51 protein-coding genes (1 of these 51 cut by a window edge) are annotated in these 55,948 nt (G+C 64.3%); 21 read left to right on the top strand and 30 right to left on the bottom strand.

Features of this window, described 5'->3' with window-relative positions; genetic code table 11:
* Positions 1–117: 117 nt before the first annotated feature.
* Complete coding sequence (locus tag PVZ78_RS03745; protein ID WP_124355357.1) at positions 118–861, bottom strand: phosphatase PAP2 family protein; 744 nt, start codon at positions 859–861, stop codon at positions 118–120.
* A 219-nt stretch (positions 862–1,080) separates the two neighbouring features.
* On the opposite strand from PVZ78_RS03745, the gene colR reads away from it, so the two are divergent.
* The 5 genes from colR to PVZ78_RS03770 all read left to right on the top strand — a co-directional run bounded on the left by colR (position 1,081) and on the right by PVZ78_RS03770 (position 4,856).
* Positions 1,081–1,764, top strand: a complete 684-nt coding sequence (gene colR / locus PVZ78_RS03750) for a two-component system response regulator ColR (protein ID WP_009050537.1) — start codon at positions 1,081–1,083, stop codon at positions 1,762–1,764.
* The gene (locus PVZ78_RS03755) at positions 1,754–3,034 is read left to right on the top strand and encodes a sensor histidine kinase (RefSeq protein WP_009050536.1); all 1,281 of its coding nucleotides are present in this window, start codon (positions 1,754–1,756) and stop codon (positions 3,032–3,034) included. The genes colR and PVZ78_RS03755 overlap by 11 nt, the downstream gene beginning before the upstream one ends.
* Positions 3,035–3,227: 193 nt before the next feature.
* Positions 3,228–3,908, top strand: coding sequence for a class I SAM-dependent methyltransferase (locus PVZ78_RS03760; RefSeq protein ID WP_009050535.1), 681 nt, complete (start codon positions 3,228–3,230; stop codon positions 3,906–3,908).
* Between the two features lie 4 nt (positions 3,909–3,912).
* On the top strand, positions 3,913–4,626 hold the full coding sequence (locus tag PVZ78_RS03765; RefSeq protein ID WP_016703354.1) for a lipopolysaccharide kinase InaA family protein: 714 nt from the start codon (positions 3,913–3,915) through the stop codon (positions 4,624–4,626).
* Positions 4,627–4,628: 2 nt separating this feature from the next.
* The gene (locus PVZ78_RS03770; protein WP_016703355.1) at positions 4,629–4,856 is read left to right on the top strand and encodes a hypothetical protein; all 228 of its coding nucleotides are present in this window, start codon (positions 4,629–4,631) and stop codon (positions 4,854–4,856) included.
* Between the two features lie 61 nt (positions 4,857–4,917).
* Here PVZ78_RS03770 and PVZ78_RS03775 read toward each other — a convergent pair whose 3' ends face one another.
* From PVZ78_RS03775 to PVZ78_RS03820, 10 genes are all read right to left on the bottom strand, one after another.
* The gene (locus PVZ78_RS03775) at positions 4,918–7,941 is read right to left on the bottom strand and encodes a multidrug efflux RND transporter permease subunit (RefSeq protein ID WP_009050532.1); all 3,024 of its coding nucleotides are present in this window, start codon (positions 7,939–7,941) and stop codon (positions 4,918–4,920) included.
* Between the two features lie 13 nt (positions 7,942–7,954).
* A complete protein-coding gene (locus PVZ78_RS03780; RefSeq protein WP_009050531.1) occupies positions 7,955–9,106 on the bottom strand; it encodes an efflux RND transporter periplasmic adaptor subunit in 1,152 nt (383 codons plus the stop codon).
* Between the two features lie 135 nt (positions 9,107–9,241).
* Positions 9,242–10,339, bottom strand: coding sequence for a DUF1513 domain-containing protein (locus PVZ78_RS03785; protein ID WP_124355356.1), 1,098 nt, complete (start codon positions 10,337–10,339; stop codon positions 9,242–9,244).
* A 2-nt stretch (positions 10,340–10,341) separates the two neighbouring features.
* The gene (locus tag PVZ78_RS03790; protein ID WP_273828247.1) at positions 10,342–11,406 is read right to left on the bottom strand and encodes an imelysin family protein; all 1,065 of its coding nucleotides are present in this window, start codon (positions 11,404–11,406) and stop codon (positions 10,342–10,344) included.
* 30 nt (positions 11,407–11,436) lie between these two features.
* Entirely contained in the window at positions 11,437–12,864 is a 1,428-nt protein-coding gene (locus tag PVZ78_RS03795) for a di-heme oxidoreductase family protein (RefSeq protein ID WP_273828248.1), read from the bottom strand.
* 269 nt (positions 12,865–13,133) lie between these two features.
* Positions 13,134–14,477 (bottom strand): imelysin family protein, encoded by a 1,344-nt coding sequence (locus tag PVZ78_RS03800; RefSeq protein WP_009050527.1) that lies wholly within the window; start codon positions 14,475–14,477, stop codon positions 13,134–13,136.
* Between the two features lie 163 nt (positions 14,478–14,640).
* Positions 14,641–16,692: a putative bifunctional diguanylate cyclase/phosphodiesterase gene (locus PVZ78_RS03805; protein WP_009050526.1), complete on the bottom strand. Its 2,052-nt coding sequence runs from the start codon at positions 16,690–16,692 to the stop codon at positions 14,641–14,643.
* Positions 16,693–16,995: 303 nt separating this feature from the next.
* Positions 16,996–17,592 (bottom strand): superoxide dismutase, encoded by a 597-nt coding sequence (locus PVZ78_RS03810; protein ID WP_007929765.1) that lies wholly within the window; start codon positions 17,590–17,592, stop codon positions 16,996–16,998.
* A gap of 176 nt (positions 17,593–17,768) precedes the next feature.
* Entirely contained in the window at positions 17,769–18,371 is a 603-nt protein-coding gene (locus tag PVZ78_RS03815) for a LysE/ArgO family amino acid transporter (RefSeq protein ID WP_016703358.1), read from the bottom strand.
* Between the two features lie 5 nt (positions 18,372–18,376).
* Entirely contained in the window at positions 18,377–18,778 is a 402-nt protein-coding gene (locus PVZ78_RS03820) for an ACT domain-containing protein (RefSeq protein WP_009050524.1), read from the bottom strand.
* A 96-nt stretch (positions 18,779–18,874) separates the two neighbouring features.
* Between PVZ78_RS03820 and PVZ78_RS03825 the strand changes: the two genes are divergently transcribed.
* The 4 genes from PVZ78_RS03825 to PVZ78_RS03840 all read left to right on the top strand — a co-directional run bounded on the left by PVZ78_RS03825 (position 18,875) and on the right by PVZ78_RS03840 (position 22,756).
* On the top strand, positions 18,875–19,768 hold the full coding sequence (locus PVZ78_RS03825; protein ID WP_009045339.1) for a LysR family transcriptional regulator ArgP: 894 nt from the start codon (positions 18,875–18,877) through the stop codon (positions 19,766–19,768).
* 84 nt (positions 19,769–19,852) lie between these two features.
* Entirely contained in the window at positions 19,853–20,845 is a 993-nt protein-coding gene (locus PVZ78_RS03830; protein ID WP_009045338.1) for an NAD-dependent epimerase/dehydratase family protein, read from the top strand.
* A 107-nt stretch (positions 20,846–20,952) separates the two neighbouring features.
* On the top strand, positions 20,953–21,786 hold the full coding sequence (locus tag PVZ78_RS03835; protein ID WP_273828249.1) for an ATPase: 834 nt from the start codon (positions 20,953–20,955) through the stop codon (positions 21,784–21,786).
* 133 nt (positions 21,787–21,919) lie between these two features.
* Entirely contained in the window at positions 21,920–22,756 is an 837-nt protein-coding gene (locus PVZ78_RS03840; protein ID WP_038634743.1) for a cache domain-containing protein, read from the top strand.
* A gap of 51 nt (positions 22,757–22,807) precedes the next feature.
* Here the strand turns inward: PVZ78_RS03840 and PVZ78_RS03845 are convergent, their stop codons facing one another.
* A complete protein-coding gene (locus PVZ78_RS03845) occupies positions 22,808–24,325 on the bottom strand; it encodes an MDR family MFS transporter (RefSeq protein WP_009050521.1) in 1,518 nt (505 codons plus the stop codon).
* Positions 24,326–24,402: 77 nt separating this feature from the next.
* Positions 24,403–25,587 (bottom strand): 4-hydroxybenzoate 3-monooxygenase, encoded by a 1,185-nt coding sequence (pobA, locus tag PVZ78_RS03850; protein WP_188056702.1) that lies wholly within the window; start codon positions 25,585–25,587, stop codon positions 24,403–24,405.
* Positions 25,588–25,773: 186 nt separating this feature from the next.
* Between pobA and PVZ78_RS03855 the strand changes: the two genes are divergently transcribed.
* Complete coding sequence (locus PVZ78_RS03855; RefSeq protein ID WP_009050519.1) at positions 25,774–26,664, top strand: helix-turn-helix domain-containing protein; 891 nt, start codon at positions 25,774–25,776, stop codon at positions 26,662–26,664.
* A 15-nt stretch (positions 26,665–26,679) separates the two neighbouring features.
* Here the strand turns inward: PVZ78_RS03855 and PVZ78_RS03860 are convergent, their stop codons facing one another.
* Positions 26,680–26,856, bottom strand: a complete 177-nt coding sequence (locus tag PVZ78_RS03860) for a hypothetical protein (RefSeq protein WP_009050518.1) — start codon at positions 26,854–26,856, stop codon at positions 26,680–26,682.
* A 138-nt stretch (positions 26,857–26,994) separates the two neighbouring features.
* Positions 26,995–27,900 carry a LysR family transcriptional regulator gene (locus PVZ78_RS03865; RefSeq protein WP_051423565.1) on the bottom strand — a complete coding sequence of 302 codons (906 nt, stop codon included), beginning with the start codon at positions 27,898–27,900 and terminating at the stop codon, positions 26,995–26,997.
* A 130-nt stretch (positions 27,901–28,030) separates the two neighbouring features.
* On the opposite strand from PVZ78_RS03865, the gene PVZ78_RS03870 reads away from it, so the two are divergent.
* The gene (locus tag PVZ78_RS03870; RefSeq protein ID WP_038634732.1) at positions 28,031–28,915 is read left to right on the top strand and encodes an MBL fold metallo-hydrolase; all 885 of its coding nucleotides are present in this window, start codon (positions 28,031–28,033) and stop codon (positions 28,913–28,915) included.
* A 76-nt stretch (positions 28,916–28,991) separates the two neighbouring features.
* Complete coding sequence (locus PVZ78_RS03875) at positions 28,992–29,606, top strand: NAD(P)-dependent oxidoreductase (RefSeq protein ID WP_273828250.1); 615 nt, start codon at positions 28,992–28,994, stop codon at positions 29,604–29,606.
* Positions 29,607–29,766: 160 nt separating this feature from the next.
* Here the strand turns inward: PVZ78_RS03875 and PVZ78_RS03880 are convergent, their stop codons facing one another.
* On the bottom strand, positions 29,767–30,648 hold the full coding sequence (locus PVZ78_RS03880) for a LysR substrate-binding domain-containing protein (protein ID WP_009050514.1): 882 nt from the start codon (positions 30,646–30,648) through the stop codon (positions 29,767–29,769).
* 153 nt (positions 30,649–30,801) lie between these two features.
* Between PVZ78_RS03880 and PVZ78_RS03885 the strand changes: the two genes are divergently transcribed.
* Positions 30,802–32,439, top strand: a complete 1,638-nt coding sequence (locus PVZ78_RS03885; RefSeq protein WP_273828251.1) for a 5-guanidino-2-oxopentanoate decarboxylase — start codon at positions 30,802–30,804, stop codon at positions 32,437–32,439.
* Positions 32,436–33,884, top strand: a complete 1,449-nt coding sequence (locus PVZ78_RS03890) for an aldehyde dehydrogenase family protein (RefSeq protein WP_009050512.1) — start codon at positions 32,436–32,438, stop codon at positions 33,882–33,884. Before PVZ78_RS03885 ends, PVZ78_RS03890 begins: the two co-directional genes overlap by 4 nt.
* Before the next feature lie 66 nt (positions 33,885–33,950).
* On the opposite strand, the gene PVZ78_RS03895 is transcribed toward PVZ78_RS03890, so the two are convergent.
* On the bottom strand, positions 33,951–34,883 hold the full coding sequence (locus PVZ78_RS03895; protein WP_009050511.1) for an AraC family transcriptional regulator: 933 nt from the start codon (positions 34,881–34,883) through the stop codon (positions 33,951–33,953).
* 331 nt (positions 34,884–35,214) lie between these two features.
* Between PVZ78_RS03895 and PVZ78_RS03900 the strand changes: the two genes are divergently transcribed.
* Entirely contained in the window at positions 35,215–35,580 is a 366-nt protein-coding gene (locus tag PVZ78_RS03900; protein WP_009050510.1) for an antibiotic biosynthesis monooxygenase family protein, read from the top strand.
* 9 nt (positions 35,581–35,589) lie between these two features.
* Positions 35,590–35,862, top strand: a complete 273-nt coding sequence (locus PVZ78_RS03905; protein WP_009050509.1) for a hypothetical protein — start codon at positions 35,590–35,592, stop codon at positions 35,860–35,862.
* 39 nt (positions 35,863–35,901) lie between these two features.
* Here PVZ78_RS03905 and PVZ78_RS03910 read toward each other — a convergent pair whose 3' ends face one another.
* The 6 genes from PVZ78_RS03910 to PVZ78_RS03935 form a co-directional block, all read right to left on the bottom strand.
* Positions 35,902–36,531, bottom strand: coding sequence for a flavin reductase family protein (locus PVZ78_RS03910; RefSeq protein WP_028683257.1), 630 nt, complete (start codon positions 36,529–36,531; stop codon positions 35,902–35,904).
* Between the two features lie 143 nt (positions 36,532–36,674).
* Positions 36,675–37,100, bottom strand: coding sequence for a hypothetical protein (locus PVZ78_RS03915; RefSeq protein ID WP_273828252.1), 426 nt, complete (start codon positions 37,098–37,100; stop codon positions 36,675–36,677).
* 489 nt (positions 37,101–37,589) lie between these two features.
* Positions 37,590–38,912, bottom strand: coding sequence for an MFS transporter (locus tag PVZ78_RS03920; RefSeq protein WP_009050506.1), 1,323 nt, complete (start codon positions 38,910–38,912; stop codon positions 37,590–37,592).
* Positions 38,913–39,182: 270 nt separating this feature from the next.
* Positions 39,183–40,517, bottom strand: a complete 1,335-nt coding sequence (locus PVZ78_RS03925; protein ID WP_273828253.1) for a sigma-54-dependent transcriptional regulator — start codon at positions 40,515–40,517, stop codon at positions 39,183–39,185.
* Positions 40,511–42,277, bottom strand: a complete 1,767-nt coding sequence (locus PVZ78_RS03930) for an ATP-binding protein (RefSeq protein WP_028683254.1) — start codon at positions 42,275–42,277, stop codon at positions 40,511–40,513. The genes PVZ78_RS03925 and PVZ78_RS03930 overlap by 7 nt, the downstream gene beginning before the upstream one ends.
* 145 nt (positions 42,278–42,422) lie before the next feature.
* Complete coding sequence (locus PVZ78_RS03935; RefSeq protein ID WP_007931196.1) at positions 42,423–43,946, bottom strand: fumarate hydratase; 1,524 nt, start codon at positions 43,944–43,946, stop codon at positions 42,423–42,425.
* Between the two features lie 358 nt (positions 43,947–44,304).
* Here PVZ78_RS03935 and PVZ78_RS03940 point away from each other — a divergent pair, with 358 nt between their 5' ends.
* The 3 genes from PVZ78_RS03940 to PVZ78_RS03950 are packed head-to-tail and all read left to right on the top strand — an operon-like array spanning position 44,305 to position 47,120.
* Positions 44,305–45,411: a GGDEF domain-containing protein gene (locus tag PVZ78_RS03940; RefSeq protein WP_273828254.1), complete on the top strand. Its 1,107-nt coding sequence runs from the start codon at positions 44,305–44,307 to the stop codon at positions 45,409–45,411.
* The gene (locus tag PVZ78_RS03945) at positions 45,404–46,342 is read left to right on the top strand and encodes an iron-sulfur-binding ferredoxin reductase (protein ID WP_009050501.1); all 939 of its coding nucleotides are present in this window, start codon (positions 45,404–45,406) and stop codon (positions 46,340–46,342) included. Before PVZ78_RS03940 ends, PVZ78_RS03945 begins: the two co-directional genes overlap by 8 nt.
* A 28-nt stretch (positions 46,343–46,370) precedes the next feature.
* Complete coding sequence (locus PVZ78_RS03950) at positions 46,371–47,120, top strand: enoyl-CoA hydratase-related protein (protein WP_009050500.1); 750 nt, start codon at positions 46,371–46,373, stop codon at positions 47,118–47,120.
* Between the two features lie 183 nt (positions 47,121–47,303).
* On the opposite strand, the gene pyk is transcribed toward PVZ78_RS03950, so the two are convergent.
* Positions 47,304–48,755, bottom strand: a complete 1,452-nt coding sequence (gene pyk, locus PVZ78_RS03955) for a pyruvate kinase (protein ID WP_009050499.1) — start codon at positions 48,753–48,755, stop codon at positions 47,304–47,306.
* A 157-nt stretch (positions 48,756–48,912) separates the two neighbouring features.
* Here pyk and PVZ78_RS03960 point away from each other — a divergent pair, with 157 nt between their 5' ends.
* Together PVZ78_RS03960 and PVZ78_RS03965 are read left to right on the top strand one after the other, a co-directional pair.
* Positions 48,913–49,287 (top strand): hypothetical protein, encoded by a 375-nt coding sequence (locus PVZ78_RS03960; protein ID WP_038634706.1) that lies wholly within the window; start codon positions 48,913–48,915, stop codon positions 49,285–49,287.
* Positions 49,288–49,439: 152 nt separating this feature from the next.
* Positions 49,440–49,799, top strand: a complete 360-nt coding sequence (locus tag PVZ78_RS03965) for a PilZ domain-containing protein (protein WP_009050497.1) — start codon at positions 49,440–49,442, stop codon at positions 49,797–49,799.
* Positions 49,800–49,802: 3 nt separating this feature from the next.
* Here PVZ78_RS03965 and PVZ78_RS03970 read toward each other — a convergent pair whose 3' ends face one another.
* The 6 genes in view from PVZ78_RS03970 to PVZ78_RS03995 are tightly spaced (at most 58 nt apart) and all read right to left on the bottom strand, a layout consistent with a single transcriptional unit that may run on beyond the window.
* Positions 49,803–51,134 carry a DUF58 domain-containing protein gene (locus PVZ78_RS03970; RefSeq protein WP_028683251.1) on the bottom strand — a complete coding sequence of 444 codons (1,332 nt, stop codon included), beginning with the start codon at positions 51,132–51,134 and terminating at the stop codon, positions 49,803–49,805.
* 58 nt (positions 51,135–51,192) lie between these two features.
* Positions 51,193–52,218 (bottom strand): AAA family ATPase, encoded by a 1,026-nt coding sequence (locus PVZ78_RS03975; protein WP_103331432.1) that lies wholly within the window; start codon positions 52,216–52,218, stop codon positions 51,193–51,195.
* A complete protein-coding gene (locus tag PVZ78_RS03980) occupies positions 52,215–53,378 on the bottom strand; it encodes a DUF4350 domain-containing protein (RefSeq protein ID WP_009050494.1) in 1,164 nt (387 codons plus the stop codon). Before PVZ78_RS03980 ends, PVZ78_RS03975 begins: the two co-directional genes overlap by 4 nt.
* Positions 53,375–54,913 carry a DUF4129 domain-containing protein gene (locus PVZ78_RS03985; protein WP_009050493.1) on the bottom strand — a complete coding sequence of 513 codons (1,539 nt, stop codon included), beginning with the start codon at positions 54,911–54,913 and terminating at the stop codon, positions 53,375–53,377. Before PVZ78_RS03985 ends, PVZ78_RS03980 begins: the two co-directional genes overlap by 4 nt.
* Positions 54,900–55,877 (bottom strand): stage II sporulation protein M, encoded by a 978-nt coding sequence (locus PVZ78_RS03990; RefSeq protein ID WP_009050492.1) that lies wholly within the window; start codon positions 55,875–55,877, stop codon positions 54,900–54,902. Before PVZ78_RS03990 ends, PVZ78_RS03985 begins: the two co-directional genes overlap by 14 nt.
* Positions 55,874–55,948, bottom strand: partial view of an RDD family protein gene (locus tag PVZ78_RS03995; RefSeq protein ID WP_009050491.1) — the end only. 648 nt of this gene lie beyond the right edge of the window; 75 of the gene's 723 nt are visible here — the last part of the coding sequence; its start codon lies beyond the right edge, outside the window; the stop codon is at positions 55,874–55,876. The genes PVZ78_RS03990 and PVZ78_RS03995 overlap by 4 nt, the downstream gene beginning before the upstream one ends.

The following is a 55,948-nucleotide window of genomic DNA, read 5'->3' on the forward strand; positions in this document are numbered from 1 at the left end:
GGCGGGGCTTTTTTATGGGCGGGATATTTTGCTGCCGGTGCGCTTGTTATCGCGAGCAAGCTCGCTCCTACAAAGAGTGCATGGTTCTGTAGAAGCGAGCTTGCTCGCGAAAAGACCTCAGGCGTTGACCGCTTCCGCCTCCACCACCGGTTCAACCTTGGCTGCCGGTCGATAGAGAATGAAGTAGTACGCCCCCAGGCAGATCAGCCAGCAGAAGATCGCGGTCCAGACGTTGTGGGAGAAGAAGTGCGCGCCCTGCAGCATGCGCCCGACCGAGAACACCGTACCGAGGGCAAAGGCGAACACCAGCGCCTTGCGCGCCAGGCGCGGGCGGCGGTCACGCAGGACAAAAAACAGCGCGAACAGGGTGAAACCGGTGGCGGCATGGCCGCCTGGCCAGCAGCGACCGGGCTTGTCGGTCGCTGGCCGGGGGCTGAGCAGTTCGCTGTAGGTTTCCTTGCCGCCGAACTCCTTCAGGCTCCACGGGCACTGCACGGCGGTGACCGCCTTGACCGGGGTGACGAACGCGGTGGCCAGGCCCAGGGACAGCACCAGGCAACCCAGTTCGCGCTTGAACGGCTTGAGACGCGGGACGAAGAAGGCGCCGATGAAGCCGACGATGGCCAGCACCGAAAAGACGATGACCGCCTGCTTGGCCCGGTCATGCAGGATATTTTCCAGGAAATAACTGTGGCCGCCGATGAAACCGCCAGCGGCGGGGTCATAAAAGTAATGGGCCAGGTCCATGTCCAGGGAGGTCAGTTCAAGCAGCAGCAAGCTGACGGCAGCCAGGGCGGGAACGCCCAGGCAGATCCACCAGTTCAGCACTCTGGAGGCGGGGCGGGCGAGGGTCGGAGCCATGGAAAGTCCTTCGAGGGAAGCGTTGCGGTCGCGGGTTCCCGCGGAGTCTGGAGCCGCCCTTGTCGTCGGCGTGTGAACCCTGGGTGAAAAACTCGTCAAGGCCCTGGAACCCTGCGGCGGCGTTCGCCGCGGGAGATTGAACAACCCTAGCCGTCAGCCACGCTTGGCCTTAAGCTGCGCGAGCCAAGACGGCCGTAACTGTGTGCGGAGAGAGTGCCCATGCGAATTCTACTGGTTGAAGACAACCGCGATATTCTGGCCAACCTGGCCGACTACCTGGGGCTTAAAGGCTACACCGTGGACTGCGCCCAGGACGGTCTGTCGGGCCTGCACCTGGCCGCCACCGAACATTACGACCTGATCGTGCTCGACATCATGCTGCCGGGGATCGATGGCTACACCCTGTGCAAGCGCCTGCGCGAGGATGCCCGCCGCGATACGCCGGTGATCATGCTCACTGCCCGCGACCAACTGGACGATCGCCTGCAAGGCTTCAAGTCCGGGGCCGACGATTACCTGGTCAAGCCCTTCGCCTTGTCCGAGCTGGCCGCGCGGGTCGAGGCAGTCATGCGCCGCACCCAGGGCGGCGGGCGCCGGGCCCTGCAGGTCGGAGACCTGAGTTATGACCTCGACACCCTGGAAGTCACCCGCGAAGGGCGCCTGCTCAAGCTCAACCCGGTGGGCCTGAAGTTGCTGGCGGTGCTGATGCAGAAGAGCCCGCATGTGCTGCGCCGGGAAATTCTCGAAGAAGCGCTGTGGGGCGACGACTGCCCGGACAGCGACAGCCTGCGCAGCCACGTCCACCAATTGCGCCAGGTGATCGACAAGCCGTTCGGCAAACCGTTGCTGCATACCGTGCACGGTGTCGGTTACCGCCTGGCCGAGGGTCGTGATGGAGTTTAAGCAAAGCCTTTCCCAGCGGATCATCATCGCCTTTGCGCTGATGAGTGCGCTGGTCGCTGGAGCCTTCGCCCTGGGTATCGTGGCGACGGTGCACCTGGTGGAAGAGAAGCTGATTTCCGCGGGCCTGGGGGGCGACCTTCAGCGTCTGCTGTTGATGGACAACGTTTCCGACTGGAGCCACCGTCCCGAGCCGGACCAGCTGTTTTACTTCAGCGGCGGGCGCGGCGACTTCGAGCTGCCCAAGGATCTGCGACATCTGGATCCGGGCTTTCATGAGGTGTTCCGCGAACAGCTGTCGTACCACGCCATGGTCGAAGTGGTCGACGGTCGGCGCTACGTGCTGCTGCAGGATCAGAGCGATTTCGAAGAGCGCGAACGGGTGCTCTTCGCGGTGGTGCTGGTGGGCTTCGTACTGAGCCTGGCCTTGGCGGTGTTCCTTGGCTGGGTACTGGCGCGCCGGGTCATGGCGCCGGTGGTGAGACTGGCGCGCCAGGTGCGGCATCGCGACCAGTTGCTGGGGCTGGCGCCGCCGTTGGCACCGGACTACGCGGCCGACGAAGTCGGGGAGTTGGCGGTGGCCTTCGACGCCACCCTGGGGCGCCTGCGCCAGGCCCTGAACCGCGAGCGCCTGTTCACCAGCGATGTCAGTCACGAACTGCGTACGCCGCTGATGGTACTGGCCAGCTCCTGCGAGCTGTTGCTGGAAAACCCGGCGATCGACCAGCGCGGCCGGGCCCAGGTCGAGCGCATCGCCCGGGCATGCGGCGAGATGCGCGAGCTGGTGCAGACCTTCCTGATGCTGGCCCGCGCCCAGCGCGAAGACGGCGGTATGTCGCCCCAGGCGACCTTGAGCCAGGTGGCCGAGGACCTGGTAGGCCTGTGGGGCGGACCGATCCGGCAAAAGGGCCTCGAGCTGATCTTCGACGCCGGCCAACCGCTGGACACCCGCTATAACGCCACCTTCCTGCACGCGGTGATGGGCAACCTGCTGCGCAATGCCTTGCACTACACCGAGCAGGGCTTCATTCGCTTGAGCCTGGAACCCCGCGGTTTTGTGGTCGAGGACAGCGGTGTCGGCATTCCCGAGGAGAAACGCGAGGCGATGTTCGAGCCCTTCGTGCGCGGCAACGAGAAGCGCGGCGAGGGCCTGGGCCTGGGCTTGTCGCTGGTGCAGCGGATCTGCGAGGACCAGGGCTGGAGCGTCAGCCTCAGCACCATGGAGCCCAACGGTTGCCGGTTTCATGTCGAGTTGAACCGCCGCACGGCATGACGGGTCTCTATGGCTTCAGCGTGGGCCGTCAGGTCGGGAAATTTCCTGGTTGATGGCCCCAGGCCACCCGTGAGAGCCTGTAAAACCCTGAAATATTTCCACTCTGGACCGGACGAAGTTTTCACAAAGACATGACCTGACGCTGACAAGCCGCTGCCTAAGGTGGGGGCCATCAGATTCAGGAGACTGTGTGATGGCGACCCCGATCAAGCTGGAATTTTCCGAGAAGTACGACGAACAACACGCTCAGGAGTACCTGCTCAAACATCAGGATGGCGTAGCGCGCCGAATGTCCCACAAGCGTGACGAGCAGTTGGCGCGTGCGGCGCTGGCCATGGCCGGAGAGCCGGGCCTGGTGCTTGACCTGCCCTGTGGTGCCGGGCGTTTCTGGCCGTTGCTGGCGGAGAAACCCAATCGCGTGATCATCGGGGCGGACAACTCCGCGGCGATGTTGAGGATTGCCACGGTGGCGCAACCGGCCGAGGTGGTGAAACGGGTACAACCCTTGCAGACCTCTGCCTTTGACATCGACTTGCCGGACAACGCCGTCGACAGCATTTTCTGCATGCGCCTGCTGCATCACATCGGCGAGTCGTCCCATCGCCTGGCTCTGCTCCGGGAGTTCCAGCGGGTTACCCGGGACAGCGTGATCGTTTCACTGTGGGTCGATGGCAACTTCAAGGCCTGGAAGCGCAAGCGCATGGAAGTCCGGCGCAAGGAGGAATCCGGGCAGGAAGGTTACCAGAACCGTTTTGTGTTACCGGCTGCCACGGTTGAAGAAGAATTCAAGCAGGCCGGGTTTCGCGTTCAGGATCATCTGGACTTTTTTCCGCTCTACGCCATGTGGCGAGTCTACGTATTACGCAAGAGGTAACAGGATGGCCGTTGAATGTGCACCGGGAATGGAAGTCGCTGCTGCGGACCGTTTCGACTACTTCTGGAATCAGCAGGGGGAGTGGGTCGAAGAGCCCAATCAACGTCGAGGCGGGGAAAGTGGCGTCCAACGTCTTCCGGGCACTGACGGGCGTGTGCTGTATGCCAAGCGCCAGGTCGGCCATATCTATCGCAGCTGGTTGCACCCCTTCGGCCGTCCTACGGTGCTGCGCGAGCAGGATGCGCTCAAGGGCCTGAGCCAGCTCAATGTGGAGGTGCCGCACCTGGTGTTCTGCGGTGCGCAACGTGATTCCCAGGGCCAGTGGCGTGCCTTGCTGGTGACCGAGGCGCTGGACGGCTTCGTGGAAATCGACCACTGGTACGCCGCTGGCGAACGCGAGCGCCACGGCGAGGCCCTGCACGAGCGTGTGCTCAAGGAGCTGGCGGCCACGCTGGCGCGCATGCACCGGGGCCGCTGGCAGCATGGCTGCCTGTATAGCAAGCATGTGTTCGTGCGGGTCATGGGCGAGGGCGAAGCGGCGAAGGTGGATATCGCACTGCTGGATTTCGAGAAATGCCGCCAGCGCCTGACCGCTAAACGGGCTGCCGCCCATGACATGAAACAATTACGTCGCCACTCGTCGTGGAGTACCACGGACTGGGACAAACTCAACTATTTTTATAGGACGGCGTTTGGCAGCGCTATCAAAGGCTTATAGTGATGAAGCTCGAAATTGCACGAGGTTTGTTTTTAGTAGGAGCCTTGGCAGTTGCATCCTTGGCTGTGGCTGCCTGGGAGCAGCCACGCATGGAAGTTCTCAGCACGGCGCAGGGTGATGCGCATTGCCCGTTGCCACGGGTCGTCAAGACGACCCAGGCAGCCCAACCCGATCGTGATCTTTTGTTGTTCATGTTCGGCCTGACTCAGGGAATGAGGCCGCAAAGTTGAAGACCATCAAGCCCGATAAAAAGGCCTCGCATCGCGAGGCCTTTTTTATTGCCTGTGTCCTTCACTTGTCCGGTCTGGCCAGCAGGGTGTAGATGCAGGGCAGCACGAACAGGGTGAACAGGGTGCCGATCGACATCCCCGTGGCGATCACCGTGCCGATGTCGAACCGGCTGACCGCGCCGGCACCGGTGGCCAGGATCAGCGGCACCATGCCGAAGACCATCGCCGCGGTGGTCATCAATACCGGCCGCAGGCGAATGGCCGCGGCGGCTTCCACGGCCTCGCGCGGCGTCAGTCCCTGGTCCTTGCGCAGCTGGTTGGCGAACTCGACGATCAGGATCCCGTGCTTGCTGATCAGGCCGATCAGGGTCACCAGTCCGACCTGGGTATAGATGTTCATGCTCGACCAGCCGAGAAACAGTGGGATCAAGGCCCCGCAGATCGACAGCGGCACCGTTACCAGGATCACCACCGGATCGCGGAAGCTCTCGAACTGCGCCGCCAGCACCAGGAAAATGATCGCCAGCGCCAGGCCAAAGGTCACCCACAGCGCGCTGCCTTCCTGGACGAACTGTCGCGAGGCCCCGGCATAGTCGAAGGCGTAGCCCGGCGGGGCTTCTTCCTCGGCGATCTGGCGCACGGTATCGATCGCTTCACCCATGCTCACGACCGGGAACCCGGAAATGGTGGCGGCGTTGAGTTGCTGGAACTGGTTGAGCTGCCGTGGCCGGGCCCGATCATGGACGCTGATCAGGGTCGACAGCGGCAGCGCCTCGCCCTTGGCGTTTTTCACGTAGTAGTTGTTCAGCCATTCGGGGTTGTCGCGATAAGGCCGTTCGACCTGGGCGATGACCTTGTAGCTGCGGCCCTCGATGGTGAAGCGGTTGATTTCCGCCTCACCGAGCAAGGTGGCCAGGGTCCCGCCCAGGTCCAGCATCGACACGCCCATCTGCGCCGCCTTGGCGCGGTCGATGTCGACCACCACTTCCGGCTTGTCGAAGGCCAGGTCGATATCGACGAAGGCGAACTTTCCCGACTCCATGGCGCGCTTCTTCACTCGGTCGGACAGTTCCAGCAACGACTCGTAATCGTTGGGGCTGTTGATGATGAAGGCGAACGGCAGCCCTTCGCCGGTGCCCGGCAGGGACGGCAGGTTGAAACCGAAGACCTGCAGCCCGGCAATGCCCGCGAGCCGGGCCTGGACCTCGGGCAGGATCTGCATCTGCGTGCGGTCGCGCTCGTTCCAGGGCTTGAGCAGGAAACCGCCGATACCCGATTGCACGCCGTTGAAGCCGTTGATCTGGAACGAGGAGTAGTACTCGGGGAACGTCTTGAAGATCTCCAGGAACTCGTCGGTATAGGCGTTGAGGTAATCCAGGTTGGCCGGCTGGGGCGCGGTGGCCATCATGAAAATGATGCCCTGGTCCTCGTCCGGGGCCAGTTCCGATTTGGTGAACATGAGCAGGACCGGGATCAGGCACAGCACGATCAGGGCGAACACCAGCACCACCGGCCGGGTGTTGAGGGTGCCATGCAGCAGGCTCTGGTAGCGGCGCTTGAGGCTTTCGAAAATCAGGTCGAGACGGTGGGCCAGGCCGCTGGGGTTTTCGTCGTGGCGCAGCAGCAGGGCGCACATCATCGGCGACAGGGTCAGGGCGACGATGCCGGAAATCACCACCGCGCCGGCCAGGGTCAGGGCGAACTCCTTGAACAGCGCCCCGGTGAGCCCCTGCAGGAAGCCGATGGGGGCGTAGACCGCGGCCAGGGTGATGGTCATCGACACCACCGGCATGGCGATTTCCCGGGCGCCTTCGAGGGCCGCGTCCAGCGGCGTCTTGCCTTCCTCGATATGGCGGTGGATGTTTTCCACCACCACGATGGCGTCGTCCACCACCAGGCCGATGGCCAGCACCATCGCCAGCAGGGTCAGCAGGTTGATCGAGTAGCCCATCAACTGCATGAAGAACATCACGCCGATCATCGACAGCGGAATGGTCACCACCGGGATCACCACCGAACGCAGCGCGCCGAGGAACAGGAACACCACCACGATCACGATCAGCACCGCTTCGAACAGGGTCTTCACCACCTCGTTGATCGAGGCCTGGATGAACAGCGTGGCGTCGTAGGCGATCTCCAACTTGAGGTTGGGCGGCAGCTGGGCCTCCAGCTCCGGCATGATCTTGCGCACTTCCTTGATCACGTCCAGAGGGTTGGCGTTGGGGGTCGCCTTGATGCCGATGTAGACCGAAGGGATGCCGCCAAAGGAGCTGATCGCGTTGTAGTTCTCCGCGCCCATCTCGACCCGTGCCACGTCGCTGAGCAGTACCCGGCTGTCGCCCTCGGTCCGCAGGGGAATGGCGGCGAAGGCTTCGGCGGATTTCAGCTCGGTGCTGGCGTTGATGCTGGTGACCACGTACTCACCCTTGACCTCGCCGGCCGCGGACAAAAAGTTGTAGCGGCGCACTGCGCTGGTCACGTCGCTGGCGCTCAGGCCGTAGCCGGCGAGCTTGACCGGGTCCAGCCACAAACGCATGGCGAACACCTGGTTGCCGAGGATCTCGGCCTCGGCCATGCCCGGCAGGGTCGCCAGCTTCGGCTGGATCACCCGCGACAGGTAGTCGGTGATCTGCGGGTTGTTCAGCTCCTGGCTGAAGAAGCTGATGTACATCAGCGCCGAGGCGTCGGCGGCTTCCTTGCTCAGCACCGGGTCCTCGGCGTCCTGGGGCAGCTTGTTTTTCACCTCGTTGGCCTTGGCCAGCAGCTCGGTGAACAGGCGGTCGCTGTTGGCGCCGATACGGGCGTAGACCGAGATCACCGAGAAGTTCTGGCGACTCACCGAGGTCATGTAGTCGATGCCCTCGGCACTGGCCAGGCTCTGCTGCATCGGCTGGGTGATATAGCCCTGGATGGTCTCGGCGTTGGCCCCGGGGTAGGCGGTGGTGACCGTGATCAGGGCGTTCTCCATCTGTGGGTACTGGCGCAGCGGCAGTTTGCTCCAGGCCTGGAAGCCCAGCAGCACGATCAGCAGGCTGACCACGGTGGCCAGCACCGGACGACGGATGAACGGATCTGTAAAAGCCATGAGGATTCCTTGATCAGTTCGTGCGTGGTTGGCCGCTCTGTTCGGTGGGCAGCATCTTGTCCGGGGTGATGGCGATGTGCGCGCCATGGTCCAGCTTGATCTGCCCGCCGCTTACCACCTGTTCGCCGTTGCTCACGCCCTTGTTGATCAGCACCAGGCCGTTGCGCCGTTCGCCGGTTTCGATGAAACGCCGCTCGGCGATCAGCACCGGCTGGCCCTTGTCGTCTTTCTCGGGGCTGCCATCGGCGGCCTTTTTCTCGGCCACCACGTACAGCGAGTTACCGTACAGGGTGTAGGTGATGGCGCTTTCCGGTACCACCACCCGGGGCTGCGGATCGGGCAGCAGCACCTGCAGGTTGGTGAACATGCCCGGCAGCAGCTTGCCGTCGGGGTTGGCCAGGGTGGCGCGCACCTGCACGTTGCGCGTGGTGTCTTCGACCTTGGGGTTGATGGCGCTGATGGTGGCGGTGAACTGTTCCGCCGGGTAGGCGGCGACCATCACGCTGACCGACTGGCCCAGGGCGATTTTCGGCACTGCCTGTTCCGGGACGAAGAAGTCCACGTACAGGCTGCTGAGGTCCTGCAGGGTGGCGATCACCGTGCCGCTGGCCAGGTAGTCGCCGACGTCCACATGGCGAATGCCGATGGTGCCGCTGAAGGGCGCGATCAGGCGTTTTTTCGCCAGTGCCGCCTTGAGCTGATTGACCGTGGCCTTGTTCTTTTGCAGCACCGCCGACAATCGATCGTATTCGCCGCGGGAAATCGCCTGGCTGCCCACCAGCTGGCTGCCGCGGCCATAATCAAGCTGGGACAGGCCCAGGTCGGCCTTGGCGGTTTCCAGCAGGGCGCTTTCCACGTCGCTGTCGAGTTGCAGCAAGGGCTGGCCGGCCGTGACCTTCTGCCCGGATTCGAATTGCAGTTCCTTGACGGTACCGGCCACTTCCAGGCTGAGGTTGACCCCCTGCAGGGCCTTGAGGGTGCCGACCGTGGGCAGGCGGGTTTGCCACGGTTGTTCGCGAGCCGTGGCCACGGCCACGCTGATCGGCGGCTTGGGCACCGAGAAGAGCTTGACCTGCTGATAGATGGAGAAGGCCTTGTAGCCTGCCAGCAACAGCACGATCAGCAGGACGACACCCAACATGATAAACATGCGGCGACGCAGCATATTCCGGTTCCTTGGAAAACGAAGCTGGGAAAACCAAGCTGATTGCCGGAGACATTACTCCGACTTTCCGGGGGCTTCCAGATGACAATCCGGTCATCCGGAGTCCTGTTTTCCAATCCTGCGTGGCGGTGAAAACTAGACCAGGTGCAAATGGTTGTCCCAGAGCCCTGCCGGCAAATCCAGGGGCTTTGCCACCAGTTGTTTCTGGCGGCAGTCGTAGAAGCGGCAACGCCCCTGGCCCGAGGTCACGACAAAACCATCGGCCACCGCACCGACTCCGGCACAGTCCGGCAAGGGCGCGTCCAGGCGCACTTCGGCGCTGTCCAGGTCCCAGATGAAAAAGCGATTGCCGCGCGGAGCGGTGAGGGCCACCAGGCGCAGTTCGCTGTGCACCGCGACGCTGGCGGTGTAATGCCCCATCGCCTGCAACTGGTGCTCGGCCACCGGGAAGGCCTGGAACGGCTGCCCCGGGCGCTTGATCGCCAGCAACTGCGAGGACTCATGGGTATCGCCCATGAACTGCTGGCCGGTGACTATGGTGCCGTCGCCGGCGATGCCCATGTGGCGCACGCTGTTCATCTGCTGGGCCAGGGTTTCCTTGCTCAGCAGGCTGCCGTCGCGCTGCATCAGCACCAGGCTCGGTTCCATGGCGTTGAGGTTCATCTCGACGCGGCTTTCCGCTTCGGTGCGAATCCCGCCGTTGGCCACCACCAGGGTTTCGCCGTCCGGCATCCACGACACCTGGTGCGGGCCGATGCCGTGGGTCGGGATCTCGCCGCTGTGCACCAGGCGTTCGCCCTCGAACCGGTACACCCCGAGCAGGCCGCGACCTGGATCGCTTGTGTCGTTCTCGGTGGCGTACAGCCAGTCGCCGCTCTTGTGGATCACCGCGTGGCCATAGAAATGCCGGTTGGGTTGCGAGGCCAGGGTTTGCAGCAAGGCGCCGTCACGCAGGTCGATCAGGTAGCTTTCGGTGCCCGGACGGCGGGCGACGAACAGGGCGATCGGCAGCGTCGGGTGGTTGACGATGTCATGGCAGCGTTGACCGACCTGGGTGGCGAATACTGGCTGGCCATCCAGGCGATAGCCGACGGCGTAGTGCTTGCCGTCGCCGTCATCCCGCGCCGAGAGCAGCAGCGGGCCCTGGTCCTTGTGCTTGAACAGCGTCCAGCCACCCAGCGTGACGGCGCTCAGCAGCAGGCTGCCGAGTGCCAGAGCCTGACGTCGCAGCATGATCAGTCACCGTCGTTGGCGTTGAAGCCCAGTTGGATGCCCAGCGCCTTGGCCAGTTCGCCTTCGTGCAGGCGGTGGACGACGTTGAGGCTGTCGTAGATATCGTTCAGTTGCTGGCGGCCGGCGTCGTCGGCCAGCAGCTCGGTCAGCGAGCGCTGGGTGCTGGCGAACAGCTTCAGCGAGGCGGCGTAGGCGGCGTCGATCTTGTCGGCCAGCGGCTTCTGCTCGGCCGGCAACAGGCCGCGCAGGCCCTTGTTGTCGACCCCGGCCCAGACGGTCTGGGCCGCGGCGAGGCTGGCTTCCAGGCTCTGCATGGACGACTGGCTGCGCCAGGCGTCGGCCTGGAACGGCTGCGGAATGCCCTTGCTCTGACGGCCCATCGGCGTGCCGAGCTTCTTCTTCAGGGTGTCCAGCGCGGTGACCTGGACCCGCAGCAGATCGGCGATGGCCTCATGGGAGTCGGCGTAGCGCTGGTTGGGGAACTTGCTCAGTTGCGCGAGCATGCCGTCGCTGGTGTTCCAGCGCGACAGGATCTCTTCGGCGAGCTGTTTCTGGCGCTCGCCAATGGCGCTCAGCAGTGGGCAGTAGCGGGCTTTCTGCGCGCTGTCGGCCATGTCGATCTTGGCGTCGAACAGGATGTACTCGTAGGCCGAGAGGCCCTGTACCACGACACTGGATTTGGCCAGGGCGGCGGCGTCGATCTGTGGCGTGGCGGTGACCAGCTGTTCGACCTGACGGCCGACCAGGTTCTTCTTGTCCGGCCAGAACTGCACCTGCCAGGAGCGGTTGCCCTCGGCCAGCGGGCCGATCAGCAAGGGTTGCAGTTCGGCCCAGGCTTTCTGCGCGTGCAGGAAGTCGGCACGGGCGGTGTCCAGGCTTTGCTTGCCCTCACAGAAGGCCAGGGCGCTGATCGCCAGCTGGTGGTCGGCTTCGACCCAACGGCTGTAGGTCGGCAGGATCACCTGCTTGGCGATGGCCGCCGAGGTCACGGCTTGTGGGTCCTGCGGCGAGCAGGCGCCCAGGGCGAGCGCGGCAAGGCTGGTGAACAACAGCTTGGGACGGAACATGTTCGGGCTCCCGGTTCTTGTAGGAAGGCGTTAAAGAGAATTCAGGAATGCCAGCAACGCAGCGCGCTGCTCGGCATTGAAGGATAAAACCTGTTGCTGCGCCGCCCGGGCTTCGCCGCCATGCCAGAGCACGGCTTCGAGCAGGTTGCGGGCGCGGCCGTCATGCAGGAACTGGGTGTGGCCGCTGACCGTTTGCGTCAGGCCGATCCCCCACAGCGGCGGCGTGCGCCAGTCGCGGCCGCCGGCCTGGAATTCGCTGCGATTGTCGGCCAGGCCTTCGCCCATGTCGTGCAGCAGCAGGTCGCTGTAGGGTCGGATCACTTGATTGGCCAGCTCGGGCTCCGCGGCATCGACGGCGGTGGTGAATTGGGGGGTATGACAGGACTGGCAGCCGGCCTGGTAGAACAGGTTCTTGCCGGCCAGGACTTGTGGCGAGCCAACATCGCGGCGCGCCGGCACCCCGAGGTTGCGGCTGTAGAACAGCACCAGGCGCAGGATGTTGTCGCTGACTTCCGGTTCGCCATCCGGCCCGTTGCCATTGGGGGCCTGCTTGCAGGCGGTCTGGGCGTCGGTGCAGTCATCGAAGGGTCTCAGGCTGGTGGTCAGGCCCATATCACCAGAGAACGCGTGAACATTTTGTTGATTGAGGTTGGGTTGTCCGGCTTTCCAGCCAAAACGCCCGAGTACGGTCTTTTGCTGGGCGTCGTCCCAGACCCGGTTCGGCCGGCCGGCGATGCCGTTGCCAGCCTTGGCCTGCGCTTGGGCATTGGCCAGGATCGCCGCCTCGGGGATGGCTTCGAGCAGGCCCAGGCCGATCATCGGTGGGGCCACGCGCGCCGAGAAACGGGTGTCGGGATGCATCGGGCCATAGCCGAGCTGGGTGATCTGCAGCTTCGGCTTGCGCAGTTCGACTTCGCTGCCGTCCTTGAAACGCAGGGTCAGCGGTTCGTACTCGACCCGCACCTTGCCTTCCGGGGCGACACCAGGCACCGCCATGTCCTGGAACTGCCCGCCGTACACCGGCTCGGGCACTATGCCCAGCTGCTCGATGATCTTGGCGTAGGCCGGCTCATTGGGGATCGACAGGCGCACCAGCATCGACACCGCGTTGTCCGAGTCGGGCGTCGGCGGGTGGCCGCGGCCGTCCTTGATATGGCAGTTCTGGCAACCGTTGGTATTGAACAGCGGGCCCAGGCCGTCGCGGGCGGTGGTGGTCGAGGGGGCGATCACCCAGGGGCTGCGAAAGAAACTGTTGCCGACGCTGAAGTCCAGGCGCCGGGTCGGCGACAGGTTGGCCGACGGCATGGAAAAGGCGTTCTGGTCGCTCTTGCGCACGGTCGCTTCACCGCCGGAACGCGCTTCGCCCGGCTCGGCCTGGGTAAAACGCGGGGCGTCATCGCAGGCACTCAGGCTCAAGGCCATGAACAGCGTGGACCAGCGAAGCAGCGACGGGGGCATCGGATATCCTGCAGGACGAGCAAAACAAGGGCGCAAAGTCTAACAGGGCAGGGGAGTTTGAATAAGAGGAATTATCGTTCCGCTTGACCTGAGGCAAGGGCGGAGCACCCGCCTGTAGCCGCTGCCGAAGGCTGCGCTCGCCACCGAAGGGGGCGCAGGGTTTCAAGATCGCTGAAGGCCTGCGCCCTTATCGCAGCCTGCGGCAGCGGCTACAGGCCAGGCACAAAAAAGGCGACCCGAAGGTCGCCTTTTCATTCCCGCAACGCTGATCAGAACTCGTGATCGGCGTTGTCCGGGTTCAGGTCGCTGATGCCCAGCTTGCCCGCGGCCTGTTCGATCGAACCGGTCTGCTTGACCAGCGCGGCGATGGCGTCACGCACGATCTGGTTGCCCGCGTCGTTGCCGGCGGCGATCAGTTGGTCGTAGTGCTCACCCTTGTTGGCGTGATCGACCATGACCTGGATCTTGGCTTCGGTGGCGGCCAGGTCGGCTTTCAGCGTGGTGTCGGCGGCCGGGTCGATTTTCGCTACCAGCGACGACAGGCTGGCGCCGGTCAGCTTGGTGCCGTCGACGCGGGTGTACTCGCCCAGGTACACGTTGCGAATGCCCTTGGCATCGTAGAAGTGCGAGTTGTGGGTGTTGTCGCTGAAGCAGTCCTGCTCGTCTTCAGGGGAGTTGGCTTCCAGGGACACCTTCATGCGCTCGCCCGCCAGTTCGCCCAGGGACAGGCTGCCCATGCCGAACAGCATTTTGCGCAGGCCGCTTTCAGCAGGTTCCGCTTCCAGGGTGGCGCGGTAGTTGTCGGCCACGTTCGGTTTCCAGTTGCCGACCATTTCTTCCAGGTCGTTGACCAGCAATTGGGTCACGGCTTTCAGGTAGGCACGGCGACGGTCGTTGTGGCCACCGGTGGCGCCGGCGCCTTCCAGGTAGTCGGAAGCCGGGCGGTTGCCGGCGCCAGGGCCGGTGCCGTTCAGGTCCTGGCCCCAGAGCAGGAATTCGATGGCGTGGTAGCCGGTGGCGACGTTGGCCTCGGAACCGCCCAGCTCGTTGAGGCTGGCGAGTTTTTCCGGGGTGATGTCTTTCACGTCGACCTTGTCTTCGCCGACCTGGACTTCGGTGTTGGCGATGATGTTGGCGGTGGCGCCCGGGTTACCCAGTGCGTGCTCGTAGGACTTGTCGACGTAGTCGATCAGGCCTTCGTCCAGCGGCCAGGAGTTCACCTGACCTTCCCAGTCGTCGACGATGGTGTTGCCGAAGCGGAACACTTCGCTCTGCAGGTAAGGCACGCGAGCGGCGACCCAGGCAGCCTTGGCGGCTTTCAGGGTGTCGGCGTTGGGTTTGGCGAGGAAGGCGTCGATTGCGGTCTGCAGGGTCTTCGCGGTGGATTCGGCATCGCTGTATACGGCGAAGACCATGTCGGCGTAATGCGCGACAACCGCCTTGGCCGCCGCTTCATCGACCTTGCCGGCCGCAGGAGCGGTGGCCGGGGCTGCGGTGCTGGCGGCTGGAGCAGCGGCTTGCGGCGCGGCAGCCTTGTCTTTGCCTTCGCCGCAACCGGCGAGGGAAATAGCGATGGCCAACAGACTGGCGGTAGCCAGAGGCATACGAATCATGGCGAACATCCTGCTTCGAGAGAGGGGTGGACTGGCGCGAGGGGCGCGCAAAACTGCGACATAATGCGAAAGATTTGCATTATGTGTAAAGGGTTGTGGTTGTAAATATTTCCTATTCAGGAAGCGATTGCGCTGGATCAGGCTTAGGCGCGCAATCGTGCTTTCAGAGGATGGCCGCGTTACTGCGCTGGGCCTGTTTCAGGTAGGCGCTCAGCTCCCGTGCCGGCAGGGGTTTGCTGTAGTGATAACCCTGACCTTCGTGGCAGCCTTCGGAGATGATGTAGGCCTCCTGCTCGGCGGTTTCCACGCCCTCGGCGATCACCTGCATGCCCAGGCTTTTGCCCAGCTGGATGATCGCCCGCACGATGGTCGCATCGTCGTCGTCGTCCAGCAGGTCCTGGACGAAGCTCTTGTCGATCTTGATCTTGTCCAGCGGCAGGCTCTTGAGGTAGCTCAGGGACGAGTAGCCGGTGCCGAAGTCGTCGATGGCGATCAGCGCCCCTGAGCGGCGCAGGCTCAGCAGGTGCTGGGCGGCGGTGCTGATGTCTTCCATCAGGCCGGTTTCGGTGACTTCCAGCTCCAGGCTGCGCGGCGGCAGGCGGTAGATCTGCAGCAGGTTGTTGACCACCCGTGGCAGTTCGGCGTGGTGCAGTTGCACGGTGGACAGGTTGACCGCCATGCGCAGGTCGCTGAAGCCCAGGTCATGCCATTCGCGCAACTGGCGGCAGGCCTGGTCCAGCACCCATTCGCCGATGGCGATGATGGTGCCGTTCTGCTCGGCCAGGGGGATGAACAGGTCCGGCGGGACGAAGCCGTGTTCCGGATGCTGCCAGCGCAGCAGCGCCTCGACCCCGACCACCCGATGATCGCGGTAGCTGATCTGCGGCTGGTAGACCAGGTGGAACTGCTGGCGGGTCAGGGCTTCGCGCAGGTCCTTCTCCAGCTCGCGGCGCCGGCGCATCTCGCTGTCGACACTGGCGATGTAGAACTGATAACGGTTGCGCGACCGGCTCTTGGCCAGGGTCATGGTCTGCTCGGCTTTCTGCAGCAGCTTTTCGGTGCTGTCGCCGTCTTCCGGGAACAGGGTGATGCCGATGGTGGCGCGCAGACGGATTTCCTGATGGTCGAGGGCGAACGGCGCTTCCAGGTCGTCGAGAATGCTCTGCGCCAGTTCGGCGGCTTCGTAGGGTTGTTCGATATCGGCCTGGACCAGGGCGAACTGGTCGCCGCCGAGGCGGGCGAGGGCGCCCAGGCGACCGCTGTGGGCCCGCAGGCGATCGGCCAGGGCCAGCAGCAACTGGTCGCCGGTCTGGTAGCTGAACTGTTCGTTGATGCCCTTGAAGTCGTCGAGGCCGACACAGAGCACCGCGACCCGGCGTTGCAGGCGGCCGGCATCGATCAGGATCTTGTCCAGTTGCTGCTGCAACTGCTGGCGGTTGGGCAGGCCGGTGAGGAAGTCGTACTGGGCCATGCGCAGCAGGCTGTTTTCCGCTTCATGGCGCAGGTGCGTGTTGCGCTCGATCGACGCCAGCAACTGGTTGGCGGTATTGATCCAGATCCCCAGCTCGTTTCGCTCGTGGCCCTTGAGCAAGGGAATCTGATGCTCGCTGGGGCGGTCCGGGTTGATGGTGGTCAGGTGCTCGATGATCCGCGACAGCGGCTTGGTCAGCAGCCAGTGGTAAACCAGATACAGCACCAGGCCCATGGCCAGGGCGCGCAATACGCCGGAAATGAAAATGATCACCGAGCTGACGATGAAGCCCTGGCCGTAGGTGGCCGTGTCGAGGGTAATGCTCAGGTCGCCGTAGTATTCGCTGTAGGGGCCACGACCCACCAGTTGGGTGGTGAAGGTGCGCTCCTTGCCGAGGATCAGGTCGGTCAGCCAGCGGCTGGGAGATGTCTGCAACTCACGGGTTTTTTCCGCGAGCATGGTTTCGTTGGGATGGCCAATGGAGGCCATGCGCACGGCATCGTCCTGGAACAGGCCTTCGATGACTTGCATGCCCATTTCGCGGTCCAGGCTGTAAACGGCCTGGGTCGAGGGGTCGCGAAACATGTCGAGAATGCGCTGGGCATCATTAGCGACCGCCTGCCGAGTCTTGTAAGCATCGAAGACGATTTGTGCGCAGCTCAGAACTACGCCCACTATCAGTGCCGACAGCAGCACAACCCGGAGCAACTTCACCGACAAGCTGTTTTTGAGTTCCAGCTTCAAAGGGTTATTCCTTGTTCCGTGCGTGTAGCGTCAAGTTGCCATGAGTATTGGCAATCCCGTGATGGCAGTCAAAGGGACAATCAGGCCCAGGATATTTCACCTGTAGGCTTGGCTGGAATGCCGGGAGCCAGCCTATCCGCGCTTATCGGTTATATGTCGGTAGCCAAGCCTTGCAACTTGAGGGACGGCGGCGATTTTTTACCTGAGCGGATGTTAGCGCGCCGGGCTGGCGCGGCAAGCCGGCCGCTTGCCGGTAAAACGAAAAAACCCGGCAATGCCGGGTTTTTTTGACTGCAAACGGGCTTAGGCGACGAAGGTCTTGCCTTCGAACTGCTCGGCCACGAATTTCCAGTTGACCAGGTTCCAGAACGCTTCGACGTACTTGGGACGCAGGTTGCGGTAGTCGATGTAGTAAGCGTGTTCCCAGACGTCGCAGGTCAGCAGCGGGGTGTCGCCGCTGGTCAGCGGGTTGCCGGCGCCGATGGTGCTGGCCAGGGCCAGGGAGCCGTCAGCCTTTTTCACCAGCCAGCCCCAACCGGAACCGAAGGTACCGACGGAAGTCTTGGTGAATTCTTCCTTGAACTTGTCGAACGAACCGAAAGCCGCGTTGATGGCCTCGGCCAGTGCGCCGGTTGGTTGACCGCCAGCGTTTGGCGCCAGGCAGTTCCAGTAGAAAGTGTGGTTCCAGACCTGAGCGGCGTTGTTGAAGATACCGCCCGAGGAAGACTTGACGATCTCTTCCAGGGTTTTGCCTTCGAACTCGGTGCCTGGCACCAGGTTGTTCAGGTTCACGACATAGGTGTTGTGGTGCTTGTCGTGGTGGTATTCCAGAGTTTCCTTGGAAATGTGCGGCTGCAGGGCATCGTGTGCGTAAGGCAGCGGCGGCAATTCGAAAGCCATGGTGATTCTCCTAATCAGGTCAGTTGCGGTGAGCGCAAGGCCGATCACGGGCGGCCAGACAAGCGCCGGGGAGTTTGTACTCTTTGCGGCGCAGGGTTCGGATCATAGCACCGGGGGTGCGGCATAACCACGCAACAACTGTGTGGGATAGAGGTTCCAGAGCCTTTTGGAATAAATCATGCGGCGCTGAGGAGTTGAATCGCGACACTGAACATCATCACTGCCACCAGCAGGTCGAGAATGCGCCAGGTGCTCGGCCGTGCCAGCCATGGAGCCAGCCACGCGGCGCCGAGGGCGAGGGTGAAAAACCACAGCAGCGAAGCGCTGGCCGCGCCGACCACATAGGCGCCGGGTTCGGTCTGTTGCGCGCCCAGCGAGCCGATCAGCAGCACCGTGTCCAGGTACACATGGGGGTTGAGCAGGGTCACCGCCAACGCGCTGAGCAGTACCGCGCGCAGCGAGCGGACGGTCTGGTTCTCGCCCTGCTGCAGGCTCTGTTTGGAGCAGGCGCGACGCAGCGCCTGGCTGCCGTACCAGATCAGGAATGCGGCGCCGCCCCAGCGGGCAACCGCCAGCAGCGTCGGGCTCTGCGCCAGCACCGTGGCCAGGCCGAATACCCCGGCCGCCACCAGCAACGCATCGCAAGTCACGCACAGCACGGCCACCGGCAGGTGGTGTTCACGGCGCAGGCTCTGGGCCAGGACAAAAGCATTCTGGCTGCCGATCGCCATGATCAGCCCGGCCGCTACCAGCAGCCCGTTAACGTAGCTCTGCCACATGTCGTTTACTCCTCGCCCGCCGCCAGTTGCCGCAGCACGTGCATGGCGCGCTCGGCATCGGCCTTACCGACAAACAGATGATCGTGGTAGTAGCCGGCGATCACGTTGCAGCTGATCCCGGCCTTGCCCAGGGCGCTGGCGAACGCGGCGGTCAGGCCGACGGCTTCCAGGGCCGAATGCACGTTCAGGGTGATCCAGGCCGCGACGTAGTCGAAACCCAACCCCAGGCGTTCGGCTTGCTGGCGCTCGAGGATCACCGTGAGCCCTTCCTGCTCGCGAAAGCTGCCCAGTACGTCGGTGCCCTCGAGCAGCGCGCGATCGGCGATGGAGCAGAACACGTAGTCACCGGGGTTGAGCTGCGGGCTCATGCTGCGCAGCAGGGTATCGAGGGAGGTTTCGCCAGCCATGAAAAAGGTCCTTGAACGAGAAAGCATGCTGGCTATTCTCCGGTTGCAGGCTGTATAAGAAAAACCAATATTACTGATCGCTCATTAGGAAAACTGATGTTCGACTATAAATTGCTGTCCGCCCTGGCCGCGGTGATCGAACAGGCCGGATTCGAGCGTGCCGCGCAGGTGCTGGGGTTGTCGCAGTCGGCCATTTCCCAGCGCATCAAGCTGCTCGAGGCGCGGATCGGCCAGCCGGTGCTGGTTCGGGTCACGCCGCCGGCGCCGACGGAAATCGGCCGGCGCCTGCTCAACCATGTGCAGCAGGTACGCCTGCTCGAACGCGACCTGCAGAGCCAGGTGCCGGCCCTGGACGAGGAAGGCTTGCCGGAGCGTCTGCGCATCGCCCTCAACGCCGACAGCCTGGCCACCTGGTGGGCTGAGGCGGTGGGCGACTTCTGTGCCGAGCAGCACTTGCTTCTGGACCTGATCGTCGAAGACCAGACCGTCGGCCTCAAGCGCATGCGAGCCGGGGAAGTGGCGGCCTGTGTCTGCGCCAGCGAGCGGCCGGTGGCCGGTGCCCGCAGTGTGCTGCTGGGGGCCATGCGCTACCGCGCCCTGGCCAGCCCGGCGTTCCTGGCGCGGCATTTTCCGCAGGGTGTGCAAGCCGAGCGCCTGGCCCGGACGCCGGCCCTGGTGTTCGGCCCGGACGATTTCCTGCAGCACCGCTACCTGGCGGCGCTGGGGGTCGATGGCGGGTTCGAGCATCATCTGTGTCCCTCGTCCGAGGGCTTCATCCGCCTGACCGAAGCCGGCCTGGGCTGGGGGCTGGTGCCCGAACTGCAGGTGCGCGACCAGTTGGCGCGGGGTGTGTTGGTGGAGCTTTTGCCAGATAAGCCGATCGATGTGCCGCTGTACTGGCATCATTGGCGCAATGGTGGCCAACTGCTGGGCCTGCTAACCGAGCACCTGGCGCGTTCTTCGGCGCAATGGCTGGTGCCGTTGGCGTGACACCAGGCGTCAAGGCATCAGGCAATAGCGTTAAGCAATACATAGTGCGACAGGCATGAAACACGAAAGCAATCGGAGCAAGTCATGAAAATTCTGGTCACCGGCGCAAGCGGCTTCATTGGTGGACGCTTCGCGCGTTTTGCCCTTGAGCAGGGCCTGGATGTACGGGTCAACGGGCGTCGGGCCGAAGGTGTGGAGCATCTGGTGCGGCGCGGGGCCGAGTTCGTCCAGGGTGACTTGAGCGATGCCGATCTGGTGCGCGACCTGTGCCGCGATGTCGATGCGGTGGTGCACTGCGCGGGGGCGGTGGGGCTCTGGGGGCGTTATCAGGATTTCCATCAGGGCAACGTGCTGGTCACCGAAAACGTGGTCGAGGCTTGCCTCAAGCGCCATGTCCGGCGCCTGGTGCACCTGTCGTCGCCGTCGATCTATTTCGACGGTCGCGACCATCTGGGCCTGACCGAAGAACAAGTGCCCAAGCGCTTCAAGCATCCTTATGCCGCCACCAAATACCTGGCGGAGCAGAAGGTGTTCGGCGCCCAGGAGTTCGGCCTGGAGGTGCTGGCGCTGCGTCCGCGTTTTGTCACCGGCGCCGGCGACATGAGCATTTTCCCGCGGCTGTTGAAGATGCAGCGCAAGGGCCGCCTGGCGATCATCGGCAACGGCCTGAACAAGGTCGACTTCACCAGTGTGCAGAACCTCAACGAAGCGCTGCTCAGCAGTCTGCTGGCCAGCGGCTCGGCCCTGGGCAAGGCCTACAACATCAGTAACGGCGCGCCCGTGCCGTTGTGGGACGTGGTGAACTATGTGATGCGCCAGATGGGCGTGCCACAGGTCACGCGCTACCGCTCCTTTGGCCTGGCCTACAGCGTGGCGGCCCTCAATGAAGGTTTCTGCAAGCTCTGGCCGGGCCGTCCGGAGCCGACCCTGTCACGCCTGGGCATGCAGGTCATGAACAAGAACTTCACCCTGGATATCAGCCGCGCCCGCCATTATCTGGATTACGAACCGAAGGTCAGCCTGTGGACCGCCCTGGATGAATTCTGCGGCTGGTGGAAGGCCCAGGACATACGCTGAAAATAAACACTGAACCGAGTTCGAGGTTCAGGGTCGATCAGGGCGGCGGGTTAGCGGTTTATACTCGCCGCATTCAGCTATCACCGCGGTTTTAGAAAGGTTGCCCCATGCGTAACGATGCCAACGACGACTTCGACGATGTTCCAAGCCTGCGTGCCGATACCCTCGACGATGATTTCCCGACCACCGCCGCGGGCCGCGCGCGTACTTCGGTGCATTCGCGCAGCGTGCCGGTAACCAAGGTCAAGGCGCCGAGTGCCGGGCCGCTCTGGGCGCTGGTCGGTGCCTTGTTCTTCGCCTTTATCGGCCTGGCCTGGTGGAGCTTCCAGCAGATCTCGCTGATGGAGCAGCAACTGGTCGCCACCCAGGAGAGTTTCGCCCGCATCAGCGAAGAAGCGGCGGGACGCCTGCAGGATATTTCCGGCAAGGTGGTTGCCAGCCAGTCCAGCGTCAACAGTGACAGCGAAGCCTTGAAGCTGCAGATCAAGCAGCTGGAAAGCCGCCTGCAGGACCAGGGCAAGCAGCAAGGCGTGGCCGGGCAGGCCACGGACCTGGACAAGCGCCTGGCGCAGATGACCGCGCAGGCCACTGAGCAACAGACGGCCAACAGCCAGTTGCAGGCGCAGGTGAAAACCTTGAGCAGCGAACTGGCGGCCCTGAAGAGCGCGCCTGCCGACACCAGCAAGGTCGATGCCCAGTTCAAGAGCCTGAACGGCGAGATCGCCGCCTTGAAAAGACAGGGCAACCCGAGCGCCGCCATCGAACGCCTGGAGCAGGACATCATCGTGCTCAAGAGCCAGCAGGACAATCGTCCCGCCGCTGCCCAGGGTGGCACCAACACCGCCGAGTTCGACGCCTTCCGCGGCCAGGTCACCCGCAACATCAATACCCTGCAGAGCCAGATCCAGAATCTGCAGCAGCAGCTCAATACCCGCCCCTGACCTTGACCACCTTCCCGCGCCTGGCGTGGGAAGGTCGTGGTCTTGCCTCGCGCCTCCCTGCTTCGCTGAATACTCGACCATATCCCGCAGCCGTCTACGCTCTTGAAACACCAACAAGAACGAGGGACGCGCAATGAGGGGATTGCTGAGAGCCACGGTGCTGGGGTGGCTGCTGGTGTTCTGCACCAGCCAGGTCCAGGCGGCGGACGATGCCACGGCGGCCAAGGCCCTGCTGGAAAAGGCCCTGGCCTATTACCACGACCAGGGTGACAAGGCCTTCGCCGCGTTCAGCCGGCAGGGCGAGTTCGTCGACAAGGACCGTTATGTGTTTGTGGTCGACACCAAGGGGGTGATGCTGGCCAGTGGCGGGCCGTCGTCGGCGCTGATCGGCCGCGATGTTTCCGAAGTGCTCGGGCCGGATCTGCAAAAGGCCTTCAAGGACGCGCTGAAGATTCCCGAGGGCAATGGCATCCAGCAAGCCGAATACCGCTGGCAAAACTGGGCCGACGGCAAGGTCGAGCGCAAGCATGTGTATTTCCAGCGGGTCGGCGAGCGAATCCTGGCGGTCGGCTATTACCTGCCACGGGCTTCCGCCGAGCAGGCCAGGGCCTTGCTGGACAAGGCGGCGAGCGAGCTGGTCAAGGACGAGAAGGGCACGCTGACGGCGATCAACTCGCTCAAGGGCGGTTTCCTGCAGGACGACCTGTATGTGTTCGTGGTCGACCTGGACAGCCAGCGCTACGTGGCCCACGGCACCAATTTGCGGCTGATCAATACCGACTTCAACAAGGTCAAGGACCCGGATGGCAAACCGGTGGGCGAGCCTATCCTGGCGCTGATGGCCGCCCAGGATCAGGGCGAGTATGAGTACCGTTGGAAGAACCCGGTGACAGCCAAGGTGGAAGACAAGCACGCCTACCTGCGCAAGGTCGGGCACTTCCTGGTGGCGGTGGGGTATTACAGCCCGTGAGGGCCGGTCGCCGGCCGGCTCGCGTGTAGATAGAGCCGGCTGGCGATACCGCTATTTGACCTTGTCTTCACGCCCGCGCAGCAGCGCGTTGGGCATGGCGAGCGCCGCCGCCAGCCCCAGCAACGACACCGCCGCGCTGACCATCAGCAAGTGTTTGAAGGTCAGCAGCAACTCAGCCCGCAAGGCTCCCTGTTCCGGACCCGGCGCGGCATTCAGGCCATCGAGCAGCACATTGCCCGAGTGGCCTTCGCCGATCAGCGCCGAACCGCTCAGCTGGGCGAAGCTGGAATCCTGCAACAGCGCCAGCAGCAGCGCCGACATCAAGGCCACGCCCATCGCGCCGCCCAGGGAGCGGAACAGGTTGGTGGTGCTGGTGGCGACCCCGATGTCCCGTTGCTCCACCGAGTTCTGGCTGCCCACCAGCGAGGTCGGGAATTGCATGCCGGAGGCAATCCCGCTGAACAACATGAACACGCTGCTCAGCAGCACCGCCTGGGGTGGGCTGAAGGCCATGCCGAGAACGGTCAGCGGCATCAACAGGGCGCCACTGAGGATCATCGGTTTGTAGCGACCGGTCACCGAGGTCATGCGCCCGGCGAAGTAGGCGCCTATCGGCAGGCCGATGGCCAGCGGCAACAGGTGCAGCGCAGCGCTGTCGGCACCGGCGCCGGTGACGCTCTGAAAGCGCAACGGCATCAGCACCGTCAGCGAGATGGCCTGGAAGCTGGTGAAGAACACCGTGCACCAGCACAGCATGGCGTTGCGGTTGGCAAACAGGTGCATGGGCAGCAGCGGTTCTTCCGTGCGCCGTTCATGCCAGGCGAACAGGGCCAGGGCGACGACGGCACAGGCCAGCAGGCCCAGCACCTCTTGGCTGCGCCAGGCGTGACCCTGGCCGAAATGGGTGATCGCCAGCAGCAGGGCGGTCAGGCCGATGATCATCAACAGCGTGCCGAGGTAGTCGATGATCGGTTTGCGCTGCGGGATAGGCAGTCCTCGCAGGTTGCGCCTGGCCACCAGCCAGGCGCCCAGGCCCAGGGGCAGGTTGATCAGGAACACCCAGCGCCAGGACAGGTATTCGGTCATGTAGCCGCCGAGCACCGGGCCGGCGACGCTGGCCGCCGCGTACATGCTGCTGAAGTAACCCTGGTAACGCCCGCGTTCGCGGGGCGGGACTATGTCGCCGATGATCGCCTGGCTGACCGAAATCATCCCGCCGGCGCCGATGCCCTGGAAGATCCGCGCCAGCACCAGCTGTTCCATGTTCTGCGCCATGCCGCAGAACAGCGATGCCAGGGTGAACAGGCCCATGCCGAACAGCATCAGCTTGCGCCGCCCGTAGAGGTCGCCGAGCTTGCCGTAGATCGGCACCGCCACGGTCATGGCCACCATGTAGCCGGAAATCACCCAGGCCAGCAGGCTGACGTCCTTGAACTGCGCGGAGATGGCGGGCATGGAGACCGCGACTATGGTCTGGTCCAGGGCGCCGAGGAAGATCGCCAGCATCAGGGCGATCAGTACGCTGCGAAGAGCCAATTGGGGTTGGCCAGGCGGGTTGGGATGGGTCACGAAAGAACCTGCGGGCAGTGATTGACCCGCAAGGGGCAAGGCGAGCGGGAATGCTCGCCAGTGTACTCGATAGGCCCCTACTCGATAGCCTCATAAGGAAGGCCGACGTAATTTTCCGCAATGGTTTTGCGACCGGCCTCGGAGTCGACGAAGTACGCCAGCTCCGACTCGGCGATGCGCTGGCTGAAGTCGTCGGAGTCGGGGAAACGGTGCAGCATCGCGGTCATCCACCAGGAGAAACGCTCGGCCTTCCAGATCCGCCGCAGGCAGATTTGCGAATACTTTTTCAGCAGGTCGGTGCGCTGCTCGCGGTAGACCTTGAGCAGAATGTTGAACAGTGTGCTGACATCGCTGGCGGCCAGGTTCAGGCCCTTGGCCCCGGTGGGCGGCACGATGTGCGCGGCGTCGCCGACCAGGAACATCCGTCCGTATTGCATCGGCTCGACCACGAAGCTGCGCAGTGGCGCGATGCTTTTCTCGATCGACGGCCCGGTCACCAGGCGCTCGGCCAGCTCCTCGGGCAGGCGCTTCTTGAGCTCGTCCCAGAAGCGTTGATCGGACCAGTCGGCGACATTTTCCTCCGCCGGTACTTGCAGGTAGTAACGGGTGCGGGTGGTCGACCGCATGCTGCACAGGGCGAAACCGCGTTCGTGGCGGGCGTAGACCAGTTCGTCGTGGACCGGCGGGGTATCGGCGAGAATGCCGAGCCAGCCGAACGGATAGACGCGCTCGAAAACCTTGAGCTTGTCGGCCGGGATCGACTGTCGGGCGACCCCGTGGAAACCGTCGCAACCGGCGATGTAGTCGCAGTCCAGGCGATGGGGCTCGCCCTGGTAATCGAAGGTCAGGTAGGGCTGGTCGCTCTGCATGTCGTGGGGGCGCACGTTATCGGCCTGGTACAGGGTCCGGGCGCCGACGGCCTGGCGGGCTTGCATCAGGTCGCGGGTGACTTCGGTCTGGCCGTAGATCGTGACGCTCTTGCCGCCAGTGAGGGCGTGCAGGTCGATGGCCACCCGGCGACCGTCGAGGGCCAGCTCGAAGCCGCCGTGCACCAGGCCTTCGGCGTCCATGCGCTGGCTGACCCCGGCCTGGCGCAGCAGGTCGACCATGCCTTGTTCCAGTACCCCGGCGCGGATGCGCCCGAGTACGTAATCCGGGGTTTGTCGTTCGAGGATCAGGGTATCGATGCCGGCCTTGTGCAGCAGCTGGCCGAGCAGCAATCCGGAGGGGCCGGCGCCAATGATGGCGACTTGAGTTTTCAGGGTTTTCATTGTTTTTATGACTCGCAAGCTTCACGCGAACAGGTTCGCTGAGTGATTTTTATGTTTCGAGTGCCTGCATTTTTCACTTGTGATGCTGTCAGTTGAAGGTGAAAACTGAGCCGATACCTGTTCATTTCACCAATCGGTGCGATTATCGCCCGTCACCCAGAGGCCTGGATTGCAGTTATGAATAAGCCTGCCTTGCCTTCAATTCCGGTGTTCAAACTCTATGGGGAAAGCCTGGATTGGCCGACACCGGACCTGCTGCACTGCGAAACCATTTCCAAGCGCAGCCGCGAGCACCATTGGGAAATCAAACCGCATCGGCATGCCGATCTCTGTCAGTTGCTGTTCGTGCATCGCGGGCAGGCCGAGCTTGAGATCGAAGGCCAGCGCACGTTGCTGGGGGAGTCGGCGCTACAGATCCTGCCGGCCCTGTCGGTGCACGGCTTTCGTTTTTCCGAAGACATCGACGGTTATGTGGTGACCCTGGCGGCGCCCTTGATGGCCCATCTGCAAGCCCAGTTGGGGCACTCGGTGAATGCCCTGGCCGTGGCCGAGAGCTACCCGGCGGGCGCCGACGGCGACTACCTGAACAGCCTGTTTGCCGCGTTGCAGAATGAGTACCAAGGGCGTGAGCCAGCGCGGGAAATGCTCATGCATTCGCTGGTCAGCGTGATCATGGTGTGGGTCAGCCGCCAGGCGATCCGGCGCCGCAGTGCCAGCCAGCGGCCGCAGCGGGCACGGGAGTATTTCAATGGCTATATCCAGCTGGTGGAAAACCACTATCGCGAACATGTGAAGGTCGAGGACCTGGCGCACAAGCTGGGGATTTCCGTTTCCCACCTCAATGGCACCTGTCGTGAACTGGCGGGCCAGCCGGCCCTGCAGATCATGCACGAGCGCCAGCTGCTGGAGGCCAAGCGCCTGCTGACCTACACCAGCATGACCATCTATGAGATTTCCGACACCCTGGGGTTTTCCGATCCCACCAACTTCACCCGGCTGTTCCGCCGCCGCGTCGGGATCTCGCCCAAGGCTTTCCGCGACCGCTTGAAGAGCGATCACGAACAGTGACGCCGCGCGTCTGCATCATTTCAGGGAGTTGAGGGTCGCGGTGTGCGGGATGCACTGGTCGACGTTGCAACTGGCATAGACACGGGGCTGCTGCCGGGCCTGCTCGACGCGATAGGCCGCTGTTCCATACAGCGCCAGGGTCACGGTGCAGGTGACGAAAATGGCCAGGTATCTTCTTGTTTTGATGTTCATGGCAAACACCTCTGAACGAATACCCCTGCGCGTGTGGGGGTACTGTTATCAGCATAGATCAGCCATAGGGATCAGCCATGGCCGCGGGCCAGGTTGCGGGCAGCGTGTTGACGGGGTATTCAGCGGTCTTATCGGGTTTTACAGGCCCTTGTCCCACTCCGGCTCCTCGGGGAAACGCAGCACCAGGAAATCCAGCATGCTGCGCAGGGCCACCGGCATATGTTTGCGCGAGGCATAGACCGCGTACATGGGCATTTGCCGGGGCTCTGCCTGGGGCAGCAGGCGCACCAGTTCGCCGCTGTGGATATACACCCAGGCCTGGTAGGTGGGCAGCATGGCCACGCCGGCCCCGGCCATGGTCGCGCGCAACAGGGTGCTGGCGTCGTTGGCGCTGATATTGCCCTGCACCGGTACCGAAACCTGTTCGCCGCCCTGTTCGAAATGCCACAGGCTCTTGCCGAAATAGGAGTGGGTCAGGCAGTTGTGCTGGCTGAGCTCCTCGACCCGCTGTGGCGTCGGGTGCTCGCGCAGATAGGCCGGGGAGGCGCAGATCACCGAGCGGCATACCGTCAGCCGCCGGGCGATCAGGTTCGGATCCAGGTCGTTGCTGGCGCGGATCGCCAGGTCGATGCGTTCGTCCACCAGGTTCACCGCGCGGTCGAGCATCTGCAGGTCGATGCTGACGCCGGGGTAGCGCTTGACGTAGGCGGCCATGGCATCCGCCAGCTGGGCCTGGCCGAACGAGGTGCTGGCGCTGATGCGCAGCAAGCCGCGGGGCACATCGTCCGGTTCGCTGACGGCGGCCTGCATGTCCATCGACAACTCGAGCATCTGCTGGCAGCGCGGCAGGATCTCGGTGCCCGCCGCGGTCAGGCTCAGCTTGCGGGTGGTGCGGTGCATCAGCCGGGCGCCGACCCAGTCCTCCAGCTCCGCCAGATAGCGCGAAACCACCGGCCGCGAGAGGTCCAGGTGGTCGGCGGCGGCCGACTGGCTGCCAAGATCGACTACGGTGACGAAGACGCGCATTGCTTGAAGACGATCCATGATTTGCCCGCTTTCAGAAACAAACTATGTCCAAGCATCGCATTTTTTGTAACGAGTGCGGCAACTAAGCTTCATCTCCATCGCCACCTACCCATGGCCACTTACGGCCGACAGACCATCGGAGCTGCACATGATCGGATTCACCTCACTCAAGCGCCTGCTGCTGGCGACCGCCACCCTGGGTTTCGCCGCCCATGCCGCCGCCGTCGAGCCGGCCCTGAAGCTGGATGTGTACAACCCGGGGACTGCGGCGATCTTCCCGGTGACCTCGGTGCTGGTCAGCGGCAAGAAGGAAGCGATTCTGGTGGACGCGCAGTTCGGCAAATCCCAGGCCGAGCAACTGGTGGAAAAGATTCGCGCCAGCGGCAAGCAACTGACCACCATCTACATCAGCCACGGTGACCCGGACTACTACTTCGGCCTCGACACCATCACCCAGGCCTTCCCCAAGGCCAAGGTCGTGGCGTCGCAGCCGACCGTCGAGCACATCAAGGCCACCGTCGACGGCAAGCTCGCGTTCTGGGGGCCGAAAATGGGCGCCGACGTGCCGGCCAAGACCATTGTGCCGGGCGTGCTCAAGGGCCACAGCCTGACCCTGGAAGGGCAGAAGCTGGACATCATCGGCCTGGACGGCAAGCAACCGGACCGCACCTTCGTCTGGATCCCGTCGATCAAGGCGGTCGTCGGTGGCGTGGTGGTGGCGGAAAACATCCATGTGTGGATGGCCGACACCCAGACCGCGCAATCCCACAAGGACTGGCTGACCACCCTGGATACCATCGCCGCGCTGAAGCCCCAGACCGTGGTGCCGGGCCATTACCTCGGTGAAAGCGCCCGCTCCCTGGTTCCCGTGCATTTCACCGCCGACTACATCAAGGCCTTCGATGAAGAAACCGCCAAGGCCAAGGATTCCGCCGAACTGATCGCGGCGATGAAAAAGCGTTACCCGGACCTGGGCGAAGACAGCTCCCTGGAGCTGAGCGCCAAGGTCGCCAAGGGCGAAATGAAGTGGTGATTCGACCGTCCCCGCGCCTGGCGCGGGGGCATTCCCTGTAAGGCCCTGTGTCGCTTATCGAAACTGGAGAACTGTCATGAGCAAGATTGCAATCATTGGTGCTACCGGTCGTGCGGGTAGCCAACTGCTGGAAGAGGCCCTGCGTCGTGGTCACAGCGTCACCGCGATAGCCCGTGACCCGGCGAAAATCGGCAATCGCGCCGGTGTGGTGAGCAAGGCGGTCGACGTACTGGACGGCGCGGCGTTGCAGGCCGCGGTCGCCGGTCACGATGCGGTGATCAGCGCGGCGCACTTTTCCACTATCCCGCCCAAGGCCGTGATCGAGCCGGTGAAAAAGGCCGGCGTCAAACGCCTGCTGGTGGTGGGCGGTGCCGGTTCGTTGCTGTTGCCCGACGGTAGCCGGGTAATCGACGCCGCCGGTTTTCCGGATGAGTACAAGGCTGAAGCCAGTGCCGGCAGTGTGTTCCTCGATACCCTGCGCCAGGAGAAAGAGCTGGACTGGACCTTCCTGTCGCCGTCGGCGGAGTTCGTCGAAGGCGAGCGCCGCGGGCAGTTCCGCCTCGGCCAGGACCATCTGCTGGTGAGCGCCGAAGGCAAGAGCTGGATCACCTTCGCCGACTACGCCATCGCCATGATCGATGAGGTGGAAACAGCGAAGCACCCCCGCCAGCGTTTCACGGTCGGTTACTGAGACATCCTGTAGTCGCTGCCGAAGGCTGCGATCGGCTGCGCAGCAGTCGTAAAACCAGACACCGCGTTTTTGCAGGTACAAGGTGTTGACCGGATTACGACCGCTGCGCGCTCGATCGCAGGCTGCGCCAGCGGCTACATCGGCTACATCGGCTACGGGGCTATCTGGCCCGGGCCTGTTCCACCAGCCAGTCCAGCAACGCCCGTAACTGCGGCGATGGCGCTGAGCGATCGGGGTGGACCAGGTAGTAGCCCAGGCCAGTGCGCACCTTCAATGCAAATGGCATGACCAGCCGCCCGGCGCTCAGGTCTTCGCCGATCAATGCCCAGTCGCCAATGGCCACTCCCGTCCCCTGGGAGGCCACCGACATCGCCAGGTCCAGGGTTTCGAAATGCTGCCCCTTGCCGATGTTGTTCAGCACCGTTCCCGAGGCTTTCAGCCAGGTATTCCAGTCATGGGTATCCAGGGTCGGATGCAGCAGCATGTGTTGCTGCAGGTCGGCCGGGGTCTTCAGCGCTATCGCCCCTTCGAGCAATGCCGGTGAACACACCGGCGTCAGCTGTTCGTCGAACAGGTGATAGGCGCCGAGGGTGGAGGGAGGCGGGGCGCCGTAAATCACCGCGGCATCGAACTGTTCGCGGCTGAAGTCGACCCCGTGCTGCACTGTGGTGGTCAGCCGCACAGGCACGTCCGGCCGCTCCTTCTGCCACTGCATCAGGCGCGGCAACAACCAGCGCATCACGCAGGTGGACGCCTTGAGTTGCAGGGTGTCGCGGTTTCCCCCGACCTGTTCCACGCCCTCGCTGATCAGGCCGAACACCTGCTCCACCCGTGGCAGCCATTCCCGTCCTTCGCTCGTCAGGCTCAGGCCGCGGGCCTGGCGCTGGAACAAGGCATAACCCAGGTGACTCTCCAGGCCGGCGATCTGCCGGCTCACCGCACCCTGGGTGATATGCAGCTGCTCGGCCGCGTGGGTGAAGTTGCAGCAGCGCGCGGTGATCAGAAAGGTGTGCAGCGCGGGCAGGGGCGGGAGGCGTTTCATAAAGGGCCAAGGCATGACGTGAGGACATGGCTAGTATGACTTTTTATCCATTGTTCCCGCTACACGCGGCCCGTTCCAATGACGCCTTCCCCGTGCCTGGCCATGCAGCGGCCAGCCAGGCACACCGTCTCAAGCGAACAAGAAGGGCAAGACATGGCGACGTGCGGCGAAGTGTTGGTCAAGTTACTCGAAGGTTATGGCGTCGAGCAGGTCTTCGGCATTCCCGGGGTGCATACCGTCGAGCTGTATCGCGGCCTGGCCCGTTCGCGCATCCGGCATGTCACGCCGCGTCACGAGCAGGGCGCCGGATTCATGGCCGACGGTTATGCCCGCACCAGCGGCAAGCCGGGGGTGTGCTTCATCATCACCGGCCCGGGGATGACCAACATCACCACCGCCATGGGCCAGGCCTATGCCGACTCGATTCCGATGCTGGTGATCTCCAGCGTGCAGTCGCGCAACCAGCTCGGCGGCGGTCGCGGCAAGCTGCACGAGCTGCCGAACCAGGGCGCCCTGGTGGGCGGGGTGGCGGCCTTCTCCCATACCCTGATGTCCGCGGCGGAACTGCCGGGCGTGCTGGCCCGCGCCTTCGCGCTGTTCCAGGCTGGCCGCCCGCGCCCGGTGCACATCGAGATCCCCCTCGACGTGCTGGTGGAGGAGGCCGATGAGCTGCTCGACAGCGAACCGGTGAGCATCGCCCGGGCCGGCGCCGCGCCCGCCGCGGTTGCCCGGATGAGCCAGTTGCTGGCGGGCGCCCGGCGCCCGCTGATCCTCGCCGGTGGCGGCGCGATCGATGCCGCTGCATCCCTGACCCGCCTCGCCGAATTGCTCCAGGCCCCCGTGGCCCTGACCATCAATGCCAAGGGCATACTGCCGTCGCGGCACCCGCTGCTGATCGGCTCGACCCAGTCGCTGGTGGCGACCCGCGCCCTGGTGGCCGATGCCGACGTGGTCCTGGCCATCGGCACCGAACTGGCCGAAACCGACTACGACGTGACTTTCGCCGGTGGCTTCGAGATTCCGGGCGCCCTGTTGCGCATCGACATCGACCCTGACCAGACCGTGCGCAACTATCCGCCGAAAGTGGCGCTGGTGGCCGACGCGCACAGCGCAACCGAAGCCTTGCTGGCCGAGCTGGGCAAACAATCGCTGAGCGAGCGCGACAGTGCCTGGGGCACGGCCCGCGCCGCTGCCTTGCGCAACGCACTGGAGCAGCAGTGGGACGCGCCGACCCGGGCGCAGACGCTGTTCCTCGAAACCGTAGTGCAGGAGTTGCCGGAGATCGTCATCGTCGGCGACTCCACGCAGCCGGTGTACAGCGGCAACCTGACCTTCAACCCCGAGCGTCCGCGCCGCTGGTTCAACTCCTCGACTGGCTACGGCACCTTGGGTTATGCCTTGCCGGCGGCAATCGGCGCCTGGCTCGGCGGCGCTTCCGAGCGCCATGCCCGGGGCCCGGTGGCGTGCCTGATCGGCGATGGCGGCCTGCAGTTCACCCTGTCGGAACTGGCCTGCGCGGTGGAAGCGCGCACGCCGGTCATCGTGCTGCTGTGGAATAACCAGGGCTATGAAGAGATCAAGAAATACATGGTCAACCGCGACATCGAGCCGGTGGGCGTGGACATCTACACGCCGGACTTCATCGGCGTGGCCAAGGCCTTGGGCTGCGCTGCCGAGGCCATCGACAGCGTCGACGGATTGCGCGATGCGCTGCGCGCGGCCAGCGATCGCCAGGGACCGACCCTGATCGAAATCGACCAGGCCGGCTGGATGCGGGCGGTGCAGGCATGAGTCAGGCAAACCTGTTGAACGGCCTCTACATCGACGGTCAGTGGCGTGCTGGCAGCGAGCTGTTGCCGGTGATCAATCCCTCCACCGAAGAGCCGTTGGCGCTGGTCGGTGGTGGCGACCGGCATAGCGTCGAGCAGGCGGTAACGGCCGCCCAGGCCGGGCTGGTGCAGTGGGCCGCGGCCAGCGGTGCCGAGCGTGGCGCGGTGTTGCGGCGGATCGCCGCCGGTGTCGCCGAGCGCCGTGAGCGCCTGATGCACCTGCAGTCGAGCAATAACGGCAAGCCGCAATTCGAAGCGGCCATCGACGTCGACGATGTGATTGCCACCTTTGAGTACTACGCAGGGCTGGCCGAAGGTTTGGACGCCGCCCAGGATCGCGACGTGCCGTTGCCCAGCGATGATTTCAGCGCCCGTGTACGGCGTGACCCCTGTGGCGTGGTCGGCTTGATCGTGCCGTGGAATTTCCCGATGGTCACCACCGCCTGGAAGCTCGCGCCGGCCCTGGCCGCCGGTTGCAGCGTGGTGCTCAAGCCCTCGGAAGTCACGCCGCTGCCGGAGCTGGAACTGGCGGCGATCATTGCCCGGAGCGGCTTGCCCAAGGGTGTGTTCAACCTGGTCTGCGGCACCGGGCTGGCGGTGGGTGCGCCGCTGGCGGCCGATCCGCGGGTGGCGAAGATTTCCTTCACCGGCAGCAATGCGGTCGGGGTCCAGGTCATGCAGCGCGCGGCGGAGACGGTCAAGGGCGTGAGCCTGGAACTGGGCGGCAAATCTTCGCTGCTGGTGCTGGCGGATGCCGATCTCGAACTGGCGGTGGAGCTGGCCTGCGGCGGCGGTTTTTTCAACGCCGGGCAGATGTGCTCCGCCACCAGCCGGGTGCTGGTGGCCGACGAACTGGCGGACGAGTTCCTGCTGCGCCTCAAGGCGCGGGCCGAGGCGATTCGGGTGGCGGACCCTTTCGATCCGGACGTGGAGATGGGCGCGCTGGTCAACCAGGCGCAATACCAGCGAGTGCTGGGCCATATCGATCGCGGGCTGAGTGTCGGGGCCAGGCTGGTATGCGGTGGCGAGCGTCCGACGGACCGCGCGCGCGGCTTTTTTATACGGCCGACTATTTTCACCGAAGTGCCCCTCGACAGCGCGCTGTGGCGTGAGGAGATCTTTGGCCCGGTGCTCTGCGTGCGCAGTTTCGCCAGCGAGGCCGAGGCCATCGCGCTGGCCAACGACAGCGAATTCGGCCTGGTGGCCAGTGTGGTCGGCGCCGATGTAGAGAACGCCGAGCGGGTCGCCAATGCCTTGCAGGCCGGGCTGGTGTGGATCAACGCACCGCAGGTGATCTTCCCGCAGACCGCCTGGGGCGGCTACAAGCAGAGCAGTATCGGCCGCGAGCTGGGACCCTGGGGATTGCAGGCGTTCCAGGAGATCAAGCACGTGGTTCGCGTGCGCTGAGCCGCGCAAAAAAACACCCCATGCCTGGCCAGGAGGCATGGGGTCTTCAGTTTTCGGTGATTGCGCTTATCGGACGCTGCTGCGCAGGCGCGCCATGTCCCGCAGCGGCGGGGCGCCGAACTGGCGGCTGTATTCGCGGCTGAACTGCGAAGGGCTTTCGTAGCCGACCCGGTAACCGGCGGCGGACGCCTCCAGCCCCTCGGTCAGCATCAGGCGCCGGGCTTCCTGCAGGCGCAATTGCTTCTGATACTGCAAGGGGCTCATGGCGGTCATGGCCTTGAAGCGGTGGTGCAGGGTCGACACGCTGAGGTTCACCCCGCGCGCCAGATCGTCGATGCGCAGCGGTTGCTCGTAGTTGCTGTTCAGCCATTTGATGGCCTGGCTGACCCGATGGCCCTGGCTGTTGGCGATGGCAATCTCATACAGCCGGTGGCCCTGAGGGCTGCGCAGCAGCCGGTAGAGAATCTCCCGACGAATCAGCGGCGCGAGCATGGCGATGTCTTTGGGCGTATCCAGCAGGCGGGTCAGGCGCAGCACGGCGTCGAGCATCGGCGTATCCAGGCGCTCCACATACAGGCCGCGGCCGACCGGACGGTTCGGTACCCCCAGCGGCCCGGCATCGGCGATCAGTGTGCTGATCTCGGCCGGGTCGATGTCCAGGCGCAGGGCCAGGACCGGTTCCAGCGGCGAGACATCGGCCAGACGCCCGCTCAACGGCATGGAAACCGAGACCACCAGGTAGTTGAGCGGGTCGTAGTTGAACTCCTCGTCGGCCAGCCGTACTTCCTTGCGACCCTGGGCCATGATGCACAGGGCCGGCTGGGCCAGCACCGAGGCGAAATCGTGGGAGTGGCTGTAGCGCGAGACGAACAGCGACTGGATCGCCGTGGCGTAGCTGCCGTCTTCGCCGGTGTTGCGCGCAATGATCCCGGCCAGCTCCGCTCGCTGTTTTTCCATCTCCGCATCCAGTGGCGGCTGCTGGGTTTCGAGCGATGACATGAAGGCCCCTCCGGGAAGATTGCGAATGGCCACAGCTTAAATTTGTGCAAGCGCCAGGGGTAGGCGAATCCTGCGTAAATCTTGCCTGATCCTGCCGCGCGTGCGCGTGTGAGCAGAGCCGGGTCCTGCACGCGGGCTGTCACTTGCTTGAAACAACGTTGTGGTTTTTTTCCGCAGCCAGGTCCGGCCTCGGTGTTGTCCAGCCAGGTTCGCAGGATTGTGCAATGCGCTGGCAGGAATCGACTAACGGCCGTTGCGCCGGACGCTTAATCTTGGATCCTGTCGCAGCCCGTCCCATGGCTGCCTCGACACCACCCTGGGAGGGTCGCACATGTCCACGCATATTCCCGTCAGCCACATGGCATTCGTTCGCGCCCGCGCCGGTCGCTCAACCGAGCTGGGTGCTCGCTTGAGCAGCCTGATCGAACCATCCCGCCAGGCCACAGGTTGCCTGCAGTTCGCCTTGCAGCATTCGCAGTGCGACGCTGATTTGTGGCTGGTCTCCGGATTCTGGAGCAGCCAGCAGGCAATGACCGATTACTTCTGTTCGCCGGCCATGGCGATATTCGCCGAGCTGGTCCAGGACCTGGTGGTCAACAGCCTGGATTTCCATACCTTCCGCGACGTCTCGGCGGCCCAGGCCGAAGGCGAATACGCACAACTGAACGGGGCACCGGTACACCAGCTGGCCAGCTGAGGGTTTAGAATGGCCGACTTTCCATTGGCCAGGACCAGCAACATGGCACGTAAAGAGTTTGCAGCATACGAAGCGGTTTCCGCCGTGGTTCCAGGTGAAGGGGGCTACAGCGCCGCCATCGCGGTCAAGGCCCTGGGTGGTTCAGGGGCACCGCGCTTTCACAAGATCCTGGACGACCAGAAATTCAAGACCGCCCATGACGCCGACCAGGCTGCCGCGCAGAAGCTTGAGCAGTTGATCGACGTGAACGAAGACGGCGAACTGGCCTGGGCAACGGCCTGATCCAGGTTGCCGATCTGAGAAGCTATCTGATCTGAAAAACTACCTGACCGCCCCCGGGCGGAACATCTTGAACAAGGCCTCTGGCCCCAGCTGGAAATAATCCGCCGGCCCGCCGCCGCGCAGAATCGGTTCTGCCGCGGCGGTGTCGTATATCCCATCCTTGAGCAGCCACTTGGCGATATGCACGGCGACCACTTCGCCGAGGATCAGCCAGCTGGGCACCAACTCCTGATCCGCGCGCTGCAGTTGAATGATCTGGGTGACCTTGCACTCGAAGGACACCGGGCTTTCGGCTACCCGCGGCACAGCAATCACTTTCGAGGCCACGGGCGTCAGCCCCGCCAGTTCGAACTCATTGACCTCGGCCGATACGGCGGCGCAGCTCTGGTTCATCTGCTCGGCCAGCGGGCGGGTGGCGAGGTTCCAGGCGAACTCGCCGGTCTGCTCGATGTTGTTCAGGCTGTCTTTGCGACCGACGCTGGAGAAACCGATGATCGGTGGAATGTAATTGAAGGCGTTGAAAAAACTGTAGGGCGCCAGGTTCAGCCGGCCTTGCGTGTCCTGGGAGGAAATCCAGCCGATCGGCCGCGGGCCGACGATGGCATTGAACGGATCATGGGGCAGGCCGTGGCCCTGGGCGGGTTCGTAGTAATGAATGTCTTCGGACATGACAGGCTCTTGCGCGGACAAAGAGGGGACGCTCGCCATAGTGCAAGCCATTGAACGTGAATGCCAGCTTGCGGCGCGCGGTTTTTCCCCGGGCCAGAAACACTAAGCCCGGCCGAAGCCGGGCTGCGGGACATCCCTGAGGGTTAGCCGATAGCGGCGGCAGTCCCGGTGCGATCGAAGCCGTCGGCAGCGATTGCGTCAGCGGTACCGGTGCGATCGAAACCATCGGAGGCGACTGCGCCAGCGGTGCCAGTGCGATCGAAACCATCGGAGGCGACTGCGCCAGCGGTACCGGTGCGATCGAAACCATCGGAGGCGACTGCGCCAGCGGTGCCGGTGTGATCGAAACCATCGGAGGCGACTGCGCCTGCGGTGCCAGTGTGGTCGAAGCCATCGGCAGCGATAGCGGCGGCGGTGCCGGTACGATCGAAACCGTCGGAAGCCAGGCTGGCGCTGGCCGAGCTGCCCGAGGTGAAAGTGGCCGAGCCAGTGCGGTCGTAACCATCGGCGGCGAAGGTGTTGGCAGCCAGTACGGAAAGGGTCAGGGCGAGGATCAGTTTGCTTTTCATGGTGGTCACTCCAGGTTCGTTGACGTTTTGTGCAGTGGGTGTGAAATGGATACTACGCCAGTTAATTTGATTAAAAAGCGTAAATAGGTGCTTAAAAATATCGATTAAATAGATGTTTGTGGCGTCAGGAACCACTGCATAAAGCCGCTTTGCTGCTTCTACTTCTACGTGTTTGACGCGCCGACACCGATTTCGATGGAGGCAGGATGCGGGCAGGGCATTAACCGATCATTAACCTGTCCGGGCCGTCGAAAAATCGTGATCAACGGTTTGATTGGCGGGGGCGGGAATGCTGGTGGCGATGAATGCCGGAGGGCTTGCTACGTGAGCTGGAGGGCAGGTCTTGATCGTTGAGCGGGCGGTGTTGCGGTGATTGCGGGCAAGTCGGATTGCCGCCCTCTCGCTCCTACAGAAGCACGCTTGCTCGCGATGGGTTTTTACCTGACAGCACAGCGCGAGGGCCTTGCACCCTCGCGCTTTTTTTGCCGGTCAGTCAGTCTCGATCCGCGAGTGTTTGCGGGTGTCTTTCATGGTGATGTAGACCAGCAGCGACACGGCGATGCAGGCGGTGACATACCAGTAGTAACCGGTTTCCATGCCGACGCTCTTGAACCACAGCGCGATGTATTCGGCGGTGCCGCCGAAGATCGACACAGTCAGCGCGTAGGGCAGGCCCACGCCCAGGGCGCGGATCTCGGTCGGGAACAGCTCGGCCTTGACCACCGCGTTGATCGAGGTGTAGCCGCTGACGATGATCAGCGCCGCCATGATCAGGAAGAACGCACCCCACCAGCTCTGGATGGTGTGCAGGGTGGTGAGGATCGGCACGGTGAAAAGAGTGCCGAGGATGCCGAAGGCGATCAGGATCGGACGTCGGCCGATCTTGTCCGACAGCGCGCCGATCACCGGCTGCAGGCACATGAACAGGAACAGGGTCGCCGCGGAAATGGTGGTGGAGTCGGAGATGCTCATGCCGACGGTGTTCACCAGGTATTTCTGCATGTAGGTGGTGTAGGTGTAGAAGGCCAGGGTGCCGCCCATGGTCAGGCCGACCACGGTCATCAGCTCTTTCGGATGACGCATCAGGGTGCGCATCAGGCTTTCTTTCGGCTTTTCCTTCTTCTTGGTGAAGGACTCGGTTTCTTCCATGCCGCGACGCAGGTACAGCGCGACGATCGCGCACAGGGCGCCGATGCCGAACGGAATGCGCCAGCCCCAGGATTGCAGCTCTTCGGTGGTCAGCACGTTCTGCAGCACGATCAGCACCGCCAGGGCGATGAGCTGGCCGGAGATCAGGGTCACGTACTGGAAGCTGGAGAAGAAGCCACGACGTTCCTTGGTCGCCATCTCGCTGAGGTAGGTGGCCGAGGTGCCGTATTCGCCGCCGACCGACAGGCCCTGCATCAGGCGCGCCAGGACCAGCAGGATCGGGGCGCCGACGCCGATGGTTTCATAGCCGGGAGTCAGGGCGATGATCAGGGAGCCGAAGCACATCAGCAGTACCGAGGCCATCAATGCGGCCTTGCGGCCCTTGCGGTCAGCGTAGAGCCCCATCAGCCAGCCGCCGATCGGACGCATCAGGAAGCCCACGGCGAAGATCGCAGCGGTGTTGAGCAGTTGTGCGGTGGTGTCGCCTTTGGGGAAGAAGACTTTGGCGAAGTACAGGGAGAAGGCGGCGTAGACGTACCAGTCGTACCACTCGACCATGTTGCCGACCGAACCGCTGAAGATCGATTTCAGACGACTGGCGGTGGTCTTTTCTTTGGCAGGCGCAGCTGCCGCCCCAAGAGGCAGGGTTTGCGAGTTATCCATGACGGATCCTTCATTTAATTGTTTTTGTGGAGCGCGCCGAAACGCAGCCTGCTGGGGCTATAGCAGGAGCTGTGCCAGGAGCCGAGAGGCCCGGTTTAGAAGGGTCTTGAGAATTCGATGAGCGGAAATCCGCTCATTGGCGAAGGTGCGTGAGCGGAAAGTTGCCGATGAGGGTGGTGTTGCTGAGGGCGTCTTCGCGAGCAAGCTCGCTCCTACAGAAGCTAGGTGATCCCTGTAGGAGCGAGCTTGCTCGCGATAGGACCTCGGGCCTCACTCCTCCCCGAGAAACATCTCCCGCGCCAGCCCATGGCGCTGCATCTTTTCATTGAAGGTGCGACGCGGCAGTTGCAGCTCATTGAGCACCGCCTTGATGTCGCCCTTGTGCCGGGTCAGCGCGGCCCGCAGGCATTGCGCCTCGAAGGCTTCCTGCTGCGCCGCCAGGGACTGGCCGGGGTCGATGGCTTCCGGCTCGGGCTCGCCCAGGCCGAGCACCTGGCGTTCGGCGACGTTGGCCAGCTCGCGCACGTTGCCCGGCCAGTCGTGGCTGAGCAGGCGGCTCAACTGCGCTCCGCTGAGGGGCGCGACGCTACGGCCCAGGCGCTCGGCGGCGGCATGGGCGAAGTGCTCGTACAGCAGCGGAATGTCCTCGCGCCGATCCCGCAGCGGCGGCAGGCGCAGCTGCGCGACGTTCAGGCGGTAGGCCAGGTCTTCGCGAAAGCGCCCGGCGCGGGCTTCGTCCAGCAGGTCCGGCTTGGTCGCGGCAATGATCCGCAGATCCACGGCAATGCTCTGGTTGGACCCCAGTCGCTCGAGCTTCTGTTCCTGCAGCACACGCAGCAGCTTGACCTGCTGGGCCAGCGGCATGCTTTCGATCTCGTCGAGGAACAGGGTGCCGCCGTCGGCGTATTCCAGCTTGCCGATGCGCTTGCCCTGGGCGCCGGTAAAGGCGCCGCTTTCATGGCCGAACAACTCGGCTTCGAACAGCTGCTCGGGAATCGCCGCGCAGTTCAGGGCGACAAAGGGCTTGTCGGCGCGCGGCCCGAAATCATGCAGGCAGCGGGCGACCAGTTCCTTGCCGCTGCCGGTCTCGCCGCGGATCAGCACGTTGACCGGCAGCGCGGCCAGGTCGACCACCTGGCGCCGCAGGGTCTGCAAGGCGCGGGATACGCCGAGCAGGGTGGAGTCGATTTTCTCCCGGGTATCGGCCTGTTCGTGCAGGCGCCGGTTCTCCAGGACCAGGCTGCGTTTGTCCAGGGCCCGGCGCAGGCTGCTCAGCAGGGTTTCCGGGCTGAAGGGTTTTTCCAGGAAGTCATAGGCGCCGTCGCGCATCGCTTCCACCGCCATCGGCACGTCGCCGTGGCCAGTCAGCAGGATCACCGGCAGGTCGGGGTCGCGTTGCTGCACCTGTTTGAGCAGCTCCAGGCCGCTGATGCCAGGCATGCGCACGTCGCTGAGGATCACCCCGGGGAAGTCCCTGGGCAGCCGGGCCAGGCAGTCCTCGGCGCGGCTGAACAGCTGCACCTCGAAGCCCGACAGGCTCAGCCATTGTTCGACGGCGGTACGAATACTGGCTTCGTCGTCGACCAGCATCACCGAATTCAACATGGGATATGCGCCTCCAGGTCGATGGGCAGGCTCAGGGTGAAGATCGCGCCCTGGCCTTGATTGCCGGCGCTCAGGCGCCCGCCCAGTTCGTGGACGATAGCGTAGGACACCGCCAGCCCCAGGCCCAGGCCGTCGCCCACCGGCTTGGTGGTGAAGAACGGATCGAAGACGTTCGGCAAGTGTTCTTCGGCGATGCCGCCACCGCTGTCGATGACGCTCAGGTTCCACAGCTGCTGGTCGGCTTCGAGGCGGATTTCCAGGTGCTTGAGGGGCTTGTCGTGCATGGCGTCCAGGGCGTTGCGCAGCAGGTTGATCAGCACCTGCTCCAAGCGTATGGCATCGCCGCGCACCCAGGCCGGGCGCGTCAGTTGCAGGCGCGTGTCGACCTGTTCGTCGCGCAGCCGGGTGTCCAGTAGTTGCAGGGCCTGGTCGACCACCGCCGCCAGGTCCAGGCGTTCACGCAGGCCGCTGGGGCTCTTGCGGGCGAAGGTTTTCAGGTGGCCGGTGAGGCTGGCCATGCGGGTCAGCATGTCGTCCAGCGGTTTCAGGGCCTGGTAGGCCTCGTCGACCCGCCCGTGATCGAGCAGCAGGCGCAGGGTGGCCAGCTGCATGCGCTGGGTGGTCAGCGGCTGGTTGATCTCGTGGGCCAGGGCCGCGGACATCTGCCCCAGGGCCGCCAGCTTGGCCGATTGCACCAGGCCGTCCTGGGCGGTGCGCAGGTCGCGGGTGCGTTCCTCGACCAGGCGTTCGAGCTCTTCGCGGCTGCGCTGGCGCAGCCTGGCCAGGCGCCAGCGCTGGTTGAGGAACAGCAGCAGGAACACCAGGGTCAGCCAGGCGCCGGCGGCGGCCAGGCCGGCGTTGCGTCGGTCTTCGAAGGCGATCTGTGGACGGCGCAGCAGGTGCAGGGTCCAGCCTTCGGTGGCCAGGGGCAGGGACTCCCACAGGTAGTCGACGCTGCCGTCCGGGCCCTCGACCCGGGTCAGCGTACTGTCGTCGTCAAAGCGCCGCAGCGGCCGGTGTTCAAGCGGGGTCAGCAATTGTTTGTCGTACTGCCGGGTGGCCTTGAGTTCGGCGCGGTCGCTGTCCGACAACGGGCGCAACTGGCGATAACGCCAGCCCGGCTGGTTGGCGATGAACACGATGCCACGGGCATCGCTGACCAGCAGGGTGTCGCTGCCCTGGCTCCATTCGCGTTCCAGTTCGGGAAACTCCAGTTTCACCACCATGGCGCCGAGGAACTGCTCCTGCTCGTCCTTGACCGCGCTGGAGAGGAAATAGCCGGGAATGCCGCTGGTGACACCCACCGCATAGAAGCGTCCGCTGCCCTGGCTGCGAGTCTGGCTGAAGTAGGGGCGAAAGCCGTAGTTGTGCCCGACGTAGCTGCTGGGCAGGCGCCAGTTGCTGGCGGCCACGGCGAGGCCGGTGTGGTCCAGCAGTTCCAGGGTGGAGGAGCGGGCGGCGCCGTTGATCCGTTCCAGTTTGCGGTTCAGGGCGTCCTGCTGTTCCGGGCCGACCGGGCCCTTGAGCGCCGAGCGCAGTTCCGGGTCCAGCGCCAGCACGGCGGGCAGGGCGCGGTAACGCTCGATCAGGGTATGCAGGGAGTTGGCGTACAACGCCAGTTGCTCGCTGGCGCGGGCGGCATCGTCTTCCAGCGCCTGACGTTCGGCATGGCGCATGGCGAAGGTCGCGCTGACCACGGCGCCGGCCAGAATCACCAGGGTATAGAAGGTCAAGCGCAGCGGGCGGGAGATCTGGACCATGAGTCAAGGGCAGGCTGAAAGGGGCAGGCAAGATAACATGCCTGTCCGAGGCTTCGTTGATCGTGGACAGCCCTGGCCCGGGCAGGCATGAAAAAGGCGGCGCTGCTCATCGAGCAACGCCGCCTTGGGTGACCGGCCGAAACGCTTACTGCACTTCTACCGCCAGGCTTTCACTGATCTTTTTCTGCCAGATGGCAGGACCGGTGATGTGCACCGACTCGCCTTTGCTGTCGACCGCGACAGTGACCGGCATGTCTTTGACTTCGAACTCGTAGATCGCTTCCATGCCCAGTTCGGCAAAGGCCAGGACCTTGGACTTCTTGATCGCCTGGGCCACCAGGTAGGCAGCGCCGCCGACGGCCATCAGGTACACGGCCTTGCTGTCCTTGATCGCTTCGATCGCAGTCGGGCCGCGCTCGGACTTGCCGATCATGCCCAACAGGCCAGTCTGCTCGAGGATCTGGCGGGTGAACTTGTCCATCCGCGTCGCGGTGGTCGGGCCAGCCGGGCCCACCACTTCGTCACCGACCGGATCGACCGGGCCGACGTAGTAGATGAAGCGACCCTTGAGGTCCACCGGCAGGGTTTCGCCCTTGTTCAGCATCTCGACCATGCGCTTGTGCGCGGCGTCGCGACCGGTGAGCATCTTGCCGTTGAGCAGGACGGTTTCGCCCGGCTTCCAGCTTTGCACTTCTTCCGGGGTCAGGGTGTCGAGGTTGACGCGACGGGCCGACGGACCGGCTTCCCAGACGATTTCCGGGTAGGCGTCCAGAGGCGGCGCTTCCAGGGACGCAGGGCCCGAACCGTCGAGCACGAAGTGCGCGTGACGGGTCGCGGCGCAGTTCGGGATCATGCACACCGGCAGCGAGGCGGCGTGGGTCGGGTAGTCCATGATCTTCACGTCGAGCACGGTGGTCAGGCCGCCCAGGCCCTGGGCGCCGATACCCAGCTGGTTGACCTTCTCGAACAGCTCCAGGCGCATCTCTTCGATACGGTTCTGTGGGCCGCGGGCCTTCAGCTCGTGGATGTCGATGGATTCCATCAACACTTCCTTGGCCATCACCGCGGCTTTCTCGGCGGTGCCGCCGATGCCGATGCCGAGCATGCCCGGCGGGCACCAGCCGGCGCCCATGGTCGGAACGGTCTTCAGCACCCAGTCGACGATCGAGTCGGACGGGTTGAGCATGGCCATCTTCGACTTGTTCTCGGAACCGCCGCCCTTGGCCGCCACGTCCACTTCCACGGTGTTGCCGGGAACGATGGAGTAGTGGATGACCGCCGGGGTGTTGTCCTTGGTGTTTTTACGAGCGCCCGCCGGGTCGGCGAGGATCGAGGCCCGCAAGACGTTTTCCGGCAGGTTGTAAGCGCGACGCACGCCTTCGTTGATCATGTCGTCCAGGCTCATGGTCGCGCCGTCCCAGCGCACGTCCATGCCCACGCGTACGAATACGGTGACGATACCGGTGTCCTGGCAGATCGGGCGGTGGCCGGTGGCACACATGCGCGAGTTGATCAGGATCTGCGCCATGGAGTCACGGGCCGCTGGCGATTCTTCGCGCAGGTAGGCTTCGTGCATCGCCTGGATGAAGTCCACGGGGTGGTAGTAGGAAATGAATTGCAGGGCGTCGGCAACGCTCTGAATCAGGTCGTCTTGCTTGATCACGGTCATGAGTCGCGCTCCTCTAAAAGACGGGAACATTTAATAAGGTGCTTGCAGCTTGGGTGCATCGGTCGGTTGCAAACACCTTCAAGGCACGCCGGACACACTGGCGCGACGCTAAAAAGGCGCGGCAGTATACCGCGCCTCGGGGCCAGGCACACGCGCCGGCAGTCAAACCAAAGTCGCATGCCCGGGACACGCCAGCCGGGGATGCCGCCAGGCATGACGGTGAGTGCGGCCCGGGGCGGGATGGCGCCGGGCGGGGACAAAAATGGGATAGTTATTTTTTGGCGACACCACTAAAGTGGCAAGTGGCCTGTAGGGTAGGAAACTCTTTAAAGCCCCCTTTCGCATGGTGAGTCAACGATTGACCCATAACGCTATCCAGAGTCTTTTACTCAAGCGCTTCGTTCTTGCGGCGGGTACCTATGGACTGGCGTTACTGCTGCTCTGGCTGGCGATTTTCAGTGGCTACTATTCGGCGCCGCTGCGTTCGGCGCTGATCGATACCGGCTTGGTGGTGCTGAGCCAGGCGGTGCTGTTCTGGCTGTTTGTGTCCGGGCGCAACCTGCGCTTTCGCGACCCGAGCCTGACCGAGATCCAGATCCTCCTGGGCATCGGCTGGCAGACCTGGATGCTGGCCCACCTCGATACCGCGCGCGGCACCTTCCTGGTGTTCTATCCGCTGATGCTGTTGTTCGGCCTGTTCCACCTTCCGCGCCGGGCCTTCGTGCGGTGCGCCCTGTGCATTTTCATCGGCTTTGCCGGGATCACGCTGTGGGACGGCTACCACTTCCGCCTGGCCGATCCGATGCTCGCCGTGCTGCAGGTGTGCGTGCTGTTCGTGGTGCTGGCCTGGCTGTGCCTGTATGCCAGCTATGTGCAGGCTTCCCGGCAGCGCATGCGGCAACGGCGCTTCGCCTTGCAGGCGCACCAGGACACCTTGCGCGGCATGATGCGACAACTGGAAGACCTGGTCGCCACCGACGAACTGACCGGCCTGTACAATCGACGGCATTTCCTGCGGCTGGCGTCGCGCGAACTGCACGCGATGAGCCTGGACCAGATGCATGGCCTGGCGCTGATCGACCTCGATCACTTCAAGCGGATCAACGACGTGCACGGCCATGCCGCCGGCGATCAGGTGCTGCAGGCGTTCGCCGCCGTGGCCAGCGCCTGCTTGCGCGATGGTGATGTATTGGCCCGCTACGGCGGCGAGGAGTTTGTCATGTTGTTGCCCGATTGCGATCCCGAACGCCTGACCTCCTGCTGTGAGCGTCTGCGCGTGGCCTTCATGGACGCCCAGTTGATCGGGGTCGAGGTGCATGGCCTGAGCCTGTCCGTGGGGATGACCCTGGTGGAGCTGGGCGACGATCTGGACGACGCCCTGCAACGCGCCGACCAGGCGCTGTACCGGGCCAAGCGCGACGGGCGCAACCGCTGCGCCGCGGCCTGGGAAAATATCGATGCCTGAGCTGCGTGTCGGTGAGCGGCAGTGGTCGGTGGCCGCCGGCAGCAATCTGCTCGATGCCTTGAATCAGGCTGGCGTGGCGGTGCCTTACAGCTGCCGTGCCGGCAGTTGTCACGCCTGCCTGGTGCACTGCGTCGAGGGCCTGCCCAGCGACAGCCGGCCCGATGCCCTGAGCGACGATCAGCGCCAGCGCGGCTGGCGGCTGGCCTGCCAGTGTCAGGTGGTGGAGGACCTGCGGGTCGAAACCTACGACCCGCTGCGCGATGGCGCGCCGGCCGAGGTGGTGGGCGTCGACTGGCTGTCGGCCACGGTGCTGCGCCTGCGCTTGCAGCCGGAGCGCAACCTGCGTTATCAGGCCGGCCAGCACCTGGTGCTGTGGACGGCCTCCGGCGTGGCGCGGCCGTATTCGCTGGCGAGCCTGCCCGGCGAAGACCGTTTTCTCGAATTCCACCTCGATTGCCGCCAGCCCGGCGAGTTCAGCGACGCGGCGCGCCAGCTCAAGCCCGGCGATGGTTTGCGCCTGGGCGAGCTGCGCGGCGGGGCGCTGCATTACGACCCGGACTGGCAAACCCGGCCATTGTGGCTGCTGGCGGCGGGCACCGGGCTGGCGCCCTTGTTCGGCATCCTGCGCGAGGCTTTGCGCCAGGATCATCAAGGCGCCATCCGCGTCATTCACCTGGCCCATGACGCCAGCGAACATTACCTGGCCAAGCCTCTGGCGGCGCTGGCGGCGAGCCGCGCCAACCTCAGTGTCGAGCTATGGACCGCGACCGAGCTGCCAGCGGCTTTGGCACAACTGCGGCTTGTTTCGCGGCAAACCCAGGCCTTACTCTGCGGGCACCCCGACAGCGTCGATGCCTTCGCCCGACGCTTGTATTTGGCGGGGCTGCCGCGCAATCAACTGCTGGCCGACGTATTCCTGCCCCGTGGTTGAGCGCTGATCCGGCCTGAGCGAGACCCCCATGACCGATACCATCCTGCTTGAACGCGAGGGCGGGCTGTTGACCCTGCGTCTGAACCGCCCGGACAAGAAAAATGCCCTGACCCGGGCCATGTACAGCCAGTTGGCCGAAGGACTGCGACAAGCCGACGCCGACCCTGAGGTCCGTGCGGTTCTGCTCAGCGGCAGCAGCGACTGCTTTACCGCCGGCAACGACATTGCCGACTTCCTCCAGCAGCCGCCCAGCGGGCTCGACAGCCCGGTCTTCCAGTTCATGCGCAGCCTGTTCGAATGCCGCAAGCCGGTGGTCGCCGCGGTCGCGGGCCCGGCCGTGGGGATTGGCACCACCCTGTTGCTGCATTGCGACCTGGTGTACGTCAGCCGCGATGCCCGCTTGCGCATGCCTTTCGTCAATCTCGGCTTGTGCCCGGAGTTCGGTTCCAGCCTGATCCTGCCGCGCCTGCTCGGGCCGGCCAGGGCCGCGGAGCTGTTGCTGCTGGGCGAAGGTTTCAGCGGTGAACAGGCGGCGCAGTGGGGCATTGCCAACCTGGCCTTGGCCGATGGCGTGGCGACCCTGGACAAGGCCCGGGAGATGGCGCTGCGTTTCGAGAAGCTGGCGCCGCAGGCGGTGCAGATCAGCAAGCAGCTGATGCGCACGCCCGATCGCGAACAACTGCGCAAGGTGATCGAGGAGGAGGGCACCCTGTTCACCCAGCGCCTGCATTCGCCGGAAGCACTGGCTGCCTTGTCGGGGTTTCTTGCCAAGGGCTGATTCCAGCCTTGTAGGAACGAAGCTTGCTCGCGATCGCGGGCAACGCGTTGTTTCTGGTGGACCGCGGTGTAGCTATCGCGGGCAAGTCGGATCGCCGCCCGCTCGCTCCTACAGGTTCGCAGGATCAATAAAAAAGCCCCGCAGTCTTCACTGCGGGGCTTTTTATTGTTGCATCAGGGGGACTCAGACCATCGGGTCGCCAACGTGCAGGATCTTCATGCCGTTGGTGCCGCCGGTGGTGTGGTAGCTGTCGCCCTTGGTCAGGATCACCCAGTCGCCTTTCTCCACGACGCCGCGCTTGACCAGCTCGTCGATGGCCTTCTGGCTGACTTCGCTTGGCGGCAGGGATGCCGGGTCGAACGGGATGGTGTAGACGCCACGGAACATCGCAGTGCGGGCCTGGGCTTCGCGGTGCGGGGTGAACGCGTAGATCGGCACCGAGGAGCGGATACGCGACATGATCAGCGGGGTGTAGCCGCTTTCAGTCAAGGCGATGATCGCTTTAACGCCCGGGAAGTGGTTGGCGGTGTACATGGTGGCCAGGGCAATGCTCTCGTCGCAGCGCTCGAAGGTCTTGCCGATGCGGTGGCTGGAGGTCTTGCTGGTCGGGTGTTTTTCCGCGCCGATGCAGATACGCGCCATGGCCTGGACCGCTTCGAGCGGGTAGGCGCCGGCGGCGGATTCGGCGGACAGCATCACGGCGTCGGTGTAGTCGAGCACGGCGTTGGCCACGTCGGACACTTCGGCGCGGGTCGGCATCGGGTTCTGGATCATCGACTCCATCATCTGGGTCGCGACGATCACCGCCTTGTTGTGGCGACGCGCGTGCAGGATGATTTTCTTCTGGATGCCCACCAGCTCGGCGTCGCCGATTTCCACGCCCAGGTCACCACGGGCCACCATCACGGCGTCGGAGGCCTTGATCAGGCCGTCGAGGGTTTCGTCGTTGGCCACGGCTTCGGCGCGCTCGATCTTCGCCACCAGCCAGGCGGTGCCGCCGGCTTCGTCGCGCAGTTGGCGGGCGTATTCCATGTCCGCGGCGTCGCGCGGGAAGGACACGGCCAGGTAGTCCAGGTCCATGGCCGCGGCCAGCTTGATGTCGGCCTTGTCTTTTTCGGTCAGGGCCGGGGCGGTCAGGCCGCCACCGCGACGGTTGATGCCCTTGTGGTCCGACAGCGGGCCGCCGATGGTCACGACGCAATGCAGTTCGGTGCTGGTGGCGGTTTCGACACGCATCACCACGCGGCCGTCGTCGAGCAGCAGCTCGTCGCCCACGCCGCAGTCCTTGACCAGGTCCGGATAGTCGATGCCGACGATGTCCTGGTTACCTTCGGTCAGCGGGTGGCTGGTGGAGAAGGTGAACTTGTCACCGATCTTCAGCTCGATGCGCTTGTTGGCGAATTTGGCGATACGGATCTTCGGGCCTTGCAGGTCACCCAGCAGCGCGACGAAGCGGCCATGCTTGGCGGCCAGGTCACGCACCAGCTTGGCGCGAGCCTTGTGCTCGTCCGGGGTGCCGTGGGAGAAGTTCAGGCGGGCGACGTCCAGGCCAGCCAGAATCAGCTGTTCGAGAACTTCCGGCGAGTTACTGGCCGGGCCAAGGGTAGCGACGATTTTGGTACGACGGACGGACATGCAAAGACTCCTGAGTTCAAGCGCAACGAGAGGCTACTATGGTCCGCAGCTGTAGTCATTGTTCGTTTGCACTACTTATTCGTTTGTTTCTTTAAACGAACATTCCTGAAGATTTTCCAACGCGGGTCGATAACGTGCACAAGACAGGAGAACCCCCATGCGATTCGTGCTCATTGCTGCCCTGGCCGTCAGTGTTGTCGGCTGTACCCGCTGGTCGATGGACCATCATCTGAATACCGCCTACCGCGCCTATGACGCCGGCAACTGCGAACGGGTGATGCTCGAACTGAGCCAGGTCGACCGCACGAGTCGCTCGCGCCCTTATATCCAGCCCGAGGTATCGATGCTGCGCGGACAGTGCCTGGAGCGGCAGAAGCTGTTCCTCGATGCGGCGCAGACCTATCAGTACATCATCACCGAGCACCCCAACAGCGAATACGCCTACCGCGCCCGCGCGCGCCTGGAAACCCTGCAGCAACTGGGGCATTTCCCTTCGCGCGGCAGCGCTCAAGCGCGTCCGACCGCGTTGTAACAATCGTCATCAGGCTATTGCTGATCCCGCATGAGCCTTGAGCTAACATCTGTGAGCCTGTTTTAGAGTATTGTTTCTAAAATGGGCCGACCGGGGCCGACAGTCCTCGGCGCGACGATGTTGAATGACCTTCTTGAATAGCGATGCATGACATGTTCACGGACCGGCGGATCGAGCGGCACCAGTTGCCGTGTTTTTTGAAAGTGTTCAATCGGCTGACCGATCGACCCATCGGTTATCTGGGCAACGTCTCCGAAGACGGCTTCATGTTGATCAGCCAGTTGCCGATGCTGATCGGCGCCGACTTCGAGTTGCGCCTGCAGGTGCCCGGCCGCGACGGCCAGCTGCAATCGATCGAGATCACTGCCTCCTGCCGCTGGTGCCATGAAGATGTCACGCCCCATCATTACGACACCGGCTTCGTGCTGCTGCGTTCGCCTCCCGAGTACCGCGAGCTGGTGACGGCCTTGCGCAGCTACTTCAGTTTCTACCCGTTGCAGACCTCCGCCTGACCGTTACAGCGTCCCGGCCTTTTTCCAGCTGAGGTAACGGGTCACCAGTTCCGCCCCCAGTTCACCCGGCCGCACATCGAGCAGGGCAACGCCCTGGGCGCTCAGGCGCTCATGCAGGTCGGCACGGGCATTCAGGTAATTGATCGTGCCGCAGTAAGTCAGGGCGTCGGGCAGGTTGTGCACGGGCGCCTGGTGCAGCTGATCGAGGACTTCCTCGCGCAGGCTGGCCACCAGTACCCGGTGCTGGCGCCCGAGGCGCTTGACCGCGGTCAGTAGTTCCTCGTCGTCCTCGTCCCGCAGATTGGTCACCAGCACCACCAGGGCCCGGCGTTTCTGCCGCGCCAGCAGCTCGCTGGCGGCGGCCTGGAAGTCGGCGCAGCGCTGGCTGCTGTCCAGGTCGTAGACGGCGTTGAGCAAGGCGCTCAACTGGCCCGCGCCCTTGACCGGCGCCAGGTAGCGGCGGCGTTCGCCGGCAAAGGTGCTCAGGCCCACCGCGTCGCCCTGGCGCAAGGCGACATAACTGAGCAGCAGGCAGGCGTTGAGCGCATGGTCGAAATGCGCCAGTTCACCGTCCTGGCTGCGCATGCGTCGGCCGCAGTCGAGCATGAAGACGATCTGCTGGTCGCGTTCGTCCTGGTACTCGCGGGCAATCGGCGTGCGTTGCCGGGCGGTGGCTTTCCAGTCGATCTGGCGCAGGCTGTCGCCTTCGCGAAACTCGCGCAGCTGGTTGAACTCCAGGCCCAGGCCACGACGCGGCTGTTGCCGTACGCCGATCTGGTTCAGCCAGTTGTCGACAGCCAGCAGCCGGGCGCCGTAGAGGCGGGCGAAATCCGGGTAGACGCGCGTGCTGTCGTTGAGCTTCAGCAACCGACGCGCCGACCACAGGCCCAGTGGGCTGGGCAGGCTGATCTCGCAGCGCTCGAAGTTGAAATGGCCGCGCTTGAGCGGACGCACCCGATAACCCAGCGCCTGCGACTGGCCCGGCTCCAGGAGCAGTGACTGCGGCAGGTATTCGAAGCCCAGGCCATCCGGCACATGATCGAACAGCTCCAGGGTCAGCGGCTGGGTAAAGTCGTGGCGAACCTCCAGGCGCACTTCGCTCCAGCGGCCCAGGGGCAGGCTGCCGGGCAACTGGCGTCGGAGCTGGGGCGAAGGCAGGCGCCTGAGCCGGAAGGCGTCCAGCATGGCCAGCAGCAACAGGGCCAGGAGCAGGCCCCAGGCAATCGCTTGCAGGCTGGCGGCGACCGCCAGGCCGTAGGCGCGCGCGGCGCCGAGCAGCACGTCCAGCGCCAGCAATACGCCAAGCCAGGTCAGAAACAGGCGTGTGGGTTTCATCGCTTCGGCGGGCTCGCAGTCATGAAGCTCATAGTCATGAAACTCAAGGTCACAAAGCTCACAGTCGCGGTGCCGGCACTTGATCGAGCAGTTGCTTGAGCACCTGCTCCACCGACAGGCCTTCGATATCCAGCTCCGGGGCGATCCGCACGCGATGGCGTAGCACCGCCAGGGCGCAGCCCTTGATGTCGTCCGGAATGACGAACTCGCCGCCGCGCAGCAAGGCCCTGGCCCGCGCCCCGCGGACCAGGGCGATCGACGCGCGCGGCCCGGCGCCGAGGGTCAGCCCAGGCCAGCTGCGGGTGGCCCGGGCCAGCCGCACGGCATAGTCGAGGACCTGCTCGTCCAGCGGCAGGTCGCTGGCGATCCGCTGCAGGGCCAGCACGTCCTTGGCCTGCAGCAGGGTACGCAGCGGCTGCACGTCGAGCATGTCGGCCCGGGGCGAGCGGGTGACCTGGCGGACCATGTTCAATTCCTCGTCGCTGTCCGGGTAATCCATGCGCAGCTTGAGCATGAAACGGTCGAGTTCGGACTCCGGCAGCGGGTAGGTGCCTTCCTGTTCGATCGGGTTCTGCGTGGCCAGGACCATGAAGGGCTGGGCGATGGGCAGTGCCCGGCCCTCGAGGGTGACCTGGCGTTCCTGCATGGCTTCGAGCAGGGCGGCCTGGGTCTTGGCCGGCGCGCGGTTGATCTCGTCGGCCAGCAGCAGGTTGGTGAACAAGGGGCCCTTGCGCAGCTTGAACTGCTCAGTCTGCAGGTCGTAGACCGCATGGCCGGTGACATCGCTGGGCATCAGGTCCGGGGTGAACTGGATGCGCGCGAACTCGCCGCCAAAGCAACGGGCCAGGGCGCGTACCAGCAAAGTCTTGCCCAGCCCCGGCACGCCTTCGAGCAGCACATGGCCGCCGGCGATCAGGGCGGTGAGCACGTCGTCGATCACCGCGTCCTGGCCGATCACGACCTTTTGCAGCTCGTGGCGCAGGGCCTGGGCCAACTGGCTGGCGCGCTGGCGTTGCTGGGCGGCATGCGCTTGCGCATGACCGGGCTCGGTGGCGGGAAGCGGTTCGGCGGGGAGGTCGCTCATAGGGCATTCCTGAGAGTTTGCAGGTGGGTGACCAGGCGGCTGAAGTCGGCGCTGGAAAGGCGTTGTGTCGGCTGGGGAGCCAGGGCCTGGCTGATGACGCTGTCCGGTTGCCGGGTGAGGCGGGCCAGTACCTGCCCTTGTTCGGCGGCGGTGAGTCGTTCGAAACCGGGATGCCGATGCTGGGCGCGGCGCAGGATGTCCTGGCGCAGGGCGTGCAGCAGTCCTTGCTGGCCGGTATGGCGCAGCAGGAAGTGGGCGCTGGCTTGCAGGTGCTCGCGCAACTGGCGCCGGGCCCTGGGGGCCGGGGCCTGCATCGGCCCGTGACGAACCCCGACATGCCACAGCCACAGGCCGAGCAGCGCCGCCAGGGCGACCAATGCCTGGGGGAAATACTTCAGCAGCAGGCTCCAGAGGCTGTCGTGATCGGTGTCGAACAGCAGGGTGACGTCGCTGTCGGCGCTCAGGTACCAGAGCAGCCAGGCGTTGTCGTACTTGGCGATGAGTGGGGTCTTCCAGATCTCGGCATCGGTGAGCACGGTAACCGAACCCTTGCCATAGCTCAGTTGCATCATGTGGGTCGCCCGGGCGCTGTTGGCCCAGGACTGGGCGAGGTTGTCCGGGTCTTCCAGGTGGAAGTCGGTATCGAAACCGATGTAGGCCGGCGCGTCTTCGTCTTCCAGGTAGAGCTTGGTCAGTTTCGGGTAAGGCTCTTTGCCGGCGCCGGGCGGCGGGGCTTTGAGGTCCTTGCTGAGAAACTGGCGCAGGTGCAGGCGATCGAGCAGCAGGTCGCCGCTGCGTCCGGCCTCTTTATTCCACAGTGCTTCGGCGACGAACAGCAGGCGCCCGCCAGCCCGGGCCCAGTCCAGCAGGTGCTCGACCTGCTGCGGCGTCATGTTCGAGCGCTCGCCCAGCAGCAACAGGCTGTGCTGTTCCGGCTTGAGGGTCGGCAGCACCTCCAGGCCGTTGGCGTGGTGGACCTGCAAGCCGCGCTGGCGCAGGAACATTTCCGCCGCCAGGTAAGGGTTGGCGCGGGCTTGCGGGGAGGGGCCGTGATCGATGGTTTCCTGATAGGGCCGGGCGTTGAGGTAGAGGTACAGCAGCAAGCCGCCGAGCAGGCCGGCGATCAGCAGCGCGAGCAGCGGCAGCAGGCGCCGGTTCATCGTGGGGCTCCCGGGCCGAACAGGGTCCGCCAGCCATCGCACAGTTCCTGCCTCAACTGCGCGGGAGGCAGGCGATGACCGTAGGCCAGGTTCTGCCAGTGCAGGGTCAGGCTGTTGCTGAACGCCTGGAGCTGGGGCAACTGCAAGGCCTTGACCTGTTCGAGGACCTGGCCCTCGGTGTCCGCCGGTTTCAGCGGCAGGCGAAAGTCATGCAGCAGCCGGCTCAGCAGCGCGCGGTACAACAGCCCGAGGGCTTCGCGTGGCTGCTGTGGCCAGAGCGCTTCGGCTGCGCTGGCGACATCCTCGGGCAAGGCGTCGGGGTTGAGGTCCAGGCCGAACAACTGTTGCGGAGCGGCGCGCGCGGGGATCTTGCCAGGCAGCGCTCGACGGCCGACAAAGGCCCGCAACCACTCGCGATGACGCCACACCAGCAAGGCCAGCGCTCCCAGCAGCAGGGCCCAGAGCAGGATCTCCAGGGCCTTGGCCGCGGCGCCGAAGACGCTGCTGTCGAGCCGATCGATCAGGGCCTTGAGCCAGCCCGGCAGCTCGGATTGTTCAGCGCTTTTCGGGCTGTCTTCGGCGAACCGGTAACGGGTCACGGTCTGCGGGTTCTTGAAGGGCGGCTGGTCGAGGATCTGGTCGATGCTGTCTTTCGCGGCCTGGCTGGTCAGCGGTTGCTCCAGCAGGCGCGGGCTGTCGGGGGTGGCGAGCGGCTCGGCGGCCCAGGCCTCGGGCGCCAGGGGCAGCAGGCTCAGGCTGCCCAGGACCAGCAGCACGGCGACGCCGCTCAAGCGCTGGCGCAGGCGGCGCAGCACCAACTCGATGTCCCAGGCTTCCAGCAGCGTGCGGCGATTGAGGTAGAGGCTGAAGCCGCAGGCGACGTACACCGGCTCCCAGACAATCAGGATCAGCGCATAAAAGGCGTTGGTCAGGTGTTCGAGCCAGAGCCAGTCCTGCTCGGCGGCGGCGATCAACGTCTGCCAGTCCCAGTCCAGCTCGATCTGCTGCGGCAGCAGCAGATAGAACAGCGCCAGCAGGCCGATCCACAAAACACCTTCCAGGTGCACGCCGATCAGGGTCAGCCAGTGCGCGGCCCCGGCATAACGCTGTTGCAGCACCCGCACCCGTTGCTGGCGCGCCTCGCCGCTCAGGCCCTCGAGCTGCACCACGGGCATGATGAAGCTGCGGCTCAGGCTCAGGCGCCGCCAGGTCAGGCTGGCCAGCAGTTGCGGCTTGAGCAGCCTGGGCCATTGACGCAGGGCCTGGCGCAAGGTCGGGGTTTCGCCGAACAGGGCCTTGGCGAGGATGTACAGCGGCAGCCGTTCGAAGGCCGGCTTGAGCCACCAGAACAGCAGCAGGGCGAGGGTGGGCGAGTCCCAGAGCAGCAGGCTGAGCAGGGCGAATACCGGCAGGGTGATCAGCGCCCAGCTGGTCATCAGCAGGCGCCGGTGGCGCTGGCTCAGCAGCACGCCCAGGTCCATGGCTTCCCAGGTGGTGCGCGGGCGAATCACCACGCTGGCTTCACTCAGGCGCATGACGGCGTCCAGCGAATATCAGGTAGGCCAGGACCAGCAGCCAGCAGGTGCCGCCGACCAGGTATTTGATCCAGAGCGCCGGCCAGGTCAGGGAGGACCAATAGGCTTCGATGAACGCGGCGATCAGCAGGAACAGGATGACCCCGCAGATCAACCGCACGCTGGTGCGCGCGGCCAGCAGCAAGGCTTCGCCGCGGGGCAGGCGCCCGGGGGCGATCAGCGACCAGCCCATTTTCAGCCCCGCCGCGCCGGCCAGGGCGATGGCGCTGAGCTCGAAGGCGCTGTGGCCGACGACAAACGACCAGAAGGTGGCGCCATAGCCGATCTGGGTCAGGTGGCCGGCCACCGCGCCGATGGTCAGGCCGTTGAAGAACAGGAAGAACAGGCTCCCCAGGCCAAACAACAGGCCGCTGGCAAAGGTCTGAAAGGCGATGCCGATGTTGTTCATGATGTAGTAGCCGAACATCATCCAGTCTTCGCCGGCGGCCCGGTTGGCGAGGCGGCCCAGGCGACTGGCGTCCGGATCGTAGAGGCGTTGCATTTCGGCCACCTGTTGCGGGCTGACCACGCTGTAGATCAGTTCGGGCACCAGGTACACCAGCAGGCCGATACCCAGCAGGCTGCCAAAGAACACCAGGCTGGCGGCCAGGACGAAGCGCCACTGTTCGCGCACCAGTTGCGGGAAACCGGCCAGGATGAAGCCCAGGACCCGGGCGCCCAACGGGCTGCGTTGGCGATAGAGCTGCTGATGGCCACGTAGCGCCAACTGCTGCAGCGGGTCGACCAGGAAACTGCTGTAGCCGCGCTCCTGGGCCAGGGCCAGGTGCTGGCACAAACGGCGGTAATCCTCAGGGAAGCGGGCGCAGGTCTCGGGCGTCGCCTGGCCGCGCTCCAGTTGCTCGAGCTGTTCGCGCAGGCGCTGCCACAAGGCTTGATGACGGCTTTCGAACAGGCTCTGTTTCATGTCGGCCCCAGCAGCCCGCGGGCAATACCGTTGAGTTCGGCACTGGCCTGCGCCGGCGTTACATGCAGGGG

Origin of the sequence: Pseudomonas sp. SBT1-2 (genome assembly GCF_028640875.1) — a bacterium.
Taxonomy (GTDB): Bacteria; Pseudomonadota; Gammaproteobacteria; order Pseudomonadales; family Pseudomonadaceae; genus Aquipseudomonas; species Aquipseudomonas chlororaphis_I.

What these genes read in the sequence shown, in the direction of transcription:
- PVZ78_RS03745 (WP_124355357.1), bottom strand. Translation starts at nt 861, where the DNA reads ATGGCTCCGACCCTCGCCCGCCCCGCCTCCAGAGTGCTGAACTGGTGG.
- colR (WP_009050537.1), top strand. Translation starts at nt 1,081, where the DNA reads ATGCGAATTCTACTGGTTGAAGACAACCGCGATATTCTGGCCAACCTG.
- PVZ78_RS03755 (WP_009050536.1), top strand. Translation starts at nt 1,754, where the DNA reads ATGGAGTTTAAGCAAAGCCTTTCCCAGCGGATCATCATCGCCTTTGCG.
- PVZ78_RS03760 (WP_009050535.1), top strand. Translation starts at nt 3,228, where the DNA reads ATGGCGACCCCGATCAAGCTGGAATTTTCCGAGAAGTACGACGAACAA.
- PVZ78_RS03765 (WP_016703354.1), top strand. Translation starts at nt 3,913, where the DNA reads ATGGCCGTTGAATGTGCACCGGGAATGGAAGTCGCTGCTGCGGACCGT.
- PVZ78_RS03770 (WP_016703355.1), top strand. Translation starts at nt 4,629, where the DNA reads ATGAAGCTCGAAATTGCACGAGGTTTGTTTTTAGTAGGAGCCTTGGCA.
- PVZ78_RS03775 (WP_009050532.1), bottom strand. Translation starts at nt 7,941, where the DNA reads ATGGCTTTTACAGATCCGTTCATCCGTCGTCCGGTGCTGGCCACCGTG.
- PVZ78_RS03780 (WP_009050531.1), bottom strand. Translation starts at nt 9,106, where the DNA reads ATGCTGCGTCGCCGCATGTTTATCATGTTGGGTGTCGTCCTGCTGATC.
- PVZ78_RS03785 (WP_124355356.1), bottom strand. Translation starts at nt 10,339, where the DNA reads ATGCTGCGACGTCAGGCTCTGGCACTCGGCAGCCTGCTGCTGAGCGCC.
- PVZ78_RS03790 (WP_273828247.1), bottom strand. Translation starts at nt 11,406, where the DNA reads ATGTTCCGTCCCAAGCTGTTGTTCACCAGCCTTGCCGCGCTCGCCCTG.
- PVZ78_RS03795 (WP_273828248.1), bottom strand. Translation starts at nt 12,864, where the DNA reads ATGCCCCCGTCGCTGCTTCGCTGGTCCACGCTGTTCATGGCCTTGAGC.
- PVZ78_RS03800 (WP_009050527.1), bottom strand. Translation starts at nt 14,477, where the DNA reads ATGATTCGTATGCCTCTGGCTACCGCCAGTCTGTTGGCCATCGCTATT.
- PVZ78_RS03810 (WP_007929765.1), bottom strand. Translation starts at nt 17,592, where the DNA reads ATGGCTTTCGAATTGCCGCCGCTGCCTTACGCACACGATGCCCTGCAG.
- PVZ78_RS03815 (WP_016703358.1), bottom strand. Translation starts at nt 18,371, where the DNA reads ATGTGGCAGAGCTACGTTAACGGGCTGCTGGTAGCGGCCGGGCTGATC.
- PVZ78_RS03820 (WP_009050524.1), bottom strand. Translation starts at nt 18,778, where the DNA reads ATGGCTGGCGAAACCTCCCTCGATACCCTGCTGCGCAGCATGAGCCCG.
- PVZ78_RS03825 (WP_009045339.1), top strand. Translation starts at nt 18,875, where the DNA reads ATGTTCGACTATAAATTGCTGTCCGCCCTGGCCGCGGTGATCGAACAG.
- PVZ78_RS03830 (WP_009045338.1), top strand. Translation starts at nt 19,853, where the DNA reads ATGAAAATTCTGGTCACCGGCGCAAGCGGCTTCATTGGTGGACGCTTC.
- PVZ78_RS03835 (WP_273828249.1), top strand. Translation starts at nt 20,953, where the DNA reads ATGCGTAACGATGCCAACGACGACTTCGACGATGTTCCAAGCCTGCGT.
- PVZ78_RS03840 (WP_038634743.1), top strand. Translation starts at nt 21,920, where the DNA reads ATGAGGGGATTGCTGAGAGCCACGGTGCTGGGGTGGCTGCTGGTGTTC.
- PVZ78_RS03855 (WP_009050519.1), top strand. Translation starts at nt 25,774, where the DNA reads ATGAATAAGCCTGCCTTGCCTTCAATTCCGGTGTTCAAACTCTATGGG.
- PVZ78_RS03860 (WP_009050518.1), bottom strand. Translation starts at nt 26,856, where the DNA reads ATGAACATCAAAACAAGAAGATACCTGGCCATTTTCGTCACCTGCACC.
- PVZ78_RS03865 (WP_051423565.1), bottom strand. Translation starts at nt 27,900, where the DNA reads ATGGATCGTCTTCAAGCAATGCGCGTCTTCGTCACCGTAGTCGATCTT.
- PVZ78_RS03870 (WP_038634732.1), top strand. Translation starts at nt 28,031, where the DNA reads ATGATCGGATTCACCTCACTCAAGCGCCTGCTGCTGGCGACCGCCACC.
- PVZ78_RS03875 (WP_273828250.1), top strand. Translation starts at nt 28,992, where the DNA reads ATGAGCAAGATTGCAATCATTGGTGCTACCGGTCGTGCGGGTAGCCAA.
- PVZ78_RS03880 (WP_009050514.1), bottom strand. Translation starts at nt 30,648, where the DNA reads ATGAAACGCCTCCCGCCCCTGCCCGCGCTGCACACCTTTCTGATCACC.
- PVZ78_RS03885 (WP_273828251.1), top strand. Translation starts at nt 30,802, where the DNA reads ATGGCGACGTGCGGCGAAGTGTTGGTCAAGTTACTCGAAGGTTATGGC.
- PVZ78_RS03890 (WP_009050512.1), top strand. Translation starts at nt 32,436, where the DNA reads ATGAGTCAGGCAAACCTGTTGAACGGCCTCTACATCGACGGTCAGTGG.
- PVZ78_RS03895 (WP_009050511.1), bottom strand. Translation starts at nt 34,883, where the DNA reads ATGTCATCGCTCGAAACCCAGCAGCCGCCACTGGATGCGGAGATGGAA.
- PVZ78_RS03900 (WP_009050510.1), top strand. Translation starts at nt 35,215, where the DNA reads ATGTCCACGCATATTCCCGTCAGCCACATGGCATTCGTTCGCGCCCGC.
- PVZ78_RS03905 (WP_009050509.1), top strand. Translation starts at nt 35,590, where the DNA reads ATGGCCGACTTTCCATTGGCCAGGACCAGCAACATGGCACGTAAAGAG.
- PVZ78_RS03910 (WP_028683257.1), bottom strand. Translation starts at nt 36,531, where the DNA reads ATGTCCGAAGACATTCATTACTACGAACCCGCCCAGGGCCACGGCCTG.
- PVZ78_RS03915 (WP_273828252.1), bottom strand. Translation starts at nt 37,100, where the DNA reads ATGAAAAGCAAACTGATCCTCGCCCTGACCCTTTCCGTACTGGCTGCC.
- PVZ78_RS03920 (WP_009050506.1), bottom strand. Translation starts at nt 38,912, where the DNA reads ATGGATAACTCGCAAACCCTGCCTCTTGGGGCGGCAGCTGCGCCTGCC.
- PVZ78_RS03925 (WP_273828253.1), bottom strand. Translation starts at nt 40,517, where the DNA reads ATGTTGAATTCGGTGATGCTGGTCGACGACGAAGCCAGTATTCGTACC.
- PVZ78_RS03930 (WP_028683254.1), bottom strand. Translation starts at nt 42,277, where the DNA reads ATGGTCCAGATCTCCCGCCCGCTGCGCTTGACCTTCTATACCCTGGTG.
- PVZ78_RS03935 (WP_007931196.1), bottom strand. Translation starts at nt 43,946, where the DNA reads ATGACCGTGATCAAGCAAGACGACCTGATTCAGAGCGTTGCCGACGCC.
- PVZ78_RS03945 (WP_009050501.1), top strand. Translation starts at nt 45,404, where the DNA reads ATGCCTGAGCTGCGTGTCGGTGAGCGGCAGTGGTCGGTGGCCGCCGGC.
- PVZ78_RS03950 (WP_009050500.1), top strand. Translation starts at nt 46,371, where the DNA reads ATGACCGATACCATCCTGCTTGAACGCGAGGGCGGGCTGTTGACCCTG.
- pyk (WP_009050499.1), bottom strand. Translation starts at nt 48,755, where the DNA reads ATGTCCGTCCGTCGTACCAAAATCGTCGCTACCCTTGGCCCGGCCAGT.
- PVZ78_RS03960 (WP_038634706.1), top strand. Translation starts at nt 48,913, where the DNA reads ATGCGATTCGTGCTCATTGCTGCCCTGGCCGTCAGTGTTGTCGGCTGT.
- PVZ78_RS03965 (WP_009050497.1), top strand. Translation starts at nt 49,440, where the DNA reads ATGTTCACGGACCGGCGGATCGAGCGGCACCAGTTGCCGTGTTTTTTG.
- PVZ78_RS03970 (WP_028683251.1), bottom strand. Translation starts at nt 51,134, where the DNA reads ATGAAACCCACACGCCTGTTTCTGACCTGGCTTGGCGTATTGCTGGCG.
- PVZ78_RS03975 (WP_103331432.1), bottom strand. Translation starts at nt 52,218, where the DNA reads ATGAGCGACCTCCCCGCCGAACCGCTTCCCGCCACCGAGCCCGGTCAT.
- PVZ78_RS03980 (WP_009050494.1), bottom strand. Translation starts at nt 53,378, where the DNA reads ATGAACCGGCGCCTGCTGCCGCTGCTCGCGCTGCTGATCGCCGGCCTG.
- PVZ78_RS03985 (WP_009050493.1), bottom strand. Translation starts at nt 54,913, where the DNA reads ATGCGCCTGAGTGAAGCCAGCGTGGTGATTCGCCCGCGCACCACCTGG.
- PVZ78_RS03990 (WP_009050492.1), bottom strand. Translation starts at nt 55,877, where the DNA reads ATGAAACAGAGCCTGTTCGAAAGCCGTCATCAAGCCTTGTGGCAGCGC.